The sequence below is a fragment of the Microbacterium sp. CFBP 8801 genome, assembly GCF_014839455.1.
Classification (GTDB): Bacteria; Actinomycetota; Actinomycetes; order Actinomycetales; family Microbacteriaceae; genus Microbacterium.
The window spans coordinates 55588-110445 of the sequence record NZ_JACYNU010000005.1 but is presented as its reverse complement, the minus strand read 5'-3'; the positions used below and the strand labels follow the sequence as shown (position 1 = coordinate 110445).

Annotated in this window: 58 protein-coding genes and 1 pseudogene (2 of these 59 cut by a window edge); 23 read left to right on the top strand and 36 right to left on the bottom strand. The window is 71.0% G+C overall.

The window, feature by feature from the left end; translation table 11 throughout:
- Positions 1-661, top strand: partial view of a GTP-binding protein gene (locus tag IFR11_RS08075; protein WP_191915798.1) — the 3' portion only. Its footprint begins 335 nt before the window's first position; 661 of the gene's 996 nt are visible here — the last part of the coding sequence; its start codon lies off the left edge, out of view; it ends in the stop codon at positions 659-661.
- Between the two features lie 54 nt (positions 662-715).
- Positions 716-922, top strand: coding sequence for a hypothetical protein (locus IFR11_RS08070; protein WP_191915899.1), 207 nt, complete (start codon positions 716-718; stop codon positions 920-922).
- Between the two features lie 113 nt (positions 923-1035).
- Here the strand turns inward: IFR11_RS08070 and IFR11_RS08065 are convergent, their stop codons facing one another.
- The 4 genes from IFR11_RS08065 to IFR11_RS08050 all read right to left on the bottom strand — a co-directional run bounded on the left by IFR11_RS08065 (position 1036) and on the right by IFR11_RS08050 (position 5202).
- Positions 1036-2121 carry an ABC transporter permease gene (locus tag IFR11_RS08065; RefSeq protein ID WP_191915797.1) on the bottom strand — a complete coding sequence of 362 codons (1086 nt, stop codon included), beginning with the start codon at positions 2119-2121 and terminating at the stop codon, positions 1036-1038.
- On the bottom strand, positions 2118-3143 hold the full coding sequence (locus tag IFR11_RS08060; protein ID WP_191915796.1) for an ABC transporter ATP-binding protein: 1026 nt from the start codon (positions 3141-3143) through the stop codon (positions 2118-2120). The genes IFR11_RS08065 and IFR11_RS08060 overlap by 4 nt, the downstream gene beginning before the upstream one ends.
- A gap of 61 nt (positions 3144-3204) precedes the next feature.
- Entirely contained in the window at positions 3205-4134 is a 930-nt protein-coding gene (locus IFR11_RS08055) for an NAD(P)/FAD-dependent oxidoreductase (protein ID WP_191915795.1), read from the bottom strand.
- An 87-nt stretch (positions 4135-4221) separates the two neighbouring features.
- Positions 4222-5202: a glycerophosphodiester phosphodiesterase family protein gene (locus IFR11_RS08050; protein WP_191915794.1), complete on the bottom strand. Its 981-nt coding sequence runs from the start codon at positions 5200-5202 to the stop codon at positions 4222-4224.
- 142 nt (positions 5203-5344) lie between these two features.
- Between IFR11_RS08050 and IFR11_RS08045 the strand changes: the two genes are divergently transcribed.
- Together IFR11_RS08045 and ligD are read left to right on the top strand one after the other, a co-directional pair.
- Positions 5345-6214, top strand: a complete 870-nt coding sequence (locus IFR11_RS08045; protein WP_191915793.1) for a Bax inhibitor-1/YccA family membrane protein — start codon at positions 5345-5347, stop codon at positions 6212-6214.
- A gap of 190 nt (positions 6215-6404) precedes the next feature.
- A complete protein-coding gene (gene ligD / locus IFR11_RS08040; protein ID WP_191915792.1) occupies positions 6405-7634 on the top strand; it encodes a non-homologous end-joining DNA ligase in 1230 nt (409 codons plus the stop codon).
- Here ligD and IFR11_RS08035 read toward each other — a convergent pair.
- A complete protein-coding gene (locus IFR11_RS08035) occupies positions 7601-8158 on the bottom strand; it encodes a TetR/AcrR family transcriptional regulator (RefSeq protein WP_191915791.1) in 558 nt (185 codons plus the stop codon). The genes ligD and IFR11_RS08035 overlap by 34 nt on opposite strands.
- A gap of 68 nt (positions 8159-8226) precedes the next feature.
- Here IFR11_RS08035 and IFR11_RS08030 point away from each other — a divergent pair, with 68 nt between their 5' ends.
- Positions 8227-8940, top strand: a complete 714-nt coding sequence (locus tag IFR11_RS08030; protein WP_191915790.1) for an MBL fold metallo-hydrolase — start codon at positions 8227-8229, stop codon at positions 8938-8940.
- Positions 8941-9043: 103 nt separating this feature from the next.
- Here IFR11_RS08030 and IFR11_RS08025 read toward each other — a convergent pair whose 3' ends face one another.
- The 7 genes from IFR11_RS08025 to guaB all read right to left on the bottom strand — a co-directional run bounded on the left by IFR11_RS08025 (position 9044) and on the right by guaB (position 16861).
- Positions 9044-10411 carry a glycosyltransferase gene (locus IFR11_RS08025; protein ID WP_191915789.1) on the bottom strand — a complete coding sequence of 456 codons (1368 nt, stop codon included), beginning with the start codon at positions 10409-10411 and terminating at the stop codon, positions 9044-9046.
- A 70-nt stretch (positions 10412-10481) separates the two neighbouring features.
- Positions 10482-12062 (bottom strand): glutamine-hydrolyzing GMP synthase, encoded by a 1581-nt coding sequence (gene guaA, locus IFR11_RS08020; protein ID WP_191915788.1) that lies wholly within the window; start codon positions 12060-12062, stop codon positions 10482-10484.
- Positions 12059-12580: a DUF3817 domain-containing protein gene (locus IFR11_RS08015; protein WP_055834000.1), complete on the bottom strand. Its 522-nt coding sequence runs from the start codon at positions 12578-12580 to the stop codon at positions 12059-12061. The genes guaA and IFR11_RS08015 overlap by 4 nt, the downstream gene beginning before the upstream one ends.
- A 10-nt stretch (positions 12581-12590) precedes the next feature.
- Complete coding sequence (locus IFR11_RS08010; protein ID WP_342030267.1) at positions 12591-13460, bottom strand: SURF1 family protein; 870 nt, start codon at positions 13458-13460, stop codon at positions 12591-12593.
- A 12-nt stretch (positions 13461-13472) separates the two neighbouring features.
- Positions 13473-14588, bottom strand: a complete 1116-nt coding sequence (locus IFR11_RS08005; RefSeq protein ID WP_055833994.1) for a GuaB3 family IMP dehydrogenase-related protein — start codon at positions 14586-14588, stop codon at positions 13473-13475.
- Between the two features lie 15 nt (positions 14589-14603).
- On the bottom strand, positions 14604-15284 hold the full coding sequence (locus tag IFR11_RS08000) for a TMEM175 family protein (protein ID WP_070409867.1): 681 nt from the start codon (positions 15282-15284) through the stop codon (positions 14604-14606).
- A gap of 74 nt (positions 15285-15358) precedes the next feature.
- Entirely contained in the window at positions 15359-16861 is a 1503-nt protein-coding gene (guaB, locus tag IFR11_RS07995) for an IMP dehydrogenase (protein ID WP_055833991.1), read from the bottom strand.
- Between the two features lie 300 nt (positions 16862-17161).
- Between guaB and IFR11_RS07990 the strand changes: the two genes are divergently transcribed.
- From IFR11_RS07990 to IFR11_RS07970, 5 genes are all read left to right on the top strand, one after another.
- Positions 17162-18460 carry a branched-chain amino acid ABC transporter permease gene (locus IFR11_RS07990; protein ID WP_191915787.1) on the top strand — a complete coding sequence of 433 codons (1299 nt, stop codon included), beginning with the start codon at positions 17162-17164 and terminating at the stop codon, positions 18458-18460.
- An 11-nt stretch (positions 18461-18471) separates the two neighbouring features.
- Positions 18472-19452, top strand: a complete 981-nt coding sequence (locus tag IFR11_RS07985) for a branched-chain amino acid ABC transporter permease (protein ID WP_055833985.1) — start codon at positions 18472-18474, stop codon at positions 19450-19452.
- Complete coding sequence (locus IFR11_RS07980) at positions 19445-20377, top strand: ABC transporter ATP-binding protein (protein WP_055833982.1); 933 nt, start codon at positions 19445-19447, stop codon at positions 20375-20377. Before IFR11_RS07985 ends, IFR11_RS07980 begins: the two co-directional genes overlap by 8 nt.
- A complete protein-coding gene (locus IFR11_RS07975) occupies positions 20377-21159 on the top strand; it encodes an ABC transporter ATP-binding protein (protein ID WP_055833979.1) in 783 nt (260 codons plus the stop codon). Before IFR11_RS07980 ends, IFR11_RS07975 begins: the two co-directional genes overlap by 1 nt.
- Positions 21160-21263: 104 nt before the next feature.
- Positions 21264-22001 carry a hypothetical protein gene (locus IFR11_RS07970; protein WP_191915786.1) on the top strand — a complete coding sequence of 246 codons (738 nt, stop codon included), beginning with the start codon at positions 21264-21266 and terminating at the stop codon, positions 21999-22001.
- Positions 22002-22168: 167 nt separating this feature from the next.
- Here IFR11_RS07970 and IFR11_RS07965 read toward each other — a convergent pair whose 3' ends face one another.
- The 3 genes from IFR11_RS07965 to groES all read right to left on the bottom strand — a co-directional run bounded on the left by IFR11_RS07965 (position 22169) and on the right by groES (position 25034).
- Entirely contained in the window at positions 22169-23452 is a 1284-nt protein-coding gene (locus IFR11_RS07965) for an ABC transporter substrate-binding protein (RefSeq protein ID WP_055936183.1), read from the bottom strand.
- Positions 23453-23657: 205 nt separating this feature from the next.
- The gene (gene rarD, locus IFR11_RS07960) at positions 23658-24599 is read right to left on the bottom strand and encodes an EamA family transporter RarD (protein ID WP_191915785.1); all 942 of its coding nucleotides are present in this window, start codon (positions 24597-24599) and stop codon (positions 23658-23660) included.
- Positions 24600-24737: 138 nt separating this feature from the next.
- Positions 24738-25034 carry a co-chaperone GroES gene (groES, locus tag IFR11_RS07955; protein ID WP_039394204.1) on the bottom strand — a complete coding sequence of 99 codons (297 nt, stop codon included), beginning with the start codon at positions 25032-25034 and terminating at the stop codon, positions 24738-24740.
- 129 nt (positions 25035-25163) lie between these two features.
- Between groES and IFR11_RS07950 the strand changes: the two genes are divergently transcribed.
- The gene (locus IFR11_RS07950; RefSeq protein WP_191915784.1) at positions 25164-26351 is read left to right on the top strand and encodes a THUMP-like domain-containing protein; all 1188 of its coding nucleotides are present in this window, start codon (positions 25164-25166) and stop codon (positions 26349-26351) included.
- 9 nt (positions 26352-26360) lie between these two features.
- On the opposite strand, the gene IFR11_RS07945 is transcribed toward IFR11_RS07950, so the two are convergent.
- Genes IFR11_RS07945 through tsaB form a run of 4 tightly spaced genes read right to left on the bottom strand, consistent with a single transcriptional unit; the run spans position 26361 to position 29129 of the window.
- Positions 26361-26807, bottom strand: a complete 447-nt coding sequence (locus IFR11_RS07945) for a hypothetical protein (protein ID WP_191915783.1) — start codon at positions 26805-26807, stop codon at positions 26361-26363.
- Positions 26804-27904, bottom strand: coding sequence for a tRNA (adenosine(37)-N6)-threonylcarbamoyltransferase complex transferase subunit TsaD (gene tsaD, locus IFR11_RS07940; protein ID WP_191915782.1), 1101 nt, complete (start codon positions 27902-27904; stop codon positions 26804-26806). The genes IFR11_RS07945 and tsaD overlap by 4 nt, the downstream gene beginning before the upstream one ends.
- The gene (gene rimI / locus IFR11_RS07935; protein ID WP_191915781.1) at positions 27904-28497 is read right to left on the bottom strand and encodes a ribosomal protein S18-alanine N-acetyltransferase; all 594 of its coding nucleotides are present in this window, start codon (positions 28495-28497) and stop codon (positions 27904-27906) included. The genes tsaD and rimI overlap by 1 nt, the downstream gene beginning before the upstream one ends.
- Complete coding sequence (gene tsaB / locus IFR11_RS07930; RefSeq protein ID WP_191915780.1) at positions 28497-29129, bottom strand: tRNA (adenosine(37)-N6)-threonylcarbamoyltransferase complex dimerization subunit type 1 TsaB; 633 nt, start codon at positions 29127-29129, stop codon at positions 28497-28499. Before tsaB ends, rimI begins: the two co-directional genes overlap by 1 nt.
- Positions 29130-29194: 65 nt before the next feature.
- Between tsaB and IFR11_RS07925 the strand changes: the two genes are divergently transcribed.
- Positions 29195-30115 carry an alpha/beta fold hydrolase gene (locus tag IFR11_RS07925; RefSeq protein WP_191915779.1) on the top strand — a complete coding sequence of 307 codons (921 nt, stop codon included), beginning with the start codon at positions 29195-29197 and terminating at the stop codon, positions 30113-30115.
- A gap of 36 nt (positions 30116-30151) precedes the next feature.
- Here IFR11_RS07925 and IFR11_RS07920 read toward each other — a convergent pair whose 3' ends face one another.
- The 10 genes and pseudogenes from IFR11_RS07920 to coaA form a co-directional block, all read right to left on the bottom strand.
- A complete protein-coding gene (locus IFR11_RS07920; RefSeq protein ID WP_342030266.1) occupies positions 30152-31072 on the bottom strand; it encodes a sensor histidine kinase in 921 nt (306 codons plus the stop codon).
- The gene (locus tag IFR11_RS07915; protein ID WP_055833950.1) at positions 31069-31788 is read right to left on the bottom strand and encodes a response regulator transcription factor; all 720 of its coding nucleotides are present in this window, start codon (positions 31786-31788) and stop codon (positions 31069-31071) included. Before IFR11_RS07915 ends, IFR11_RS07920 begins: the two co-directional genes overlap by 4 nt.
- Positions 31785-32063: a DUF4190 domain-containing protein gene (locus IFR11_RS07910; RefSeq protein ID WP_191915778.1), complete on the bottom strand. Its 279-nt coding sequence runs from the start codon at positions 32061-32063 to the stop codon at positions 31785-31787. Before IFR11_RS07910 ends, IFR11_RS07915 begins: the two co-directional genes overlap by 4 nt.
- Positions 32060-32581: a DUF3060 domain-containing protein gene (locus IFR11_RS07905; protein WP_191915777.1), complete on the bottom strand. Its 522-nt coding sequence runs from the start codon at positions 32579-32581 to the stop codon at positions 32060-32062. The genes IFR11_RS07910 and IFR11_RS07905 overlap by 4 nt, the downstream gene beginning before the upstream one ends.
- 2 nt (positions 32582-32583) lie before the next feature.
- On the bottom strand, positions 32584-32922 hold the full coding sequence (locus IFR11_RS16325; RefSeq protein WP_342030272.1) for an OmpA family protein: 339 nt from the start codon (positions 32920-32922) through the stop codon (positions 32584-32586).
- A gap of 944 nt (positions 32923-33866) precedes the next feature.
- Positions 33867-34370 (bottom strand): tRNA (adenosine(37)-N6)-threonylcarbamoyltransferase complex ATPase subunit type 1 TsaE, encoded by a 504-nt coding sequence (tsaE, locus tag IFR11_RS07895; RefSeq protein ID WP_055833937.1) that lies wholly within the window; start codon positions 34368-34370, stop codon positions 33867-33869.
- Positions 34367-35488, bottom strand: a complete 1122-nt coding sequence (gene alr / locus IFR11_RS07890; RefSeq protein ID WP_055833933.1) for an alanine racemase — start codon at positions 35486-35488, stop codon at positions 34367-34369. The genes tsaE and alr overlap by 4 nt, the downstream gene beginning before the upstream one ends.
- Before the next feature lie 128 nt (positions 35489-35616).
- A pseudogene (locus IFR11_RS07885) lies at positions 35617-35964 on the bottom strand (holo-ACP synthase); the annotation flags it as partial.
- A 239-nt stretch (positions 35965-36203) separates the two neighbouring features.
- Positions 36204-38054: a glutamine--fructose-6-phosphate transaminase (isomerizing) gene (gene glmS, locus IFR11_RS07880; protein WP_055833929.1), complete on the bottom strand. Its 1851-nt coding sequence runs from the start codon at positions 38052-38054 to the stop codon at positions 36204-36206.
- Positions 38055-38122: 68 nt separating this feature from the next.
- The gene (coaA, locus tag IFR11_RS07875) at positions 38123-39076 is read right to left on the bottom strand and encodes a type I pantothenate kinase (protein ID WP_055833914.1); all 954 of its coding nucleotides are present in this window, start codon (positions 39074-39076) and stop codon (positions 38123-38125) included.
- A gap of 74 nt (positions 39077-39150) precedes the next feature.
- On the opposite strand from coaA, the gene IFR11_RS07870 reads away from it, so the two are divergent.
- A complete protein-coding gene (locus tag IFR11_RS07870; RefSeq protein WP_055833911.1) occupies positions 39151-40080 on the top strand; it encodes a Ppx/GppA phosphatase family protein in 930 nt (309 codons plus the stop codon).
- A gap of 63 nt (positions 40081-40143) precedes the next feature.
- Here IFR11_RS07870 and glmM read toward each other — a convergent pair whose 3' ends face one another.
- From glmM to IFR11_RS07845, 5 genes are all read right to left on the bottom strand, one after another.
- Positions 40144-41499, bottom strand: coding sequence for a phosphoglucosamine mutase (gene glmM / locus IFR11_RS07865; RefSeq protein WP_191915774.1), 1356 nt, complete (start codon positions 41497-41499; stop codon positions 40144-40146).
- Between the two features lie 14 nt (positions 41500-41513).
- A complete protein-coding gene (gene rpsI, locus IFR11_RS07860) occupies positions 41514-41984 on the bottom strand; it encodes a 30S ribosomal protein S9 (RefSeq protein ID WP_055833907.1) in 471 nt (156 codons plus the stop codon).
- 24 nt (positions 41985-42008) lie between these two features.
- Positions 42009-42455 (bottom strand): 50S ribosomal protein L13, encoded by a 447-nt coding sequence (rplM, locus tag IFR11_RS07855; RefSeq protein WP_055833904.1) that lies wholly within the window; start codon positions 42453-42455, stop codon positions 42009-42011.
- Positions 42456-42642: 187 nt separating this feature from the next.
- On the bottom strand, positions 42643-43401 hold the full coding sequence (locus IFR11_RS07850) for a CPBP family glutamic-type intramembrane protease (protein ID WP_191915773.1): 759 nt from the start codon (positions 43399-43401) through the stop codon (positions 42643-42645).
- 190 nt (positions 43402-43591) lie between these two features.
- Complete coding sequence (locus IFR11_RS07845; protein WP_055835851.1) at positions 43592-44428, bottom strand: alpha/beta fold hydrolase; 837 nt, start codon at positions 44426-44428, stop codon at positions 43592-43594.
- Between the two features lie 140 nt (positions 44429-44568).
- Between IFR11_RS07845 and IFR11_RS07840 the strand changes: the two genes are divergently transcribed.
- The 6 genes from IFR11_RS07840 to IFR11_RS07815 all read left to right on the top strand — a co-directional run bounded on the left by IFR11_RS07840 (position 44569) and on the right by IFR11_RS07815 (position 49498).
- Positions 44569-45069 carry a PepSY domain-containing protein gene (locus tag IFR11_RS07840; RefSeq protein WP_191915772.1) on the top strand — a complete coding sequence of 167 codons (501 nt, stop codon included), beginning with the start codon at positions 44569-44571 and terminating at the stop codon, positions 45067-45069.
- 163 nt (positions 45070-45232) lie between these two features.
- Positions 45233-46537, top strand: coding sequence for a hemolysin family protein (locus IFR11_RS07835; protein WP_191915771.1), 1305 nt, complete (start codon positions 45233-45235; stop codon positions 46535-46537).
- Between the two features lie 100 nt (positions 46538-46637).
- Positions 46638-47117 (top strand): MarR family winged helix-turn-helix transcriptional regulator, encoded by a 480-nt coding sequence (locus tag IFR11_RS07830; protein ID WP_055833893.1) that lies wholly within the window; start codon positions 46638-46640, stop codon positions 47115-47117.
- Positions 47118-47164: 47 nt separating this feature from the next.
- A complete protein-coding gene (locus IFR11_RS07825; RefSeq protein WP_055833891.1) occupies positions 47165-47584 on the top strand; it encodes an organic hydroperoxide resistance protein in 420 nt (139 codons plus the stop codon).
- A gap of 139 nt (positions 47585-47723) precedes the next feature.
- Positions 47724-48371 carry a response regulator gene (locus tag IFR11_RS07820; RefSeq protein WP_070408534.1) on the top strand — a complete coding sequence of 216 codons (648 nt, stop codon included), beginning with the start codon at positions 47724-47726 and terminating at the stop codon, positions 48369-48371.
- On the top strand, positions 48368-49498 hold the full coding sequence (locus IFR11_RS07815) for a sensor histidine kinase (protein WP_191915770.1): 1131 nt from the start codon (positions 48368-48370) through the stop codon (positions 49496-49498). The genes IFR11_RS07820 and IFR11_RS07815 overlap by 4 nt, the downstream gene beginning before the upstream one ends.
- Positions 49499-49505: 7 nt before the next feature.
- Here IFR11_RS07815 and IFR11_RS07810 read toward each other — a convergent pair whose 3' ends face one another.
- Positions 49506-50591, bottom strand: coding sequence for a PIG-L family deacetylase (locus tag IFR11_RS07810; protein ID WP_191915769.1), 1086 nt, complete (start codon positions 50589-50591; stop codon positions 49506-49508).
- A gap of 238 nt (positions 50592-50829) precedes the next feature.
- On the opposite strand from IFR11_RS07810, the gene IFR11_RS07805 reads away from it, so the two are divergent.
- From IFR11_RS07805 to IFR11_RS07795, 3 genes are all read left to right on the top strand, one after another.
- Positions 50830-51111, top strand: coding sequence for a hypothetical protein (locus IFR11_RS07805; protein WP_191915768.1), 282 nt, complete (start codon positions 50830-50832; stop codon positions 51109-51111).
- An 80-nt stretch (positions 51112-51191) separates the two neighbouring features.
- The gene (locus tag IFR11_RS07800) at positions 51192-51716 is read left to right on the top strand and encodes a YbhB/YbcL family Raf kinase inhibitor-like protein (protein ID WP_191915767.1); all 525 of its coding nucleotides are present in this window, start codon (positions 51192-51194) and stop codon (positions 51714-51716) included.
- A 53-nt stretch (positions 51717-51769) separates the two neighbouring features.
- Positions 51770-51988, top strand: a complete 219-nt coding sequence (locus IFR11_RS07795) for a three-helix bundle dimerization domain-containing protein (RefSeq protein ID WP_055833876.1) — start codon at positions 51770-51772, stop codon at positions 51986-51988.
- 10 nt (positions 51989-51998) lie between these two features.
- Here IFR11_RS07795 and IFR11_RS07790 read toward each other — a convergent pair whose 3' ends face one another.
- Complete coding sequence (locus IFR11_RS07790) at positions 51999-53087, bottom strand: PIG-L family deacetylase (protein WP_191915766.1); 1089 nt, start codon at positions 53085-53087, stop codon at positions 51999-52001.
- Positions 53088-53348: 261 nt separating this feature from the next.
- Between IFR11_RS07790 and IFR11_RS07785 the strand changes: the two genes are divergently transcribed.
- Positions 53349-54858, top strand: partial view of a sugar transferase gene (locus IFR11_RS07785; RefSeq protein WP_441005396.1) — the 5' portion only. 29 nt of this gene lie beyond the right edge of the window; the window shows 1510 of its 1539 coding nt (coding positions 1-1510); its start codon is at positions 53349-53351; its stop codon lies off the right edge, out of view.

Sequence of the window (54858 nt, the reverse complement as noted above, 5' to 3'; positions counted from 1 at the left end):
CGGTGCACGCGCGCGGCAGGCGGCCTTGGCCCTGGAGCTGGCGACACGCATCGTCTGGATCAACTGGGAGCAGGTGCCCACTGCGGCCCTCTCCGTGCAGATGGCCCTCGCTTCGCACCTGAATCCCACCGCCGTGGTGCGCCTGTCGCGCGATCCGCTCAGCGACCTGCACTCGGAAGCTCCCCGCGACGGCGAGATCCTCGAGCGAGCGGGCTGGGTACACGCCCTCAACGCCGAGCACGACCCCTACATGCGCGACAACCGCGTCATGACGGTGCGCTACGAGCAGCTGCGGCCGTTCCATCCGGCCCGCCTGTCGGCCGCGCTCGACCGGCTCGACGACGGCGCCGCCGGACGCCTCGTGCGCTCCGCCGGATTCTGTCGCCTGGCCTCACGCCCCGGCATCCTGGCGCGGTGGGAGCACGTCGGCTCGGCGATGTGGCTCGAACCGATCGGTGCCGACGACGGCCTCATGGGCATGGGTCAAGAGATCGCCTTCACCGGCCTCGACCTCTCGGCGCCGAAGCTCGCGCACGTGCTAGACCGGGCCGCTCTCACCGACGACGAGCTCGCCAGCGGCCCCGCGGCCTGGGCGCTGTTCGACGACCCGCTGCCGGCTTGGCCCGCGGTGGAGTCGTCGATCCCCGATGCCACCGACTGACGACGACCTGTCAAGCCGGTTCACCGGCACGGCGGCGTGGGGCAACGTGGCGGCATGAGCACTCCTGAGATCCCCTCCCGCCACTCCGACGATGCCCACGCCGACTCCGCCGCCCCCACCGACGCCGTGACCGACGAGGTGCGCGAAGACGCCGCCGAGTCCGAGGAACACGTCGAACTCGACAACCAGACGGGCGACGCGCTCGACGGCGACGCCCCGGCGGACGACCCCGGGTTCCCTGCCGCCGAGGGTCACGCCTGAACTAGCGGTGATCGGAGCGCCCGGCGCGCATCTGCCCGGGCGCTCCTCCTGCACCGACCGGTGACGCGAGTCCCGTCGACGGCAGCGGCTTCGGAGCGGGTTCCGCTCGGCCGCTACGCGATCCGCGTCCCCGGCGGCAGGCGCTTCGCGGGCGTGCGCGTGCGGGAGATTCCCCACCACAGCAGTCCACCGGCGACCACCGCCTGCAGCAGCAGCCCCACGAACCAGCTCGGCGCGGTGCCGGCGAGCTGCTCCTCGGTGGTCGGGTAGTCGTATGCGCTGCCCGCGGGGTCGGCGCAGGCGTCCCAGCGCGGCGCCGGGTCGGGCTCGATCTGCGCGAGGCGCACACCCGAAGCGATCTGCGAGAACAGGTCGGACGGGTAGCCGTCGCGATACGTCGGCGGCGTGGCATCCGCGAGGATCACGAAGGGATTGGCCGCGAGCAGCCACCATACGCGGTCGAAGCGCGGGGTCTCGCCGTACGACCTCGACTCGACGCACTCGAGCTCGTCGTAGGTGGGGCACCCCGCCCCGGGGCTCGGCGCGCCCGGGTCGCAGCCGGCGGGCACCGCGTTCCAGTCGACGTCGCGACTCACCGTCACCTGCGGAGTACGCAGCGCGGCGCCGCCCAATCCGAAGGCGAGCAGCGTGCCGATGGTGAGCGCGGCGACCACCAGGTACGTGCTGGCCACCGAGAAGATGGGCCGCGCGACCACCGCGCTGAAACCCACCCCGATCGCCGCGACGATGCCCACCTCGAGGATCAGGATGCCGAGCGAGCTCACGATCACGCCCGGATTCAGCGCCCCGGCGAACGTCGACACGATGAGGAAGGGCACGGCCACGACGAGGAAGGCGAGACCGGAGATCCACGCGGCCAGGAACTTGCCGATCACGATCTCGGTCGTCGTGGCGAGCGTCACCTGCACGGGAGCAAGTGTCGCGCCGTCGCGGTCGCCGTTGACCGCGCTGCCGCTGAGCGTGGGCGACACCAACAGCACGAGCAGGAGCACGAGCATGATGACGAGCGAGAAGAACCACTCGTTGCCGCCGCTCCAGAGCGAGAACGCGGCGAGCGAGAGCACCATGACACCGAGCAGGATCGCGGCGAAGATCCCGAGCAGCACGTACCAGCCCACCGAGCGGACGCGCTGACGCAGCTCGATCCCGATGATCGTGCGCAGGCGGTGCGGATTCATGCGCGGCTCCCCTCGTCGTCGCGGTCATCGGGCTCGGCGGGCGCCGTCGGCCCCGGTGCGGCGGCACCCGGCGGGGATGGAGGCGGCGCCGACTCGGACCGCAGGTCGAGGAAGGCGTGCTCGAGATCACCCACGGCGGGAGCGAACTCCACCACCGGCAGGCCCGCGCCGACGAGGGCGCGCAGCCCGGCGACGGCACCCGCGTCGTCGCTGAACGGCACGAGGGCATCGCGCCGGTCGAGACCGATCTCGCCGCCGGAGCGGCCGAGGGCCGCCGCGATATCTCCGCGCGCCGCCTCGACCGACCTCGAGGAATCGGTCGCCAGTCGCACGCGCCACACCCGCACGCGCGTCGCCGCCGCCGCGATGCGGTCGCCCGCGACGGTGCGTCCGTCGACCAGGAACACGGCGTCGTCGACGACCTCTTCGAGCTCGGACAGCACGTGACTCGACATCAGGATCGTGCGTCCCTCGGCGGCCAGGCGTCGCAACAGCACGCGCAGCGCGATGCGCGCCTGCGGATCGAGGCCCGAGGCCGGCTCGTCGAGCAACAGCACGCGCGGGTCGTGCACGAGCGCGCGGGCCAGAGCGAGACGCTGCTTCTGTCCACGCGACAAGACGCGGGCAGGTGCCGCGGCGAGCGCGGTCAGGTCGACGAGCTCGAGAAGTTCGTCGGCGCGGGAACGCGCGGCGTCACGCGACAGGTCGTAGAGCTGCGCGGACGCCACCAGCACCTCTCGCGCCGTCAAGCTCGGCCACGCGCCCAGGGAGTCCGGCATCCATCCGAGCACGCGTCGCACACCCGCCGGGTCGGCGACCGGGTCGATGCCGCCGATGCGCAGCTCACCGTCGTCGGGCCGCAGCAGAGACGCCAGCATGAGCATGAGCGTGGTCTTGCCCGAACCGTTCGGCCCGACCAATCCCGTGACGCGGCCCGGGGCGGCGGTGAACGTCACCTGCCGCACGGCCTGCACCGAACCGAACGACCGTCTCACTCCCGCGACTTCGATACCGGCTTCCATGGCCCCCACCCTAGAGGGAGGCTCCGACGTGGCCCGTCTCGCGGATCGCGGATGCGAGGGCTCAGGATGCCGCCAGCGCCCGGCCGAGAGCGTCGCCCGACGACCACGCGGTGCGTACCGCCGCACTCTCTCCCCATGCATCACCGCAGGCCGAGAGCCCGGGCGAGCGGAAGAACGGCTCCCCGGTCGCCTCGACGGGTCGGGCGAAGGTCCAGCGGTGGGCGCGCGCGGCGACAGGGTCGGCGTCGATCCGCAGAAGTCGGCGGGTCGCCGCGACGACGGACGCGATCGCCGCGTCGGGGTCGTCGAGGTGCCGTCGGGCGCGGTCGGCGGTGGTGTGCACCACGAGCACGGGAGCACCGTCGCCACGACGGTCGCCGTCGTCGGCGAGGAACGACACGTCGGCGTCGCCGTCGGCGAAGGCACCGTGCAGGTCGGCATCCCACTGCCTGTCGTCCCACCGGAGCACCGCGGCGATGACCGGCTCCCAGTCCTGAGCGCCACCCGGAGCCTCGCCCGTCAACCGCGCAGCCTGAGGGGCGGGCATCGCGAGCACCACCTCGCCTGCATCGCGACCGTCGACGCGAAAGGGCTCGACGCGCTCGACGGCGTGCTCCGACACCACGTCGAGCCCCTCGGCCAGGTCGAGCGTCAGCGAACGCGAGCCCAGCGGAGCCGCCCATCTCATCGGACCGGGCTTGGGCGTCTGCCCGCCGTCGGCGTCGATGACGGAGAAGGTGTCGGTCCAGGGACGGGCGAGTCCCCGTTCCTCCCAGTCGGCGACGAGATGACCGAAGCGCTCCGCCTCGCCCACGACGAAGTACGACGCGCCGAGGTCGACCGCGCGCCCGTCGATCGTGCGGCTCGCCAGGCGCCCACCCACGCGGCGCCCCCGATCGAGCACGCGCACCGACCTCCCGGCATCCTGCACCGCTCGCGCGCACGCGAGCCCGGAGATCCCGCCGCCGACGACCGTCACATCCACTGTCATGCGGTCATCCTCCCGCGTGATGCGAGGTGGAGGGGCGGGGTTGCGCGGCCTCCGATCCACCGCGCCCCGCAGATCGACTCGACGCGCTCAGCTCCGGAAGAACTCGACCCCCAGGTCGGGATTATCCACGAACACCCCGTCGAGCCCCGCGTCGCGCAGCACCGACCATTCCGCGCGGTGATCCCCGAACGCCGCAGCGCCGCCGGGCCGCCGATACGCGCGCAGCAGGAACATATTCTCGGGACGGCATGTCCAGGTGAAGACGCGCAGACCGCGTTCCTGCGCCTCGGCCACGAGCGGAGCCGGGCCGCGCGCACGGCCCCAGCGGTCGGGGGCGAGGATGAGGCGCTTGTCGGGGCTGATGCCGTCGACCTCGGCGGCGAGCCCGTCGAGCCCCCGGGGGGTCAGCATGGCGGCGTACCCCGCGGCGTCAGTGCCGTCGCGTTCCCGCAGGTCCCACGGGGCGCCGTCGGCCTCGATCAGCTGCACCAGCGGAACGCGGATGCCGAGGTCGCGCAGCCGCGTGAGCACCAGGGGTTCGAACGACTCGATGACGAGGGAGTCGACGGCATCCGCGCACCCGGCCGTGCGCAGCTCGTCGCGTACGAGCTCGGCCATGTCGAAGCCGAGGCGGGCGAACGCGGCCGCGTGCTTGATCTCGAGCACCACCCCGACTCCCCCCTCGCGGGCGAGGTCGAGCACGTCGCGCAGGCGCAGCACGGGCTCGGTGTCGTCGTGGGCGGCGCTGGCGGGACGGATCGCGGGGATGCGCTCCCGGCACCGGAGGGTCTGCAGCTCCGCCCAGGTGAAGTCCTCGGTGAACCACCCCTCGAGCCGCTCGCCGTCGATCGTCTTCGACGTGCGCCGGTCGGCGAACTCGCGACGCGTCGCGACATCGGTCGTGGCGCTGATCTCGTTCTCGTGACGCACGACCAGCACACCGTCTTTCGAGGGGACGACGTCGGGCTCGACGGCATCCACTCCCGCGGCGATCGCTCGCGCGTACGAGCTGCGGGAGTGCTCGGGGAGGTACCCGGGGGCACCGCGGTGGCCGATGACGAGGGGCATTCCGTCACGCTAACGACGCCGGGTGAACAACGGGTCCGCTCAAAGCAGAATCCCAGTCAGCACAAGGAATCCCGCGGCCCCCTCGGCTAGTGTTGTCTGACAGCACGGTGCTGTGATCACCATCTTTGGAGTGTGAGTTCCCGTGGCCCTCAACAACCCGGCATTCAGCAACCCGGCGTTCCAGGACCCTCGAGCCGGTGGCGCCCAGACGCGCTACAGCCCGCCCCCGGCCGTCGATCCCGCCGCAGACGCGTCGATCGAAGGGGCGTACGCAGCCCCCGCGGCGAGTGCAGCCCAGACCGGTCGCATGACCGTCGAAGACACCGTCTTCAAGACCCTGGCCCTCTTCGGCATCCTCGTCGTCACCGCCGTCGTCGGCTGGATCTGGACGATGAGCGGCGTCAGCGTCGCCAACCCCAACCCGAGCGTTGCTCCGATGATCATCGGAGGCCTGGGCGGCTTCGTGCTCGCCATGGTCGCGATCTTCAAGAAGAAGCCGTCGGTCCCCGTGTTCATCGCCTACGCGGCGTTCGAGGGTCTGTTCATCGGCGGAATCTCGGCGTTCTTCGAGTTTATGCTGCCCGGCATCGTCGTGCAGGCGACCCTCGCGACCCTCTCGGTCGTCGGTGTGACCCTCGCCCTCTTCGCCAGCGGCAAGATCCGCGCCTCGAAGCGTGCCACCAAGATCTTCATGATCGCGATGGTCGGCTACCTCGTCTTCAGCCTGCTGAACGTCGGCCTCATGCTCTTCGGCGTGCTGCCCGAGGGAATGGCGTTCGGCCTGCGCAGCGCCACCATCGCCGGCATCCCGATCGGTCTGATCCTCGGTGTGCTCGTGGTCATCATGGCCGCGTACTCGCTGGTGCTCGACTTCGACCAGATCCAGCGCGGCGTCCGCAACGGCGCCCCGCGCGTCTACGCGTGGGTCGGCGCCTTCGGCATCATGGTCACCGTCGTGTGGCTGTACGTCGAGATCCTGCGCATGATCGCGATCATCCGCGGCAACAACTGACGCACCGATTCACGCGAAGGGCCGTCCCGTTCGGGGCGGCCCTTCGTCGTCCCCGCCTTTCCTTCCCGTTGAGTGTCCAGGACACGCCGCGAGACCAGGTCGATGTACGGCGTGTTCTGGACACTCAACGCCGGGGCGGAGCGCCCGCAAGGGGTGCCGCGGCTGAGCGTCCCGACGCTAGCGTCGCGTCATGAGCCCCGCGAAGACGCCCGCCGAGATCCTCGACATCGACGGACACGAGGTGCGCGTCACCAGTCCCGATCGCGTCGTGTTCGCCGAGCCCGGCATCACCAAGCTCGACCTCGTGCGGTACTACCTCGCCGTCGCCGAGGGGGCGCTCCGGGGCGCCGGTGGGCGGCCGATGGTGCTGAAGCGCTTCTCGAAAGGCCTCGACCAGGAGCCGTTCTTCCAGAAACGCGTGCCCGAGAACCACCCCGCCTTCATCGACACCGCGACCCTGCGCTACGCCTCGGGCACGTCAGCGGAAGAGACGGTGATCCGGGATGCCGCGGGGCTGGCGTGGGTCGTCAACCTCGGCTGCCTCGACCTCAACCCGCATCCCGTGCGAGCCGAAGACCTCGATCATCCCGACGAGCTGCGCGTGGACCTCGACCCAATGCCGGGGGTCGACTGGTCGCAGATCGTCGACGTGGCCTTCATCGCCCGCGACGTCCTGCAAGACCACGGCCTCGTCGGCTGGCCCAAGACCTCGGGGTCGCGCGGGCTGCACATCCTCGTGCGCCTCCGCCCCGAGTGGAACTTCGCCGACGTGCGTCTCGCGGCCGAGACCCTGGCCCGCGAGGTCGAGAATCGCGCGCCCGGGCTCGCCACCGCCCGCTGGTGGAAGGAGGAGCGGGGCGAGAGCGTCTTCGTGGACTTCAACCAGAACGCCAAGGACCGCACGGTCGCGTCGGCCTACTCCGTGCGCGCCCTCCCCGACGCGCGCGTCTCGACACCGCTGACCTGGGACGAGGTGCGAAGCCGCCGCCCCGACGAGTTCACCGTGCTCACCGTGCCCGAGCGCTTCGCGACCCTCGGAGACCCGCACGCCGGGATCGACGACGCGGCGGGGTCTCTCGACGCGCTCCTCGCCCTCGCGAAAGAGCTCGGTCCGGCCGAGAAGCCCCCGCGTGGCGGCGACGGTTCGGGCCGGCGAGCGTCGATCATGCCGCTCATCGAGGTCGCGCGCACCAAGACCAAGCCCGAGGCGCTGGAGGCACTCGAGACGTGGAAGCAGCGGCATCCCGACGCCACCTCCGCCCTGCACCCGGCCGACGTGCTCGTCGACGGCATGCGCGGCTCGAGCTCGCTCTGGTACCGCGTGCGGGTGAACCTGCAGCACGTTCCGGATGCCGAGCGCCCGGCGCAGGAAGGCCTGATCGCCGACTACGACCCCTGGGCCGGCCGATCCCCGTCGTGAGCGTTCGAGAGCGAGGCGACGAGGTGGGCGCGACCGTAGTCGTACGTCTGATCGAGGTCGCCGCCGAGCCGGAAGGCCCCGCCGAGCTCCATGGTCACGAAGCCCGTGGCCCAGGCCGTCAGCAGTCGCGCGGCGTCGAGCGCGTGCTTCTCGCCCACCGCCGACGTGGTCGCCCGCAGCACCGGCGCGCTCGTGGCCGCGAGGCGATCGGCATCCACCACCGTCGTGAACAGCAGACGGAACGCCTCGGGACGATCGTGGCCGAAGCGACGGAACGCGATCAGCAGGGCGTCGAGATCGTCGGATGCCGCCGTCAGCCGAGCGGTGAGCTCGTCGGCGGCCCGTTCCCCGACGCGCGCGAGCAGAGTCTCGCGGTCGCGCACCCTCTTGTAGAGCGAGGGCGCCTTCACCCCCACCGCCTGCGCGACGGCCTGCATCGTGACGGCACTCGGTCCGCCCTCGTCGAGCAGTCGCGCTGCCGCATCGATGATCTCATCGAGGCTCGTTCTCTCCGGAGTCGGCATGATTCCTCCCATGGCTACGGATATAAGCTATCATGGCTAACGTTCGTAGCCATCCAGGAAGGCCCCTCATGAGACTCGCCCCGTCGCTCCACCGCATCGGCAACGACATCGTCGCCTCGTACCTCATCGTCACCCCCGAGGGCATCACCCTCGTCGACGCCGGACTCCCCGGCATGCACGCCGACCTGCTTCGAGAACTGGATGCCATCGGCCGTACCCCCGGCGACATCCGCGGCGTCGTGCTCACCCACGGCGACAGCGACCACGTCGGCTTCGCCGAGCGCCTGCGCCGCGAGCACGGCGTTCCCGTCTACGTGCACTCCGCCGACGCCGACCGCGCCCGCGGGGGCTCGAAGCCGAAGGCGGCCATGGGCCCGATGCGCCTCGGCCCGCTGCTCAGCTTCGCCGCCTACGGGATCCGCAAGGGCGTGCGCCCCCAGTGGCTGACCGAGGTGAACGAGGTCTCCGACGGCGACGTGCTCGAGCTCCCGGGCAGCCCCCGCGTGGTCGGCATGCCCGGGCACTCCCCGGGCAGCATCGCCGTGCACTCCCCCGCCGTGCGCGCGGTGTTCGTCGGCGACGCGCTCACCACGCGCCACGTGCTCACCGGCCGCATGGGCGCCGCCCCCGCACCGTTCACCGACGACCCCGCCGAGGCGATGGCCTCGCTCGACCGCATCTCCGGACTGGATGCCGAGTGGGTCCTGCCCGGGCACGGTCCCGCCTTCCACGGCTCACCGGCCGCCGCCGCCGACGCCGTGAGGGCTGCCGCGCGCGGCTGAGCGGGGCTCGCGGGGGTCGCGCGCGACGGTGGGTCCGCCGCCGGGGCTGAGGGGTCCGAGCGAGGGACGCCGCCCCCGCCGCAGCGCCCCGCCCCCGCCGGGCTCAGCGCCGCCGGTCGCGCGACAGCGCCTCGGCGCACGCTGCGGCCAGCGTCTGCATCGCCCGCGCGGGACTCAGCGTCGTCGCCGCATCGAGGGCCTCGGTCGAGAGGCGTTCGCGCAGCGCGGCATCCGTCAGCACGCGCCGCAGTGCGTCGACGAGCGCATCTTCGTCGCCGTCGGGCACCAGGATGCCGCCTCCCCCGGCCAGCATGTCGCGCGGGCCGTAGCGGATGTCGTAGGCGACCACCGGGGTGCCGTGCGCGAGGGCCTCGGCCAGCGCCAGCCCTTGGCCCTCGAAGGCCGAGGTCGTGAGGTACACCGCGGCCCGATCGAGCACCGCGCCGGGATCGGTGGTGAGTCCGGGGAGCGTCACAACCTGGTCGAGGCCGAGTTCGACGACGAGGGCTTCGAGGTCGGCGCGCTGCGCCCCTTCTCCCCACAGTTCCAGACGCGCCCCGGGCACCTCGGCCGAGACGCGCGCGAAGGCACGGATGGCGTGCCCGAGCCGCTTACCGGGCGCGAGCCGACCGAGCACGACCACCCGGCCCGCGTCGCGATCGGCCGAGGGGACGCTGACCTCAGGACCCATCACGGCGTGCGGGGCGACGAGGTCGTGGGACAACGGGCCGAAGCGGTCGCGCACGTCGCACCGCTGGTAGTCCGTCGGCCAGAGCACCGCGTCGAAGCGCGGGGCGACGCGGAACCATCGCGTCCACAGCGCGTTGAGGTCGGAGTCATCCCGGTACGGCGGTTCGAGATGGATGGTGTGCACGGTGTGCACGATCCGCGCGCGGTCGTCGCCCCAGCCCACGATGAGCTCGCCGAGCTGACGCGACTCGCAGATGACGACGATGGGGCGGTCGTTCTCGGCGCGCAGGCCCGACGCGAGCGAGGTCAGCCACGCGCGGTACAGGGCGCCGAATCCGTCGATGACCCCGACGGGCTCGCCCGCGGCATCCCGGATCACGATGGGTGCGGTGGTGAGGTGCCAATCGGGGTCGGCGACCTGGGGCAGCTCGATGGCTCCCCCGGCGACGCTCCGGTACTCGAACCCCGGGTCGGCCCCACCTTCGCGTGCCGCCTGCCGCACCCACGCGGCCGCTCCTCCGTCGGGTGCCACGGCCTCGTCGAAGAGGTTCCGGAACATGCCCGATGCCGCCGCCACCCCGCGCTCGACGAAGGTCGCCCGATGCGCCGCGTGCGCGTCGGCCGTGCCGGGGTCGACCGTCAGCAGCAGCGGAGCTGCTCCCGCCTCGGCCATCTGCCCGGCGCGCGCGAGAGTGGAGATCGTGTACCCCCCGTCGAGATCGGGGATGAGCCGACTCGACAGGATGAGGTACCACGCGTCGGGGAAGTCGCCGAGAGTCACGCCCCCATCCTCTCCCACGCGCCGCCGATTCACCGGCCGGCACCGCTGCGCGTCAGGAGTCAGACGAAGCTCACTCCCACTCGATCGTCCCCGGCGGCTTCGACGTCACGTCGAGCACGACACGGTTGACGTCGCGCACCTCGTTGGTGATGCGGTTGCTGATCTTCGACAGCACGTCGTACGGCAGCCGCGTCCAGTCGGCGGTCATGGCGTCTTCGCTCGAGACGGGCCGCAGCACGATCGGGTGACCGTAGGTGCGGCCGTCGCCCTGCACGCCGACCGAGCGCACGTCGGCGAGGAGCACGACGGGGCACTGCCAGATCTCGTCGTCGAGACCGGCCTTGGTCAGCTCGGCGCGGGCGATGGCGTCGGCCGCACGCAGGATCTCGAGACGGTCAGCGGTGACCTCGCCCACGATGCGGATGCCAAGACCGGGCCCCGGAAAGGGCTGACGGCCGACGATGGCCTCGGGAAGCCCGAGCTCCCGGCCGATCGCGCGCACCTCGTCTTTGAACAGGGTGCGCAGCGGCTCGACGAGCTCGAACTGCAGGTCTTCGGGAAGACCGCCGACGTTGTGGTGGCTCTTGATGTTGGCCGTGCCCGCACCGCCGCCCGACTCCACGACGTCGGGGTAGAGCGTTCCCTGCACGAGGAAGCGCACCTGCTCCCCCTCGGCCGCGGCTTCGGCGACGAGGTCGGCCTGCACCTTCTCGAACGCGCGGATGAACTCGCGGCCGATGATCTTGCGCTTCTGCTCGGGGTCGCTGACACCGGCGAGGGCGTCGAGGAACGTCTCGCGCGCGTCGACGGTGATGAGGCGGACGCCGGTCGAGGCGACGTAGTCGTTCTCGACCTGCTCGCGCTCACCCTGGCGGAGGAGTCCGTGGTCGACGAACACGGCGATGAGCTGGTCGCCGACGGCCTCGTGCACGAGGGCGGTCGAGACGGCCGAGTCGACGCCGCCGGACAGGGCCGAGATGACGCGGCCGGTGCCGACCTGCTGGCGGATGCGCTCCACCTGCTCGGCGATGACGTTGCCGCTGTTCCAGTCCGCGGGGAGTCCCGCGGCCTTGAGCAGGAAGTTCTCGATCACGCGCTGTCCGTGGTCGGAGTGCTTGACCTCGGGGTGCCACTGCACGCCGTACATGCGACGGGCGTCGTTCGAGAAGGCGGCGACGGGGGTGTGCGCGGTGCGGGCGAGCACCTCGAAGCCCTCGGGTGCGCGCGAGACCTGGTCGCCGTGGCTCATCCAGACGTTCTGCTCGGCGGGCTGCCCCTCGAGCAGCGTGCCCTCGGTCACGACGGTGGCGTCGGTCGCGCCGTACTCGCGGAGCCCGGTGTTGGCGACCTCGCCGCCGAGGGCTTTCGCCATGACCTGGAAGCCGTAGCAGATACCCAGCGTCGGCACGTCGAGGTCAAAGACGTCCTCGTCGAGGCGGGGGGCGCCTTCTTCGTACACCGACGACGGGCCACCCGACAGGATGATGCCGACGGGATTCTTCGCGGCGATGTCGGCGGCGGTCGCGGTGTGCGGCACGATCTCGCTGTACACGCCCGCTTCGCGGACGCGACGGGCGATGAGCTGCGCGTACTGGGCGCCGAAGTCGACGACGAGGACGGGGCGCTGGGACGTTTCGGTCTGTTCGGTCACCGCTGGCCTTCCGGGGCAGAGACGGGAGCGGATGCCAGGGCGGCCTCGCGCTCGGCGAGATAGGCGCGCACGCCGTGGGCGGTGCGCACCTCGAGGATGAAGGAGAGGAACGGCACCACGCCACCGAGGGCGAGGAACACGAACCGACGGAACGGCCAGCGCATGAGGCTCCACACGCGGAAGCACGAGATCAGGTACACGACGTAGAACCAGCCGTGCGCGACGAGGATCGCGAGAGAGACGTTGACGCCGTCACCCGTGGAGAGGATGCTGCACTCGTTGGTCCAGGGCACGAACAGCGAGAACCACTGGCAATCGGGGCCGGGGATGGCATCCGCGAACCACAGGAAGCCACCCGATCCGCCGAGGAACAGCTCCATGTGCAGGGGCGTGTACTTCAGGATCATCTCGGCGACCAGCAGCAGCAGGCCGATACCGGTGATGACCGAGCAGATCTGGTAGAACTTCAGGGCTCCGCGAATCGCCGGGAACGAGGCGAGCTTCGGGGCACGGGGCATGGATGCCAGTCTAGTCGCGGGTTGCCGAGGCCCCCGCCGCGAGCGCGTCGGCGTGCTCGTCTTCGAGGTCTTCGACCTCTTTCTCCCACGCGTCACGTGCGAGGCGGTACCAGAGGTACAGCGCGAAGCCGGCGAAGATCGCCCACTCCGCCGCGTAGAAGATGTTCAGCCAGTTCACGCGCGAACCCTCGTCGGGCGCCGGCGACGAGATCGGCTCGAGGGGCCCGATGACGCTCTGCGAGGCGATGTACTGGCGGTACACCCGCAGGTCGTCGACGTCGTGCCACCGGCCGAGGAGCATCGCCGGGGACATGCGGGTGAGGGTCTGGGTGTCGGCCCCGCGGGGCGGGACGGACGGGCCTTCGTCGGAGATGAGACGACCCGTGACCTCGACGGTCGCGGTGGGGTCGGCGTCGACGGCGGCCTGGAGCTCGTCGACAGCAGCGTCGGCCTGCTCGCGCGAGGCGGTCCAGCCCGTGGCGACGGCGACCGACGTGGGCTCAGCGGTACCCGTGATGCGCAGCTGGCCCGTGACCCAGTACCCCTCGACGTCGTCGTTGAAACGAGACGACACGACGATGAAATCGGATGCCACCCACTGGCCGCTCACCTCGACCCGCTGTCCGACCTGCGGCTCGGGCAGGTACGCGCCGGGCTGCACGACGTCGGCGAGCGGCTGGACGTTCTCGGTCAGGCCGGGCTCGGGCGGCGAGGTGTCGATCGCGCGGCCCAACTGCCACTGCCCCAGCCACGCGAGGGCACCGGCGACGACGAGCGAGAACGCCAGCAACGCGATCCACCGGGGTCGCAGCATGACTTCCCGCAGGGTGGGCGGGAAGATTCGCGGCGGCTCCGGTCGGGTCGCGGGGGTGACGGTCACTCGGTCTCCGTATCAGTGCCCGTAGGGGGCGACGACGACCTCGACCCGCTGGAACTCCTTGAGGTCGGAGTACCCGGTGGTCGCCATCGACTTCTTCAGGGCTCCGATGAGGTTCGCGGTGCCGTCGGCGACGGGCGCCGGCCCGAAGAGCACCTGCTCGAGCGGCCCGACGCGGTCGACCGCGACGCGGTGGCCGCGCGGCAGCTTGGGGTGGTGCGCTTCGGGACCCCAGTGGAATCCGCGGCCCGGGGCGTCGGTGGCGCGGGCGAGCGCCACGCCGAGCATGACCGCATCGGCCCCCATGGCGAGGGCCTTCACGATGTCGCCCGAGGTGCCCACGCCTCCGTCGGCGATGACGTGCACGTAACGTCCGCCCGACTCGTCGAGGTAGTCGCGACGGGCGCCGGCGACGTCGGCGACGGCGGTGGCCATCGGCGCGTGCAGGCCGAGCGTGGCGCGGGTGGTCGAGGCGGCACCGCCGCCGAAGCCGACGAGGACGCCCGCGGCGCCCGTGCGCATGAGGTGCAGCGCCGCCGTGTAGGTGGCCGCTCCGCCCACGATGACGGGGACGTCGAGGTCGTAGATGAACTTCTTGAGGTTCAGCGGCTCGACGCCGCTCGAGACGTGCTCGGCCGAGACCGTGGTGCCGCGGATGACGAACAGGTCGACGCCCGCGGCGACGACGGTCTCGTACAGGTCGTGCGTGCGCTGCGGGGTGAGGGCGCCGGCGACGGTGACCCCCGCGGCGCGCACCTCGGCGAGGCGATCGCGCACGAGCTCGGGCTTGATGGGCTCGGCGTACAGCTGCTGCATACGCCGCGTGGCGTCGGCGTCGGCCAGCGTCGCGATCTCGGCCAGCAGGGGCTCGGGGTCGTCGTAGCGCGTCCAGAGGCCTTCGAGGTCGAGCACGCCGAGGCCGCCGAGACGACCGAGCTCGATGGCGGTGCGCGGGCTCACCACGGAGTCCATCGGCGCACCGAGCACGGGGATCTCGAACGGGAACGCGTCGATGGTCCACGCCGTCGAGACGTCTTCGGGGTTGCGCGTGCGCCGCGACGGCACGACGGCGATGTCGTCGAAGGTGTAGGCGCGGCGGGCGCGCTTGGCGCGGCCGAGGTCGATCTCCATGGTCACCCCTCCAGCCTACCCGCGCCCTTCGACATCGCCGCCGGGGTCGGGAGCGCGGGCGGCATCGACGGGCGCGGCGAGGTCGTTGCCGCCGCGGAGGATTCGCGTGAGGAGTCCGTCGAAGAGGAACACCAGGAACGCCATCGACCCGATCACCGGGCTCAGCGCCATCGCGACGAGACCCAGCACCACGGCGCTGAATCCCGCACGCCCCATGCGACGGGCGTCGTCGCGCGAGAGGTCGGGGATCGCACCGGACCGCGCCGCCCACACCCACTGGATCCAGCCGAGCAGGATCGCGAGGAAGAAGTTGACGGGCAGCAGCACGCGCCCCAGGAGCAGATCGTCGTAGGTGGTGTTGAGCGACGAGGTGAAAGGCACCAGGACCACGAGCAGCAGGCGGAAGCTGTTGATCCACATGCCGAGCGCGTCGATCCGCGCGATGTACTCGAACTGCCGCACGTGCGTCATCCACATGAGGCACAGGAGCAGAAAACTGATGACGAACGAGAAGACGGGGTGCGCGAGACCCACGAGACCGGCCGCGAGGTCGTCGTTCGTACGGATCGTCCCCAGCGACTGATCGGTGAGGCCCAGCACGAGCAGGGTCGCGGCGATCGCGAACACGCCATCGGTGAACGCCTCGGTCCGCCGCGCCGAGAGCGACGCCTCGGGGTGGCTCCTGCGTCGGATCATGCGCACAGCGTAGTCGCGGGAGCGGAACGACGAGGGGCCGGGCAGTCGCCTGCCCGGCCCCTCGTCGAACCTCGTTACTTCTTGTAGTTCGGCGCCTCGACGACGATCTGCACGTCGTGCGGGTGCGATTCCTTCAGACCCGCCGACGTGATGCGCACGAAGCGACCCTTGCTCTTGAGCTCCTCGACGGTGCGGGCGCCGACGTAGAACATCGACTGACGCAGGCCGCCGATGAGCTGGTACGCCACCGCGGCGACGGGGCCGCGGTAGGGGACCTGGCCCTCGATGCCCTCGGGGATGAGCTTGTCGTCGCTGGGCACGTCGGCCTGGAAGTAGCGGTCCTTCGAGTACGACGTCTTCTTGCCGCGGGTCTGCAGCGCACCGAGCGAGCCCATGCCGCGGTACTGCTTGAACTGCTTGCCGCCCTGGAAGACGATCTCGCCCGGCGACTCGTCGGTGCCGGCGAGGAGCGAACCGAGCATGACGGTGTCGGCGCCGGCGACGAGCGCCTTGGCGATGTCGCCCGAGTACTGCAGACCACCGTCGGCGATGACCGGCACGCCCGCGGGGATCGCGGCCTGTGCGGCCTCGTAGATCGCGGTGACCTGCGGCACGCCCACGCCGGCCACGACGCGGGTGGTGCAGATCGACCCCGGTCCGACGCCGACCTTCACGGCATCCACTCCCGCGTCGATGAGCGCCTGAGCGCCCTCGCGCGTCGCGACGTTTCCGCCGATGACGTCGATGTGCGCGAACGACGCGTCGGCCTTGAGGCGGGTGACGATGTCGATGACGCCGGCCGACTGCCCGTTGGCGGTGTCGACGACGAGGACGTCGACACCGGCGTCGCGCAGCGCCTCGGCGCGCTGCCAGGCGTCGCCGAAGAAACCGATGGCGGCGCCGACGCGCAGCCGACCCTGGTCGTCCTTGGTGGCGAGGGGGTACTTCTCGCTCTTGTCGAAGTCCTTGATGGTGATGAGGCCGGCGAGCTTTCCGTCTTCGTCGACGAGGGGGAGCTTCTCGACCCGGTGCTTCGCGAAAGTCGCGATGACGTCGTTGGCGTGGATGCCGACGTGGCCCGTGATGAGCCCGTCCTTGGTCATCACGTCCTTCACCAGCGTCGTCTGACGCTCGAAGCCCGAGACGAAACGCATGTCGCGGTTGGTGATGATGCCCACGAGCACGCCGTCGGGGTCGACCACGGGCAGACCCGAGATGCGGTACTGGGCGCACATCGCGTCGACCTCGGCCACCGTGGCATCCGGGGTCGTGGTGATGGGGTTCGAGACCATGCCCGACTCGCTGCGCTTGACCTGGTCGACGATCGACGACTGGTCCTCGATCGAGAGGTTGCGGTGCACGATGCCGATGCCGCCCTGCCGGGCGATCGCGATGGCCATGCGGGCCTCGGTGACGGTGTCCATCGCACTGGAGAGCAGAGGCGTCGCCACGGTGATGCGACGGGTGAGACGCGACGACGTATCGGCCTCGCTCGGGATGACGTCGGTGTGCCCGGGAAGGAGCAACACGTCGTCATAGGTCAGTCCGATGAAACCGAAGGGGTCGTGCTGCTCCATGGATCCTCCTGCGCGCGCGGCGCCTGTTCGAAAAAAGGACGACGTCGGCCGGGGCGCGCGAGGCGCTCCGCCCGTAATTCTAAGCGTCGGGACCCTGGGAATTGTTCCCGTGCAGGTGGCCGCGACGCGCAATCCTCATGACACGGTTCGCTAACGACGCGGTCGGCGAAACACCCTCGACACATTACGCTCGTAGCGTCGACCGTCGAAGCTGACGGACGACTTCGTCAGCGCTGCCGAACTGGAGACTCCGTGGGTCATTCCTCCCCCACCGCGACACGATCGCGATCCCTATCCCGCATGGCTGCCGTCGTCTCGCTCCTCGCGAGTGCGATAGCCGTCCTGAGCCTGCTCTTCGCGTCACCTGCGAGCGCAGCCGTCACCACCGCACCAACACCCGCCGCCACGACCGGACCGGGCGACGTCTCATCGCAGTACACGATCGGCGGCATCATCCGCGCCGAGGATGAACCGCTCGAGGGCGTCGAGATCTCGGTCGAGGGCTCCGGCTTCTCGGAGGTCGGTACGACCGGTGCCGACGGTCGTTGGTCGGTCGCGGTTCCCGGGCCCGGCAGCTACACCGCCGAGCTCCAGGTCGACACGCTGCCCGACGGTGTCGCACCCCGCGACCCCGACAACGTCACGCGTGACGTCACGGTGGGAACGACGAACACGGTCAACGTGCTCTTCCCCACCGGTGAGGGAACGGCGGCGAGCGGCTCGATCTGGGACACGTTGTTCTCGCGCTTCTTCTACGGCCTCAACTTCGGCCTGCTGCTCGCCCTGGCCGCCATCGGCATCTCGCTGATCTTCGGCACGACGGGCGTCAACAACTTCGCGCACGGCGAGATGCTCACCTTCGGCGCGATCATCTTCTACATGTTCACGGCCATGGGCTGGAACATCATCCTGGCGGTGCTGCTCACCGTGGCGCTCTCGGTCGCGCTGGGCTGGACACAGGATGCCGTCCTGTTCAAACCTCTGCGCAAACGCGGGGTGGGGCTGGTCCAAGTGCTGATCGTCACGATCGGTCTGTCGATCGTGCTGCGCTACCTGTACCTCTACTTCTTCGACGGCGGCACGCGCAACATCGACACCGGCATCACCGACAACGTCACGATCGGCCCGGTGACGGTCACGCTCACCTCGATCATCAGCATGGGCGTCAGCGTCGTCATGCTCGGCGCGGTGGCCTACTTCCTGACCCGCACCCGCATCGGCAAGGCCACCCGCGCCGTCAGCGACAACGCGTCGCTCGCCGCGGCGTCCGGCATCAACGTCGACCGCGTCATCCGCATCGTCTGGATGCTGGCCGGTGGCCTGACGGGCCTCTCGGGCGTCCTCTACGGCCTGTACCGCGGCGTCACCTGGGACATGGGCTTCGCGATCCTGCTGCTGCTGTTCGCCGCCGTCACCCTCGGCGGCCTGGGCAGTGCCTTCGGCGCCCTGGTCGGTTCGCTGATCATCGGCATCATCACGGAACTGTCCACCATCGTCATCCCACCCGACCTCCGGTACGCGGTGGCCCTGATCGTGCTCATCGGCGTGCTGCTCTTCCGGCCGCAAGGTGTGCTCGGTCGTAAAGAGCGGATCGGTTGAGGAACGACGACATGGACTGGCTTTCAATCTTCAACAACGCCGCGGGCGAGCTCATCAGCCCGACCACCGCGGCCTACGCCCTCGCCGCGATCGGCCTGAGCGTCCACTTCGGCTACGCGGGTCTGCTCAACTTCGGTCAGGCGGGCTTCATGGCCGTCGGCGCGTACGCCTTCGCGATCGCGACGCTGTCGTTCTCGGCCCCCGTGTGGCTCGCGATCCTGGTCGCGATCGTCGCCTCGGTGCTCTTCGCGTTCCTTCTCGGCATCCCGACCCTGCGACTGCGCGCCGACTATCTCGCGATCGTCACCATCGCGGCCGCCGAAATCGTGCGCTACGTCGTCTCGACCGTCGGCCTGACCAACGTCACGGGCGGCTCGCAGGGCCTCAACGGGTACAACCGCGAGTTCCAGGCGATGAACCCGCTGCCGGCCGGTACCTACGGCATCGGCCCGTGGACCTACTCGGCGAACGACTGGTGGGTCCGCATCTTCGGCTGGGGACTCGTCATCATCGCGACCCTGCTCGTCTACGTGCTCATGCGCAGCCCCTGGGGCCGCGTGGTCAAGGGCATCCGTGAAGACGAAGACGCGGTGCGCAGCCTCGGCAAGAACGTCTACTCGTACAAGATGCAGGCGCTGGTGCTCGGCGGTGTCATGGGCGGCCTCGCGGGAGTGATCTTCATCCTCCCCCGCGCCGTGCAGCCCGGAAACTACGGCACCGCGCTCACCTTCTTCGTCTGGACCGCACTACTGCTCGGTGGCGCCGCCACCCTGCTCGGACCGATCGTGGGAGCAGCCCTGTTCTGGGTGCTGCTGTCGCTGTCGAACGGCATCATCGTGGGGCTCCGCGATGTCGGCATCCTGGGCTTCATGTCCACCACCCAGGCGGGCCAGGTGCGCTTCATCCTCGTCGGCATCGGACTGATGCTCCTCGTGATCTTCCGACCACAGGGCATCTTCGGCAACAAGAAGGAGCTGTCGTTCAATGTCTGACACCACCGTCACCCATCCGCTCGTCAAGGGCGAGGTCGGACCCGGCTGCGCCAAGGTCGACCCGATCGTCGTCGCCGACGGCGTCACCCGCCAGTTCGGCGGCCTGAAAGCCGTCGACGTCGAGCACCTCGAGATCCCCCGCGGGCAGATCACCGCGCTGATCGGCCCCAACGGTGCCGGTAAGACCACTCTGTTCAACCTGCTGACGGGCTTCGACAAGCCCAACACCGGCCGGTGGAGCTTCGAGGGGTCGAACCTGGCCGGCGTGCCCGCGTTCAAGGTCTCGCGGCAGGGCATGGTGCGCACGTTCCAGCTCACCAAGTCGCTCGGGCGCCTCTCGGTGCTGCAGAACATGCTGCTGGGCGCCCGTGGGCAGAAGGGCGAGAACATCTTCCGCGCCCTGATCCCCTCGATCTGGCGCTCGCAAGAGAAGGCCAACACCGAACGGGCCGACGACCTGCTGCGCCGCTTCAAGCTCGACGCCAAGCGCGAGGACTTCGCCGCGTCGCTCTCGGGCGGCCAGCGCAAGCTCCTCGAGATGGCCCGCGCGCTCATGAGCGACCCCAAGCTCGTCATGCTCGACGAGCCCATGGCGGGCGTCAACCCGGCGCTCACGCAGAGCCTGCTGGGTCACATCCTCAACCTCAAGAGCGAGGGGATGAGCGTGCTGTTCGTCGAGCACGACATGCACATGGTGCGTCACATCTCGGACTGGGTCATCGTCATGGCGGAGGGTCGCGTGGTGGCCGAGGGGCCGCCGGAGACCGTCATGACCGACCAGGCCGTCATCGACGCCTACCTGGGCGCGCACCACGACACCGATCTCGGCGACATGACCACGTCGCAGCTCGAGACCATCCAAGCCGAAGCCGCCGCCGAGGCGGAGGCGGAGCTCATCGCCGACGAGAAGGACGGGAAGCTCTGATGTCCGACACCGCAACCGCCACGCGCACCGCGGTGCTGCGCACCGACGACCTGGTCGCCGGGTACCTGCCCGGGGTCAACATCCTCAACGGCTGCACGGTCGACGCCTACCAGGGCGACCTGATCGGCATCATCGGCCCGAACGGCGCCGGCAAGTCGACGCTGCTGAAGGCCATCTTCGGCCAGGTGAAGATCCGTGGCGGCTCCGTGCTGCTCAACGGTGAGGACATCACCACGCTGAAGGCCGACAAGCTCGTGGGCAAGGGCGTCGGGATGGTGCCGCAGAACAACAACGTGTTCCCGAGCCTGTCGATCGAAGAGAACCTGCAGATGGGTCTCTTCCAACGTCCCAAGGCCTTCGCGGAGCGCTTCGAATTCGTCACGGGGCTCTTCCCCGAACTCGGCAAGCGTCGCCGCCAGCGGGCGGGGTCGCTGTCGGGCGGTGAGCGGCAGATGGTCGCCATGGGCCGCGCGCTCATGATGGACCCGTCGGTGCTGCTGCTCGACGAGCCCTCGGCAGGCCTGTCGCCCGTGCGTCAGGACGAGACGTTCCTGCGCGTCGCCGAGATCAACCGCGCCGGCGTGACCATCATCATGGTCGAGCAGAACGCCCGCCGCTGCCTGCAGATCTGCCACCGGGCCTACGTGCTCGACCAGGGCAAGGACGCGTACACCGGCACCGGCCGCGAGCTGCTCACCGATCCCCGCGTCATCGAGTTGTACCTCGGAACGCTGGCCGCCGACGAGGACGCCAAGCGCGACCACCAGGAGCCCCCGGCCTGATCCCACGTCGATACACCGCGAGCGCGGCGCTCACCCTGGTGGGCGTCGCGCTCGCGGCATGCGCGGGCGCACCTCCCGCGCCTCCCCCGCTGTCTGTCACGCTCGTGCAGCAGCGGGGCGACATCGTCTCGGGGCGCGTGCAGCTCCGCGTCACGAACACCTCGGATGCCGCGGTCACCGTGACCTCGGCGGTGCTGCGCTCGCCCCTGCTCGCCGCGACGGGCGGCGGAGACACGAAACGCCCCGAGACGCTGCAGCCGGGGCGCACGATCGATCTTCCCGTCGCACTCCCCGATTCGCGCTGCGATCCGGAGGCCGCCGACGCCGGCCCGCGAGCCGTGCTCGGCGTGAGCGACGACCGGGGAACGCTCGAGCAGACCGTGGCGGTCGACGACGCCCTCGGGGTGCTCCCCCGCCTGAGCGCGACGCAATGCGACCGCGAGGCCTTGGCATCCGTCGCCCGCGTCTCGGCCACCGCGGTGTCGGTGTCCGGCGACGGGACCGCCGCTCTGCTGCTGTCGATCGAGCCGACCCCGGATGCCACGGCGGGCAGCGTCGAGCTCGTCTCCCTGCGCGGGACCCCGCTGCTGCGCTTCCCGCAGGGCACGGAGGCGCCTCTCGGCCTCACCGTCGCCGCCGGCGACGCCCCCACGACCACCACGGTGCCGGTCACGCCGATCCGCTGCGACGCCCACGCCATCGCCGAAGACAAGGTGGGCACCCTGTTCGACCTCGTCGCGCGGGTCGACGGCCGGGACGTCGTCGTTCCGCTCGACCGGCCGCAGGCGGTCGCCGATGCCCTGCTCGCCTTCACCGCCTCCGTCTGCGGCCTGACCCCCTGACGCCGGGTCCGAGGCCGCGAGGGCTGCCGCCGGCCGCGCCGAGCCCTCCGAGGCCCCGAGAGCCTGTGGCACGCCGGGACGCGGATGCCGGCACGGCACCGATCCGGCCCGCACGAACGCCGAAGGGCCCGGATCCTGGCGGATCCGGGCCCTCGTGCGGTGTCAGGTCACTCGTTGAGCGAGCCGAACTCCGTGTTCAGCAGGGTGTACTTGTTGTCGGCACCGTACTGGTAGATGCCGATGTACGCCTCGGTCGGGTCACCGTTCTCGTCGAAGGTGATCGGGCCGGAGACGCCGTCGTAGTCGACGTCCGTGCCCTCGTTGATGAGCGCGAGGCAGTCGGCGAACGTCGTGCACTTCTCGCCCCCCTCGGAGACGGACTGCATGTTGTCGCGGATGGCCGTACCCGAGTCGTCCTTCGCCTGCGCCGCAGCGAGGGCGGCGACGATGACGGCGTCGTAGGACTCCGGCGCGTAGCTGAAGTCGGTGAGGGCGGGGTCGACCTCTTTCAGACGCGACTGGAACGACGTGTCGGCCGGGTTTCCGGGAAGCGTTCCCTTGGCACCCTGCAGCGTGCCGGCGGCGAACTCATACGAGTTCGACAGGTTGCCGTCGACGAAGTAGACCTTCGACGCCGGGAAGCCCTGCGTGCTGACGAGCTGCGGGATGATCGACGACGTCTCTTCGAACGCGATGATCGCGACGGCGTCGGGCTGCGACGCGAGCACCTGGTCGACCTGCGACGTGAAGACCGTGTCACCCGGGTTGTAGGGAACTGCGACCGAGACCTCGCCACCGGCGGCCTCGATGGCCTTGGTCGCGTTGTCCTTGAGGCCGATGCCGTAGGGGTCGTTGATGTAGATGACGCCGACGTTGGCCGCGCCGTCACCGACCATCAGGTTGCCGAGCACGCGGCCCTGCAGCACGTCGGACGGGGCGGTACGCCAGTAGTACCCGTCGTCGGCGTAGGTGGTGAAGTCCGGCGAGGTGTTCGCCGGCGAGATCTGCACGACGCCCGCGTCGACCAGCTGGTCGACGAAGGTGAAGGACACGCCCGACGAAGCCGCACCGATGACGACATCGGCGCCGGCGTCGACGAGCTCGGTGGCCGACTGGGTCGCGATGTCGGTCGTGGTGTCACCCGAGTCGCGCTCGGTCAGTTCGGTCGTGAACGGGAACGCGTCGCCGGTGGCTTCGATGTCCTGGATCGCGAGCTTGACACCCGCGACCTCGGGCGGGCCGAGGAAGGCGAGGTTACCCGTGGCCGGGAGGATGGTGCCGACGTGGAAAGTCCCGTCTTTGGTGGACACGGCGCCGCCGCCGGATGATGCACTGGGGGCAGCGGCGTCGTTGCCGCCACCGGCGCAACCGGCGAGGACGAGCGCGCTGGCACCGATCAGGGCGATGCCGCCGATGACCTTGCCAGTGCGCGTACGTGTGATGACGCTCATAGTGCTCCTTGCTGTGAATGAACGTTGGGCAGCCCACGAGGACCGCCTGGTGTCCTAAACCTAAGCCGCCGCGCGTTTTCTGCGTGTTGCCGTTCGTTAACGATGTGAGTCGTCGCGATCACGGCCGCATAACGGTTTCACACGGCGTCGTCACGGTGCACTAGGAGATATGTCGGCAGGGACGACAAACGCATGATCTGGCCGGTCAGACGGGCTCCGCCACGTCGACGACGACGCGGCGCTGTCGGCGCGACGCGACGACCGAATCGACGCTCAGCATGATCAACGCCACCCAGACCAGGGCGAAACCGATCCACCGCTCGAGGGTCATGGCCTCGCCGAGCACCCACACCCCGATCGCGAACTGGATGATCGGCGCCACGAACTGCAGCAACCCGATGACCGTGAGGGGCACGCGACGGGCGCCCGAGGCGAACAGCAGCAGCGGCACGGCCGTGACCACCCCCGCAGCCAACAGCAGCACCGTGTGCAGCGTGCCCGCCGTGCCGAGGGTGAGACCGCCGAACGCCGCGACGACGGCCAGCTGCACACCGGCGACGGGCAGCAGCCACATCGACTCCAGCGTCAGGCCGCTCACCGCATCGACCGAGGGCCCGATCTGCTTCTTGACCAGACCGTAGAAGCCGAACGAGAAGGCCAGCGTCAGCGCGATCCACGGGAAGGTGCCGTAGCCCACCACGATGACGACGACCGCGGCGACGGCGATGCCGATCGCGATCCACGGCAGCACCCGCAGTCGCTCGCGCAGCACCAGCACCCCCAGCAACACCGTCACGATCGGGTTGATGAAGTAGCCGAGGCTCGTCTCGATGACGTGGTTCGTGAGGGCACCGTAGAGGTACGTCTGCCAGTTGACGTAGATGAGCACGCCGGCCACGGCGGTGAGCGCCATGAGCCGCGGTTGCCGCACGATCGCCAGGAACGGGCGCCAGGCGCGCAGCACGGTGAGCAGCACCAGGCAGAACACGAAGGCGAGAAGGATCCGCCACGCCACGACCTCGAACGGGCCGGTGGGCTTGAGCTGCAGGAAGTAGAGCGGCAGGACGCCCCACAACAGGTAGGCACCGAGGGCGTAGAGGGCACCGCGGGTACTGCCGCCGGAGACAGGAGGGGCGGCGGGGGTCACCGATTCAGCCTACGCGCGGGGCGACGCCGCGAGCCGCCGTTCCCCACCGCTTTCCTGCCACCTCGCGACGCGGGGCTGACGGAACGACGAAGGCCCCGCATGCCGGAGCATGCGGGGCCTTCGTGCAGGACTGCGCGATCAGCGGACGACGACCGCCAGCACGTCGCGAGCCGAGAGCACCAGGTACTCGTCGGCGCCGAACTTGACCTCGGTGCCGCCGTACTTGCTGTAGAGCACGCGGTCGCCGACGGCGACGTCGAGGGGGACGCGGTTGCCGTTGTCGTCGATACGGCCGGGTCCGACGGCGACGACCTCGCCCTCCTGCGGCTTCTCTTTGGCGGTGTCAGGGATGACGAGACCACTCGCGGTGGTCTGCTCAGCCTCGACCTGCTTGATGACGATGCGGTCCTCGAGCGGCTTGATGGAAACCGACACGGTCTACCTCTTTCTCGTTACAGAAGACTTGTCAGCACTCACACGGGGAGAGTGCTAATTCGAGTCTAGGGAAGCACTGGCACTCACGCAACGCGAGTGCCAACACAATCGCCCGCATAGGCTGAATCGGTGGATACCCGCGAGCTCACCGCCCTGCTGACGCCCGACGGCCTCCGCCTGCTCGACGAGGTGGGCGGCATCGAGTCCACCGACGACGCGGCCCGAGCCGTCTCTCGACTCCGCGCGGCCGGGCACTCCCCCGATCTCGTGTCGGCCGTCGTCGGTCAGGCACGTCTGCGGGTGCGCGGAGCGGCCAAGTTCGGCCCGTTCGCCGAGCGCATGCTCTTCACCCGCGCCGGCCTCGAGCAGGCGACGCGCCTGTCGATCGCCGCCCGCCACGCCGGACGCTTCCGCGCCGCCGGTCTCGACCGCGTCGCCGACCTCGGCTGCGGCATCGGCGGCGACGCCCTCGGACTGGCGGGGCTCGGCATCCGGGTGCACGCCGTCGACGCCGACGAGGTGACGGCCGCGATCGCCGCGTACAACCTCGCCCCCTTCGGTGAGACCGTGACCGTCGCGCACGGCCGCGCCGAAGACACCGACCTCGATCAGACGGATGCCGTCTGGCTCGACCCGGCGCGCCGCACGGCCGGGCACTCCGAAACGCGGCAGGTGTCGTCGAGCGAATGGTCGCCCTCGCTCGAGTGGGTCTTCGCTCTGCTCGAGAGCACGCCCGGGGGTGTGAAGCTCGGCCCGGGCTTCGATCGCGGGCGGATTCCCGACGACGTCGAAGCGCAGTGGATCAGCGCCGACGGGTCGACCATCGAACTGGTGCTGTGGTCGGGAGTGCTGGCCCGCGAGAACGTGCGTCGTGCGGCCCTCGTCGTGCGCGGCACCGACGCCTGGGAGCTCACCGCCCCCGCCGACTCCCCCGACGTCGAGCAGCGCGAGCTGGGTGCCTTCGTGCACGAACCCGACGGGGCGATCATCCGCGCCCGGCTGATCGGCGAGGTCGCCCGCGCGCTGCAGGCGGGCATGCTCGCGCCCGGCATCGCCTACCTCACGTCGGACGCCGCCCTCACGAGTCCGTTCGTATCGTCGTTCCGCGTGCGGGAGGAACTCCCGGCCGACCCGAAGAAGCTCGCCCAGGCCCTGCGTGCGCGCGGCATCGGCACCCTGGAGATCAAGAAGCGCGGCGTCGACGTCGACCCCGCCGTGCTGCGCAAGAAGCTGTCGCTGCGCGGCGACGCGTCGGCGACCCTGCTGCTCACCCGCATCGGCTCGAAGCGCCTCGCGCTGCTGGCCGATCGGGTGTGAGCCCGGTCGTCACACGACGGCGAGCTGCGAGAACCCCCAGATCAACCACCCGGCGCTGAACGCCACCGACGTCAGCGCCAGCGCGAGGGCCCACACCGCGACGCGACGGCTGTCGTGCTCGCGGCGCAGCGACACGATGGCGATGATCGCCGCGAGCGCTCCGAGCGGGAGGAACCAGCCGGTGAACAGGGCCGCCCCGAGGGCGAGGATCGAGACGCCGAGGGACCACGGCGCCAGGGACCGCGGGGTGGGCGGCGCCGGCGGGACGTAGGGGATGACGTGATCGCCGAAGGCGGCCATCTCGAGCTGCGCCGTGGGCAGGCGCTCCGGGTCGCCCTCGTCGTCGCGCCGAGCGGACGCCGCCGCCTGGGTGATGGCGGCGCGCAGGTCGTCGGCGGGCTCGACGCTCTCGGCGACCTTGCGCGCGCGCCGCGTCGGCGGGGCCGCCTCGCTCATGCGACGCGTCCGGAGCCCGGCCCGGGGGCCTCGGCATCGGGATCCTCGGCGACCTGGATCTCGGTCACCGGCAGCGTGGAGTCGGCGCCGAACGCCAGGGTCGAGGGCCGGCGCCCCGACGAGATGAGCTCCGCGGCGAGGGCGGCGATCATCGCGCCGTTGTCGGTGCACAGGCTCAACGGCGGGATGCGCACGGCCACGCCCGCCGCCGCCGCGCGCTCGAGGGCGACGTCGCGCAGGCGCTTGTTGGCGATGACCCCGCCGCCCAGCAGCAGGCGCGGGACGTCGTGGCGCGCACACGCGTCGAGGGCCTTGGTCACGAGCACGTCGACGACGGCTTCGCGGAACGACGCCGCGACGTCGGCGACGGGCACCGGCTGCCCCGCGGCCTCGTGCTGTTCGACCCAGCGGGCGACGGCGGTCTTGAGGCCCGAGAACGAGAAGTCGTAGCGGTGGGATGCCATGTCGGAGGCGCGCGACATTCCCCGGGGGAACCGGATCGCGGTGGGATCGCCCGAGGCTGCCGCCCTGTCGATCTCGGGGCCGCCGGGGTAGGGCAGCTTCAGCAGTCGGGCGACCTTGTCGAACGCCTCGCCCGCGGCGTCGTCCATGGTCTCGCCGAGCAGTTCGACGTCGCTGGTGAGGTCGCGCACGAGCAGCAACGAGGTGTGCCCCCCGCTGACGAGCAGGGCGACGGTGGGGTATTCGAGTTCGGCGGCGTCGGCGTCGAGGATGTCGGCGGCGATGTGACCGACCAGGTGGTTCACGGCGTAGAGCGGCTTGTCGAGGGCGACGGCGAGGCCCTTCGCGGCCCCCACCCCGACCATCAACGCACCGGCGAGGCCGGGACCGCTCGTGACGGCGACGGCGTCGAGGTCGGCGAGCGTCACGCCCGCCTCGGCGAGCGCGGCGTCGATCGAGGGCTGCAGCGCCTCGAGGTGCGCGCGGGCGGCGACCTCGGGGACGACGCCGCCGTAGCGGGCGTGCTCGTCCATGCTCGAGGCGATGGTGTTGCTCAGCAGCGTGCGACCGCGGACGATGCCGATGCCGGTCTCGTCGCAGCTGGTCTCGATGCCGAGTACGAGGGGCGCGTCCATCAGCACCAGCCCTTTCCGGTGGCGGGGGGAGCGGGGGTGCCGGCTCCGTCGACGGGCTCGGGTGTCGGGGCGGCCGAGAGGGCGGCGGATCGACCGGACCCTCCGTCGGGCTCACCGCCGCGGGTCTCGGCGCGGCGGTGAGCCCACCCGCGCAGGTCGAGCTGCATCACGAGGGCGTCGACGTCGTCGGGCTGGTAGTAGCGCGGACGCCGGCCGACCTCGGCGAAACCCTCCGAGGCGTACAGGGTCTGGGCGACGGGGTTGTCGGCGCGCACCTCGAGGAACACCTCGTGCACGTCCCGCCGCACGGCCTCGTCGAGCAGCGCCGCCAACAGGGCCCGGCCGCGACCTCGGCCCCGCGCCGTCTCGGCGATCGCGATGGTCTGGATATCGGCATCCCGCGCGCCCCGCGCGGCGCGCAGACCGGCGTAGCCGACGAGCCGGCCGGCCTCTTCGACGACGACGTACCACCCGTGCGGCGAGACGAGCTCCTCGCGCATCATGGCGGGACTCCAGGCGTCGGTGGGGAACGACGCGTGCTCCAGCGCCATGATCGCGTCGAGGTCGGCCGAGGTGGCAGCGCGGGTGGGCATCAGCTCACCCGCTTGGGCGCGTGGGCGGCGACGACGTCGGGGCTGCGCAGGTACAGCGGCTCGCCGTCGGCGAGGGTGCGGCCGGCATCGAGCGCCCGCGCGGCGGCGAGCGCGATCATGGCGGCCGACACGGCGGTGGCGTCGTAACGGCGCGCCCCGGCGGCGGCGAGGCGTTCGTCGAGCTCGTCGCGCGGGCTGAGAGCGGCATCCGTGACGCGCACCGGCAGCCCGTCGTCGTCGAGGCCGTCATAGATGCTGAAGGCGAACTCCTTGCGGCGCGCGTCGGTCACCACGGCGAAGCGGCCGGTGTCGGTGCCCGTGAGGGCGTCGGCGAGCAGAACGCCCAGCGCGACGCCGTCGTGGCTGGGGACGGGGACGGCGGGGATGCCGCGCCCCAACGCATACACCCGCGCGGTCGCGATGCCCACGCGCAAGCCCGTGAAGGGGCCGGGACCCATGCCGATGGCGACGTGCGTCGGCGCGGGGGCGACCGCACTGGCCCGCCGTAAGAGGTCGCCGATGACCTCGGCGTGTCCGAGCGGATTGCTGCTCTGCTCGTCGACGAGCACCTCGCCGTCGCGCGAGATCGCGGCCACGGCGGTGCCGAGCGAGGTGTCGATGCCGAGAATCACCGTTCCAGCGTATCCGGCACCTCCCCTGTGCCATCCGACTTCGTGGTCTGCTCCGAAGAGAGGGCATGGATGCCATCGGCCTCGGCCTGCGCCGCGTCGTCGTCCCCACGTCGGTGGGGCCGATCGTGGCGCACGCCGGGCGTGGTTCGGGCAGCCCGGTCGCGACCGTGCTGCTGCACGGTGCCGCCGGATCGTGGCGCACCTGGGAACCGATGGTCGCGGCATCCGACGCTCTCGGACTCCCGCTGTCGGACATCGTCGCGCTCGACCTGCCCGGCTGGGGCGAGTCACCGGGGCCCGTCCCCGACCCGGCCGAGTTGGCGGTCGCCATCGCGGCGGTGGCCCGCGCGCTGGGGTATCCCCGTTGGCGGGTGGTCGGGCACTCGCTCGGCGGGGTGATCGCCCTCGACATCGCCGCACGCTTCCCGCGCGAGACGGTGGCCGTCGGTGTCGTGTCGCCCAGCGGGGCGGGCGCACGCGCGGTGACGCGGCGCCCCGTCTCCGGCGCCGTCCGGCTCCCCTGGCTGGCCGGCATGGTGGTCGCGATGCGGGTGCTGCGAGGTCTCGGGCCGCTCGCTGGGCCCCTGCTGCGCCTGCTCCGCCGCACGGGGGCGCTGCGAACGCTGTCGCGGCCGCTGTTCCGGCATCCGGAGCACGTCGACCGCGAAGTCACCGATGCCCTGGCGACCGAGATCCGCCCCGCGGCCTTCCTCGCCGCCGCGCGCCTGTCGCGCACCCACGACGACGGGGTGTGGCGCCGCATCGCGTGCCCCGTGAGGTCGGTGCGCGGATCGCACGACGTCTTCGTCGCCGCGCGCGATGCGCGCACCTGGGGGCGACTGATGCGCGACTACGACGACCGTGTGCTCGACGACAGCGGGCACTTCGCCCACGTCGAGCAGCCTGTCCTCACCCTGCGCGCCCTGCGCGAGGTGTGGGCCGCCGACCGCGCTCCGGCGCGACGCCGCTCCGACGCGCGCGCCTGAGCCTGGTCGGCGGATGGGCGAGGGGTCGCACCGCCGCTATCGCGCGATCGGCAATCGCAGCGTGACGACGGTTCCGGCTCCCTCTCGCGAGCGCAGGTCGACATCGCCCCCGTGACGGCGCAGGATCGTGCGCACCAGCGACAGGCCGATCCCCGATCCGGCGACGTCGCGGGCGTTGGCCGCCCGGGCGAGGTCGTCGAAGACGTGCTCCTGCGCGTCGGCCGGGATTCCGCGACCCGTGTCGGCCACCTCGACCACCACCGCGCCGGCGTCTTCGCGCAGGCGGACCTCGATCGGTCCGTCGGTCGAGAACTTCACGGCATTGGCGAGCACGTTGTCGACCGCGAGGGCGAGAAGGTCGGGATCGGCCGGCAGGGGCGGCACGGCCCACGGCACCCGCTCGGCGACGATGCGGATGCGCCCCCGCGTCTCGGGACGCTGGTCGTGCACGGCGTCGACGGCATCGCGCACGAGCATCTCGAGGTCGACCGGCTCGGTCTCGAGCGGGCGGGTCTCGATCTCGGCCAGTTTGCGCAGATCGCCGACGAGGGCCGCGAGTCGCCGCGCCTGCCCGTCGATCACGGCCACGTGAGCGGGCGCGGTGGCGGGATCGACGCCGGCGAGGGTGGCGCGGATCGCCGTGATGGGGTTCTTCAGCTCGTGGTCGAGGCGGGCGAGGAACCGGCGGTGCTCCTCACGCTCGGTGGCCCGGCCCGCCGCCCACGCCTCGGCGCTCTGACGCGCGCGCGACGCGGCGACGCGCCGACGCCGAGCGCCGATCAGCAGCACGACACCGATCACGGCCGAGACCACGACACCGAGCAGCAGGACCACCGCCGGAAGGGCGGTCGCCACCGTCACGACCCGGCGCTCGCCCGCCCAGGCCATCACTCCCGCGGTGAGGGCAGCGAGGAGCACGGGGGCGCAGACGGCACCGATCCGCACCGCGCGCCTCACGGGGTCACCACCGCGTGCACGAAGCGGTACCCCGCGTTCTGCACCGTCTCGATGAAGCGCGGCGCGCCGGGGTCGTCGTCGAGCACGCGGCGCAGCTCGGCGACCCGGTGGTCGACGGCGCGCGTGCTCGTGGCGACCTCGAACCCCCACAACGCCGAGAGCAGCCGGTCGCGCGTGTGCACCTCGCCGGGATGGGTCATGAGATAGTCCAGCAGCATCACGGCCTTGGGGGTGAGGGAGAGCTCCGCCCCGCCCAACCACACCCGCCGAGCGGACCGGTCGAGTTCGAGCGCACCCGCGCGCACCCGCGACGACGCGCTCAGGGGACGCTCGCCGGGAACCGTGCGCCGCAGCACGGCGCGCACGCGCGAGAGCAGCTCCTGGGGATCGAAGGGCTTGTTGAGGTAGTCATCGGCCCCCTCGTCGAGGGCGGCGCTGCGCTCGTACGACTCCCCCACCTGCGTCAGCAGGATGATCGGCAGCCAGCGCCCCTCGGCACGAACGCGTCGCACGAACGCGCGTCCGTCGACCCGCGGCATGATGACATCGCACACCGCGAGCGAGACATCGGCATCCGCCAGCAGGTCCAGCGCCTCCTGCCCGTCGGCGGCAACGATCACCCGGTACCCGCTGCGTTCGAGGAACGCGCCCAGGCCCGCGCGGATGGTCTCGTCATCGTCGACGAGCAGGATGCCGGGACGCTCGTCGCCCGTCATGAGGTACGCGTCGCCAGCAGAGGGATGCCGACCGACACGGCGACGACGAGGACGACGCCGATCACCGCGGCGGCGATTACCAGGTACCCCAGCACGAGTCCCGCGATCGCGAGCGCACCGCCGCCGTCGCCGGTGCGGCGGATCTGCGACAGCGCGATGTGGCCGAAGATCACCGGCAGCAGACCGAAGCCGCAGAGGCCCAGCACGAGGGCGGCGATCGCCAGGCCGTTCGTGCGACGCGCGGGCGGCGCCCATGCGGCCTGCGGGGCGCTCATCGCTCGTCCCGCAGCACGGTCGTCGCGACGCCGGTGTCGTCGACCCGCGGCGCGCTGCCGCGCCAGACGACCGTGTTCACGTCTCCGCTGACGGAGAGGTCGGTCAGGGCCTTCGCGTACACGACCAACCCGTCACCCGTGACGGTGAGCGTCGACACGTCGTCGAGGATCACGACCGCCGCGAAGCCCGACACGGTGACGTCGTCGCAGGCCCCCTCGACCCGCACGACCCTGCCGTCGTCGGGGATGACGAGACCGGGAGTGCACGCGATGGTCGAGTCGGCCAGGGCGATCGCTTCGTCGCGGGTGCGCAGGTTCGAGGTGGTGTCGACGCCGGCGCTCGGGGCCGTCGACGTCGGGGCGACGGGCTGTGCCGTGGGCGCGGGCGCGGCGGTGGTCGCCGCCGGCACGGGCGTCGAGATCACGGCATCCTGGCCCTCGTCGACGCGGATAGAGCAGCCGGCGAGCATCCCGGCGACGAGCCCCGCGGCGAGCAGGGAGAGGGCGGTTCTGCGCATGTTCAGCCTCCGAATGAGGGGACGAGGATCTCGACCCGGCGATTGAGTTGCCGACCCGCGGGGTTGTCGACCCCGTCGAGCTCGTTGGCGGCGACCGGACGCGACTCACCGTAGCCCTCGGCCGTCCAGGCCACGGGCGTGGCGCGTTCGGTCAGAGCGGCGACGACGGCTCGCGCGCGCCGCTCCGACAGGTCCTGGTTCTCGGCGTCGGTGCCGATCGCATCCGTGTGCCCCGAGACGGTCGCCGCCGGCACCCGGCCGTCGATCAGCACGGCCGCGAGCGCGTCGAGCACGGCGGCGGCATCGGCGCGCAGCTCGGCCGAGTCGAAGTCGAACAGCACGGCGTCCGAGAGCGTCAGGGTCGTGCCGCAGCTCGCGACCGGGGCGAGGGCCGACAGAGGCGGGAACACACCCAACCGCGGCACCGGGGGCAGCGGGTCGACGGTCACGGGCTCGCCGTCGACGCGGCCGGTGCCGTCGCCGAAGTTCTGCACCGTGAGGGTGCCGTCGGTGTAGGTCCCCGACCCGTCGCCGAAGTTCTGGATCGCGACCTCGCCCGACCGGTACGTCCCCGACCCGTCGCCGAAGTTCTGGATGCTCTCGTCGCCGTGCGTGGACGTTCCCGACCCGTCGCCGAAGATCTGCACCTGGCGCGACGCGTCGACGTACGTGCCCGAACCGTCGCCGAAGTTCTGGATCGCGACCTCGCCCGACCGGTACGTCCCCGACCCGTCACCGAAGTTCTGGATCTCGACACCGTCGATCGTCGTGGTCCCCGAGCCGTCGCCGAAGTTCTGGACGGTTCCGTCGGCGCCGGTGTACGAGCCGGAACCGTCGCCGTAGAGCACGGCCGTGCCGGCCGACGTGGACACCTGGCCGGGGGTCCCGCACGCCGCGGAGGCCACCGTCACCCCCGGCGCACTCGACAGCGTCGACGCCGCCGAGATCGTGAACGCCGACGCCGAGCCGCTCAGCAGCGACAGGTCGGGCAGCACGAACAGGGGCACGGGCGGGATCTCGCCGACGTCGTAGCCGGGCACGCGAGCGGCTGAGGCCGCGGCCNCCGCCGACGACCTCGCGGTCGACGGCACCGGCTCCGAGACGCAGCCGGCCAGGCTCATCACGACGACGGAGGCCGAGACGGCCGCGGCCAGGCGAACCGCCGTGGGGCGGAGCGCGGCGGGGCGGCGAGGGGATCGACTCATGGCATCCACCGTATTGAAGCGCCGCGCCGCCGTGGTCGCGGGGGTGTCGCAACCGTGTCGCGATTCCGCGACACGTCCCGTCAGGGTCGGCGCGAGATGGTCACCGTGCGCGGGGCGTCGGCGTCGAGCTCGACGGTGTGCACCGCGATCTCCCCGCAGGCGTTGTCGACGCCGCGGCCGCCGGTCTGACGGTCGATCTCGATCTCCCACCACGTGTCGGCGAGGTACTCGGCCACCCCGCTCCCCCACTCGACGACGACGGCGGAACCCGCCACGTCGATGTCGAGGTCGTCGAGCTCGACCGCGGCTCCCAAGCGATAGGCGTCCACGTGCACGAGCGGCGTGCCGCCCCCGAGCGAGGGATGCGTGCGCGCGATCACGAACGTCGGGCTCTGCACCGGACCCCGGATGCCGAGTCCCTCACCGATCCCGCGGGTGAGGGTCGTCTTGCCGGCGCCGAGCGGGCCGGTCAGCACCACGACGTCGCCGGGAGCGAGCGCGCGCCCGACGGCGCGGCCCAGGTCCTCCATGTCGGCCGGCCCCGCGACCTCGCGCACGCCCAGCAGCTCGTGGGGAACGCTCACGCGCCCACCTCCCGCCGGGGGACCCGGACCCCCACGCGCGTGACGATCTCGTAGTCGATGGTGTCGGCGGCATCCGCCCAGTCCCGCGCCGACGGCACGCCCAGCGTCGGGTCGCCGAACAGCACGACCTCGTCGCCCACCGTGACCGGGTGATCGCCGACGTCGACGACGAACTGGTCCATCGCGATGCGGCCGGCCACCGTGAAGCGGCGCCCGTTGATCGACACCGATCCCCGACCCGACGCCTGGCGGGGCACGCCGTCGGCGTAGCCGAGCGGAACGAGCGCCAGCGTCGTGTCGCTCTCGGTGCGGTAGTCATAGCCGTACGACACCCCGGTGCCCGCGGGCACGCGCCGCACCGCCGCGACGGCGCCGCGCAGTGTCATCGCCGGGCGCAGCCCCAGGTCGGCGGGCGTCCGGTCGTCGAACGGCGAGACCCCGTAGAGACCGATGCCGATGCGCACGCATCCGAGTCGCGCCTCGGGCAGGGCGATGGCGGCATTCGTCGCCGCGATGTGGCGAAGCGGAGGGTGAAGACCGGCGGATGCCGCCAGGATGACGCCCTCCTCGAACCGGGCGAGCGCGGCACGGTCGTCGGCCTCGCTCGTGTTGGACAGGTGCGAGAACAACCCCACGACGCGCAGCCGCCCGATGCGCTCCAGACGGGCGGCCTCGGAGAACACCACGCGCCAGTCGGCCGGCGCGATGCCGTTGCGCGACAGGCCCGTCTCGATCTTGAGGTGCACCGCCGCCGGGCGATCGCCCTGCGCCGCCTCGCCCGCGCGCAGAAGCTGATCGATGTCGGAGATGCCGAGCTCGATGTCGTTTCGCACGGCCTCGCCGAACGCCGCGCCGGGCGCGTGGAGCCACGCGAACAGCGGAGCGCGGATGCCCGCTCGCCGCAGCGCCAGCGCCTCGTCGATGTCGGAGACGCCGATGCGGGCCGCTCCCCCGCGGAGCGCCGCGACCGCGGCACGGTAGGCGCCGTGGCCGTACCCCTCGGCCTTGACGACCGCGATGATCTCGGAGTCGGTGAGCTTTCGCAGGTGACGCACGTTCTCGGTGATCGCGTCGACATCGATGAGCGCTTCGCGCAGCACGCCGGGTGCCATTCTCATGCGGTGTCCTCTCGGGTGGTCTCGGGGGCGGATGCCGGGGGCCCGTAGATCGCGACAGGCTCGACGCCCGCGCTCGTCGGCGCGGGCTGCCGGGCCGCGATCGCACCGGGCGCCGGAGCGACCTCGCTCGCTTCGGCGATGACGTACGCCGTCGCGAGGCCCGCATCGTGCGACATCGACAGGTGCAGCGCGGTGATCCCCCGCTCGGCAACGGTCGCGGCGGTCTCACCGCGGAGCGCGAACACGGGCCGGCCCGAGGGCTCGGACGCCACCTCGATGTCGGTCCAGTGCACACCGTCCGACCCGCCGAGCGCCTTGATCAGGGCCTCCTTCGCGGCGTACCGGGCGGCGAGCGAGCGCGGCTTCAGCACGCGCTCGGCCGGGGCGAACAGGCGGGGAAGAAGGCGCGGGGTGCGCGCGAGCGTTGCGGCGAACCGCGGAACGTCGACCACGTCGACGCCGATTCCGACGATCATGCGCCCTCCCCTCGTGGCATCCTCTCCATTCTGCCGGTGCCGGCCGACATCGGCCGCGGCGGGCCGATCCGACGCGGGCCGAACTCCGGAGAAAAGGCATCCAGGGCCGCTCCCGAGGTCGCTTCACCCTCAATCGAGCGAGAACCCAGGAGTTCGGCCCGGCTCGATCGGCGCTCCGCGATGCGAGGAACGACGAAGGGGCCGGATGCCACGGCATCCGGCCCCTTCGCACGAGACGACTACTCGACCGTCACCGACTTCGCCAGGTTGCGCGGCTGGTCGACGTCGAGACCCTTGGCCTCGGCCAGGCTCATCGCGAAGATGTGCAGCGGCACGACCGCCAGCAGCGGCTCGAAGAGCGGGGCCGCCAGCGGAATGCGCAGCACCTCGTCGGCCGCGGGCAGCACGGCGACGTCGCCCTCTTCGGCGATCGCGATGACGCGGGCGCCGCGGGCGCGGATCTCCTGGATGTTCGAGACGACCTTCTTGTGCATCTCGCCCGAGCCGCGCGGCGAGGGCACGACGACGAAGACGGGCTGGCCGGGCTCGATCAGCGCGATGGGGCCGTGCTTGAGCTCACCGGCAGCGAAGCCCTCGGCGTGGATGTACGCCAGCTCTTTGAGCTTGAGAGCACCCTCGAGCGCGATGGGGTACCCCACATTGCGACCGAGGAACAGCACCGAGCGGGTGTCGGCCATCCAGTGCGCCAGCTGCTCGATGCGCGCCTGCTCGGTCTCGAGCACGCGGGCGATCTTGCCCGGAACGGCCTCGAGCTCGGTGACGGCCTCGACGGCGACGACCGGGTCGATGGCTCCGCGGACACGACCGACGTGCAGGGCGAGAAGATACAGCGCGGTGATCTGTGCGACGAAGGCCTTCGTCGAGGCCACGGCCACCTCGGGTCCCGCGTGCGTGTAGACGATGGCATCCGATTCGCGCGGGATGGTGGCGCCCTGCGTGTTGCAGATCGACAGCGTCTTGGCCCCGCGCGAGCGGGCGTACTTCACGGCCATGAGCGTGTCCATCGTCTCGCCCGACTGGCTGATCGAGACGACCAGCGTGCGCGCGGACAGCACCGGGTCGCGGTAGCGGAACTCGTGGGCGAGCTCGACGTCGACGGGAACGCGGGTCCACGTCTCGAGCGCGTACTTGCCGACCATGCCGGCGTAGGCGGCCGTTCCGCACGCGATCACGAGGATGCGGTCGATGTCGGCGAGGAAGTCGTCGAGCCCCTCGAGCTCGGGGATCTCGACGCGGCCCTCGTGGATGCGACCGCGGATGGTGTTCGCGACGGCCTCGGGCTCCTCCGAGACCTCCTTGGCCATGAACGACGACCAGCCGCCCTTCTCGGCGGCCGACGCGTCCCACGTGACCTCGAAGGCCTCGACCTCGACGGGCGCGCCCGAGAAGTCGGTGACCTCGACGCCGTCGGGCGTGATCGCGACGATCTCGTCCTGACCGATGGCGAGCGCGTTGCGGGTGTGCTCGACGAAGGCGGCGACGTCGGAGCCGAGGAAGTTCTCTCCCTCACCGAGCCCGATGACCAGGGGCGAGTTGCGGCGCGCGCCGACGACCAGGCCCGGGTGATCCTCGTGCATGGCGAGCAGCGTGTACGCGCCCTCGAGACGCGAGACGACGGCGCGGAACGCCTGCACCAGGTCTTTGGTACGGGCGTACTCGCGGCCGATCATGACCGCGGCGACCTCGGTGTCGGTCTCGCTGCGGAAGGCGAAGCCCTCGCCGACGAGCTCGCTCTTCAGCTCGGCGAAGTTCTCGATGATGCCGTTGTGGATGACGGCGAGCTTGTCGTCGTCGGCCAGATGGGGGTGGGCGTTGGCGTCGGTCGGACCGCCGTGCGTCGCCCATCGCGTGTGGCCGATCCCGGTGGTGCCGTTGGGCATGGGCGAGGACTCGAGGTCGTCGCGCAGCACCGCGAGCTTGCCCGCTCGCTTGCGCATGCCGAGCCCGCCCTCACCGTCGATGACGGCGATTCCAGCGGAGTCGTAACCCCGGTATTCCAGCCGCGACAGACCCGCCAGAAGAATGTCCTGGCTCTGCCGGGGACCCACGTAACCGATGATTCCGCACATGGGTCCGAGTCTACGTGGCGGGACTGAGCGAACCCCGTCGAAGCCCTCGCGCGCGCGCGGCGAGCCGCTCAGAGCTTGCGCAGCAGCACCGACTCGACGGTGTGGTCGGCGCCCTTCTGCAGCACGAGCTTCGCGCGGTGGCGCGTGGGGAGCACGTTCTCTTCGAGGTTCGGCAGGTTGATCTCGCGCCAGTACCCCAGGGCCCGCTCGACGGCCTCGTCGTCGCTGATGTCGGCGAAGACCCGGAAGAACGACGTGGGGTTGGTGAACGCGTTGTCGCGCAACGCCAGAAAGCGGTCGACGTACCAGCGCTCGATGTGTGCCGCGTCGGCATCCACGTAGATCGAGAAGTCGAACAGGTCGCTGACGGCGACCTCGTTGGGCGACGGCGGCGGTTGCAGGACGTTGAGCCCCTCGACGATGACGACGTCGGGGCGGTGCACGCTCACGTGGGCGTCGGGCATGATGTCGTACCGCACGTGCGAGTAGAACGGTGCCCGGGCCTCGCCGGCGCCCGACTTCACCTCGCTGAGGAACTCCACCAGCGCCCGCCGGTCGTACGACTCGGGAAAGCCCTTGCGGTCCATCAACCCGCGTCGCTCGAGCTCGGCGTTGGGATAGAGGAAGCCGTCGGTCGTCACGAGCTCCACGCGGGGAGTGTCGGGCCAGCGGCTCATGAGTTCGCGCAGCAGGCGCGCGATGGTCGATTTGCCCACCGCCACCGACCCCGCCACACCGATGACGAAGGGGGTCGTGGCATCGGGCTCGCCCAGGAACTCGCTCGTGTCGGCGCCGAGTCGGCGGGTCGCCCGCGCGTACAGGCTCAGCAGACGACTGAGCGGCAGGTACACCTCGGCCACCTCGCGCGGATCGAGGCGGTCGCCGATGCCCCGCAGCTGCACGATCTCGTTGTCGGTGAGCGGCTGCGCGATCCCCCCGGCCATGCGGGCCCAGTCGTCGCGGTCGATCTGGCGGTAGGGGCTCAGCGACGGCGCGGGAGCGGCGGTCTCGGCGGCGGACACCCGCCCATGCTACCGGCGTCGTCGTCCCTCCCCCGCGGATCACCCCGTCACCGCGTGCCCACTACGCTCGGACCGTGCGCCTGGGAGTCCTCGACATCGGTTCGAACACCGTCCATCTGCTCGTCGCGAACGCCCGGGCCGGAGGTCGTCCCACCGCGACGACCTCGCACCGCTCGGTCCTGCGCCTCATGCGGTATCTGCAGCCCGACGGGTCCATCTCGCCCGAGGGCGTGAAGGGCCTCGTGGATGCCGTGACCGCGGCCTGCGCGACGGCCAAGGCCGAGGGCGTCGACGAGTTGCTCGCGACCGCGACGTCGGCCGTGCGCGACGCGACCAACGGCGAGGCCGTCATCGCGCTGATCGAGGAGGCCCTGGGCCAGCCCCTGCAGGTGCTCGGGGGCGAGACCGAGGCGCGCTTCACCTACCTCGCGGTGCGGCGGTGGTTCGGCTGGTCGGCCGGGCAGATCCTGTTGTTCGACATCGGCGGCGGGTCGCTCGAGATCGCCGGCGGTGCCGACGAGCTGCCCGATCTCGCCGAGTCGGTGCCCCTGGGCGCGGGCCGTTCGACCGTGCAGTTCCTCCCGCACGATCCGCCGAGCGCCGACGAGATCGACGCGCTGCGCCAGCACGCCATGACGGTGCTCGCGCCGGTGGCCGAGCGCTTCGCCGCGCTCCCCCGTCCCGACCACGTCGTGGGCTCGTCGAAGGCGATCCGCTCGCTCGCGAAGCTCGCGGGCTACCCGGTGCCGGGGTGGTCGGGCATCGATCGCATGGTCCTGCCCCGCCGGGAGCTGAAGGACTGGATCCCGCGCCTCGCGCGCATCCCCGCCGACGCCCGCGAGGCCCTTCCCGGCATCACCGCCGATCGCACGTTCCAGATCGTCGCCGCCGCGATCGTGGTGGAGCGGGCGATGAAGGCCCTCGACGTCGAGGAGCTCGAGGTCTCCCCCTGGGCACTCCGCGAGGGCGTCCTGCTGCGCTACATCGAGTCGCTCGAGTACTGACGCCGCGGCGTCGGCGTGCTCCGCCCCTCGTGTGAAGGAGCGTGAGCCCGCCGACGGGCCGGATTACAGCGCCAAGCGCTCCTGCACGACCTCGGCGAGACGGTCCGCGTGCGCGCGGGCGTCTTCTTCGGACGCGGCTTCGACCATGACGCGCACGAGCTGCTCGGTGCCCGAGGCGCGCAGCAGCACGCGGCCCGAGTCGCCCAGTTCGGCGGTCGCCGCGGCGACGGCCTCCTGCACCGCGTGGTCGTGCACGCCGTCGCGGTCGACGCCGCGCACGTTCACGAGCACCTGCGGGTACACCGTCATGATCGAGGCGAGCTCACCGAGCGTCTTGCCCTGTCGCGCCATCTCGGCGACGAGGTGCAGCCCGGTGAGCAGGCCATCACCCGTCGTCGCGAAGCGGCTCATGATGACGTGGCCCGACTGCTCGCCACCGAGGGAGTAGCCGCCCTCGTTCATGGCCTCGAGCACGTAACGGTCGCCGACGCCGGTCTGCAGGACCCGGATGCCATGGGCCTCCATCGCGCGGTGCAGGCCGAGGTTGCTCATGACCGTCGCAACGAGCGTGTCGTCGACGAGCGCACCACGCTGCTTCATCGCCACCGCGAGGATGGCCATGATCTGGTCACCGTCGACGATGTTGCCCTGCGCGTCGACGGCCAGGCAGCGGTCCGCGTCGCCGTCGTGGGCGATGCCGACGTCGGCGCCGAGGCGCACGACGGCTTCAGCGAGCACGTCGAGGTGCGTCGAGCCCACGCCGTCGTTGATGTTCAGACCATCGGGTTCGGCGCCGATGACGGTGACCGTCGCGCCGGCGTCCTTGAACGTCTCGGGCGACACGCCGGCCGCGGCGCCGTGAGCGCAGTCGAGCACGACGTGGATGCCGTCGAGGCGGTGCGGCAGCGAGCCCAGCAGGTGCAGGACGTAGCGGTCCTCCGCGTCGGCGAACCGACGGATGCGACCGACGCCGGCCCCGGTGGGCTGCAGTCGTTCGCCCTCGAGCGCCTGCTCGATGCGCTGCTCGACCTCGTCGGGGAGCTTGGTGCCCCCGCGGGCGAAGATCTTGATCCCGTTGTCGGGAGCGGGGTTGTGCGACGCCGAGACCATCACACCGAAGTCGGCGTCATGGTCGGCGATGAGGAACGCGGTGGCGGGGGTGGGGATGACCCCGGCGTCGAGCACGTCGACGCCCGACGAGGCGAGCCCCGCAGCGACCGCGGCCGCGAGGAACTCCCCCGAGACGCGCGGGTCGCGCGCGACGACGGCGGTGAGGCGGCGGCCTTCGGCCTTCCGCGCCTCCGCCGAACGGCCCTGGCCCAGGACGACAGCAGTCGCCTGGGCCAGGTGCAGCGCGAGTTCGGCGGTGAGGAGGCCGTTGGCCAGCCCCCGCACCCCGTCCGTGCCGAAAAGAGGCATCCGGAGTTTCGAACTCAGCGCTTGGAGTACTGAGGCGCCTTGCGGGCCTTCTTGAGTCCGGCCTTCTTGCGCTCCTTGACGCGAGCGTCGCGCGAGAGGAAGCCGGCCTTCTTCAGGGTGGGGCGGTTGTTCTCTTCGTCGATGCCGTTCAGCGAACGGGCGATGCCGAGACGCAGCGCGCCGGCCTGACCCGAGGGGCCGCCACCGGAGATGCGCGCGATCACGTCGTACGAGCCCGCGAGCTCGAGCACCGTGAACGGGTCGTTGATCAGCTGCTGGTGCAGCTTGTTCGGGAAGTAGTCCTCGATCGTGCGGCCGTTGACCGTGATCGTGCCCGAGCCGGGAACCAGACGCACGCGGGCGATGGCCTGCTTGCGACGGCCGACGGCTGCGCCGGGAACCGAGAGAACGGGGCGCTCGGCCGCGACGACGGACTGCTCGGCCGGCGTCTCGGTGCTGTAGTTGCTGGGGTCGATGTTCGACACTGTTTCGTCCTTATCCGGCGGCGCTTACTGGGCGACCTGGTCGAAGGTGTAGGCCGTGGGCAGCTGAGCACCGTGGGGGTGCTCAGCGCCGCGGTACACCTTGAGCTTCTTGAGCTGCGCCGCGCCGAGGCTGTTCTTGGGCAGCATGCCGCGGATGGCCTTCTCGACCGCGCGGACGGGGTTCTTGTCGAGGAGTTCCTCGTACGTGACCGACTTGAGGCCGCCCGGGTAGCCCGAGTGGCGGTAGGCCTTCTTCTTCTGGAGCTTCTGACCCGTGAGCGCCACCTTTTCGGCGTTGATCACGATGACGAAGTCGCCCGAGTCGATGTGGTTGGCGAAGGTGGCCTTGTGCTTGCCGCGGAGGAGGACCGCCGCGTGCGAGGCCAGACGGCCGAGGACGACGTCGGTGGCGTCGATAACGACCCACTCGCGCGTGACCTCAGCGGCCTTGGGGGTGAAAGTGCGCGTCACAGTAGTGCTGCTTTCTTGTTCGAACGGAGGAGTTCGTGAATCCCGCTCCGGTGGTCCGTTCCCCGCCGATGACGGGGGAACAGGGCCGGTGGAGGGCTCACGTTCGGGCAACCCGCTCGCAGAGAGGCGGGCACCAAAGAGCAAGACTACGGCATCCGGATGCCAGCACCAAACGTCGCCGGCCCGCTCAGGCCGACAGGGTCCCCACCGCGATCAGGGCGTACCCCGTCGCGTTGAAGACGATATGCGTGAAAAGCGCGCCGCCCAGACGTCCCGAGCCGAGGACGAGGGCGCTGGCGACCAGTCCCAGGATGCCGAGGGTCGGCGCATCCACCGAGCCGGGCGCCGCGACCAGCAGGTGCGCGCCGACGAACGAGCCGGTCGACAGGGCCGCCGCGGCCACGCCGGCCGCAACCGGGCCGCTGAATCGTCGCAGCACCGTATAGACGCACACGAGCACGACGCCGCGGAAGAAGAACTCCTCCGCCGCGGACGACACGATCGTGCCGGCGACGGCGTCGAAGACGAAAGACGTGGGCAGCGCGCCGTCGGCCGAGAACGTCGTCGGCCAGGGGGCCGGCTCTCCCCCGGCTCCGGCGATCGCCCCCTGGGCCAGGCGCACGAGGACGCCGAACACGACCCCGTAGAGCAGGTCCACCGTTCGGAACACGAGCAGACCGCGAGGACGGGAACGACCGAGAGCGAACACGACGGGCACCGCGAAGGCGAGCCAGATCACCGCCTGCGCCGACGCCGCGCGGGTCTCGACGGGCAGCATCTCCGACGCGGCGCGCGACGCGAGCGCCCCCGCGCCTAGCGCGAGCACGGCCCAGCCGAGCATCTCGACGCCCCAGCGCGCGGTCGTGGAGCCGCCCTCGCGCCACCGGCGTGGCCGACGACGCCGGGCACGCCGGGCGGGGCTCGGGACGGCGGATTCGTCGCTCATGCGCGTCAGGCTAGGGCTGCAGGTCGCCGTCGACCCGGTCACCCCGCGCCTCCCCCGCGTCGACTCACCCGTTGGATTGCGCGTTCTCACCCGCACGCACGAACGCCCCGCCACCGGTGAGGTGACGGGGCGTCCGTGATGTCGTGTGCGCGTCCTCCGCGGATGCGGGCGAGAGAGGGACGCGGACCGATCAGCGCTGCAGGAAGTCGATCAGCACGCGGTTGAACTCGTCGGCGTGGCTGACGTTCACACCGTGCGGAGCCCCCGCGACCACGTGCAGCTCGCTGCCCGCGATGGCCTCGTGCGTGCGCTTGCCCGATCCCTCGAAAGGCACCGTGGCGTCGCTGTCCCCGTGAATGACGAGGGTCGGAACGGTCACGTTCGGCAGATCCTCGCGGAAGTCGGTCGTGGCGAACGCCTCCATCGACTTCAGTGCCGCGTGGTGGTCGGCCTGGTTCGCGAGGCGTTCGGCTTCGACCTGCTCGGCTGCGGGCACGGCGAGCGCGCCGTCGACCGAGAAGAAGTCCGTCGTGAACTGGTGGTAGAACGCCTTCTCGTCGCCCTTCAGGCCCTGCTTCATGCCGTCGGCGGTCTCGTCGTCGAGGGGGCCCTCGGGGTTGTCCTCGGTCTTCGCCAGGTACGGGGGCACGGCTGCCGCGAAGACGACGCTGTGCACACGACCCGATCCGTGACGCGTCAGGTAGCGGGCGACCTCGCCGCCGCCCATCGAGAAGCCGACGAGCGTGACGTCGCGCAGGTCGAGGGCGGTGAGGACGGCCTCGAGGTCGTCGGCGAACGTGTCGTAGTCGTACCCGGTACGGGGCTTGTCGCTCCGGCCGAAGCCGCGACGGTCGTACGTCACCACGCGGTGGCCGGCCGCCTCGAGGGCGGGCACCTGATGGGCCCAGGATTCGCCCGAGAGGGGCCATCCGTGGATCAGCACGACGGGGCGACCCGTGCCGCCCGTGTCGTCGACGTGCAGGTCGATGTCGGTCAGAAGTCCATGGTGTGCGGTGATCTCGCTCATGACCGCCATGGTTCGACTCCCACCTGTACGCGGGCCTGCCGTTGACGTTCCATCCGCGGCTTGCTAGGGCGCCACTCGCACAGCGGTCGCCCGGATGCAACGACCGCCGCGCGCGCGAGCGGGCTGGCTAACCTGCCGCTATGGATTCGACCCGCATCCCCGGCATCACCCTGCTCGCCGTCGTCAGCGCTCTCGCCCTCAGCTCCTGCACCCCGGCACCCGGAGGCGCGAACACCTCCGCCACCGACGAGACCGCGATCAGGGCGGCGAACACCGCCGAGGCCGATGCCGGCGGACGCGCGTTCGCCCTCGACCGCGGCGACGACGACTCCTGGGAGGTCCACGTCGCCGTCGGCGACCGCGAGGTCGAGGTGCACCTCGCGTCCGACGGGGCGACCGTGCAGTCCCGGAGCGACGACGACGGGATCGACGCCGACGAGCGCGCCGCCCTCGATGCGGCGGTGACGACGTTGGCCGACGCCGTCCGCATCGCCGCCGCCCAGAACCCGGGCGGCGACCGCATCGACGAGGTGGAGCTCGACGACGACGGAGGGGACTGGTCGTGGACGGTCGAGATGCAGAGCGGTGCCGTGGTGCGCATCTCCGCCGGCGACGGCGCGGTCGTCAGCACCGGCCGCTGAAGCAGAACGGGCGTGACCACGCAAGCCCGGACGGGAAGCTGCCCGCCCCGGGCCCGCCTGAATACGATTCCGTCATGAGCCACGCTGCCGACTCCGACGGTCACAGTCCGAGCGCCCGGGTGACCCCGGGTGCCGTCCTTCGCGGATCGGAGGAGGGAAGGCGATGAACGATCTCGTCCTCAACATCGTTCTCGTCGTCGTGTTCGTCCTCGTCGGCGGAGTCTTCGCCGCGACCGAGATGGCGCTCGTCACGCTGCGCGACAGTCAGGTGAACGCCCTGGCCGCCCGAGGCAAGCGCGGACAGAAGGTCGCCGAGCTCGCCCGGAACCCGAACACCTTCCTGTCGGCGGTGCAGATCGGCGTGACCGTGGCGGGCTTCGCGTCGGCCGCCTACGGCGCCTCCTCCATCGCCCCCTCGGTCACCCCGCTGTTCGAGGGTCTCGGTCTCGAGCCGGGCCTCGCGGCCACGGTCTCGACCATCGCGCTCACCCTGGTGATCGCCTACCTCTCGCTCGTTCTGGGCGAGCTCGTGCCCAAGCGCCTCGCCATCCAGCGCAACGCCGCGTTCGCGTACGCGGCGGCACCGGTGCTGAACGGGTTCGCGAAGCTGATGCGACCGGTCATCTGGCTGCTGTCGCTGTCGACGAACCTGCTGGTGCGCCTGCTGGGCGGCGACCCCAACAAGACCGGTGAGGAGCTCACCGAAGAAGAACTTCGCGACATCGTGTCGAGCCACGAGGGGCTTCCGGCTGACGAACGGCGCATCCTCGACGACGTCCTGTCCCTCCGCGACCGCCACGTGAGCGAGGTCATGCGCCCGCGACCGGAGGTCGTGACCCTGGATGCCGGCGGCACCATCGCCGAAGCCATGGATCAGGTGCGCGACCTCCCGTTCTCGCGGTACCCGGTGGCCGAGCAGACCATCGACGACGTCGTGGGCTTCGTCCACGTGCGCGACCTCTACGAAGACCCGGAGCGGCCCCTGGCCGCCGTGATGCGCGCGATCAGGTACTTCCCGTCGACGGCTCGGGTGCTGCCCACGCTCACCGCGATGCGCGCCGAGGGCAGCCACATCGCCGTCGTCGTCGACGAGTACGGCGGAACCGACGGCATCGTGACGCTCGAAGACCTGGTCGAAGAGGTCGTCGGCGAGATCTTCGACGAGTACGACACCGACGCCGAGCAACCCCTCGCCGAGGGTGAGCACGGCACCGTCGAGGGTCGGCTGAACCTGCAGGACTTCGAGGAGGCGACGGGGGTCAGCCTCCCCCGCGGCGCCTCCGACACGGTCGCCGGTTTCGTGGTCGAACACCTGGGCCGGCTGGCCCGTGTCGGCGACACGGTCGAGGTCGACGGCGCCACGCTCCAGGTCAAGGCCGTGGATCGACGACGCGTGGCGGAACTGCTGGTGACGCGGCATCCCCTCGACGATGAGACTCCCGACACCGAGGCGTCCAGCTCGGTGTGACCCCGGTGCGCGGGGTCCGGTCCGGACCCCGCGCACCGGCTGTCGATGAGGCGCATCCAACAAAGTTGTGCACAACCGAGTTGTGTGCAATGCTTCTGTCATGCCCGCCGTCGACGACCTCGTCTGCTTCGCGCTCTACGCCGCGAACCGCACGACCACCCAGGCCTATCGGGTGCTGCTCGAGCCGTGGAACCTCACGTATCCGCAGTACATCGCCCTGGTGACGCTGTGGGTCGACGGGGACCAGACCGTGAGCAGCCTGGGCGACGCCCTCCAGCTCGACTCCGGAACTCTGTCGCCGATGCTCGCGCGCATGGAGACCGCCGGCTACCTCACCCGATCGCGCCGATCCGACGACGAGCGCGTCGTCACCGTGGCGCTGACCGATCGCGGGCACGAGATGCGACAGGAACTCGCGCACGTCCCCCGATGCATCGCCGCAGGCTCCGGCTTGACCGACGAAGACAGCGCGCGTGAGCTGATCGACGCCCTGCACCAGCTCACCGACGCGATGCGCGACCTGCGCGACCGCCCCGACACCGTGCTCGCCGCCGCCGGAGTGCCGCGGCCGCCCGCGTGAGCCCCACTCGACTCCTCCTCCCCACCCGCCCCTCGAAAGGAACACCCATGGACGTTCTCTACACCGCCGAAGCCGTCTCCACCGGTCAGGGCCGCACCGGCCACGTCACCGCCGGCCCCTACATCGACCTCGAGGTCGCCCCTCCCACCGAGCTGGGCGGCTCGGGCAAGGGCACCAACCCCGAGCAGCTCTTTGCCGCCGGGTACGCCGCGTGCTTCCACAGCGCACTGCACGCCGTCGCCCGCGCGCACAAGGTGAAGATCGACGACTCCTCGGTCGGCGGCCGCGTCCACCTCGGCCCGAACGGCCAGGGCGGCTACCAGCTCGCCGTCCTGCTCGAGGTGGTCCTGCCCGGTATCGAGCACGACCTCGCCCAGCAGCTCGCCGACGACGCCCACCAGGTGTGCCCGTACTCCAACGCCACCCGCGGCAACATCGAGGTCACCGTCACCGTCTCCGAGGACTGACCTCTCCCCGACCCCGGGGCGGGGTGCTGAGCCCCACGTATCGCACCCCGTTCCGGACTTCGCCCCGCGAAGAACCCCGACGCCCGCCTGCACCCGGGCGGAGCCCCGCGCGTGGAGCCCCGCGCGTACAGTGACTGTCGTGATCCGCGTGGTTGTCGTCGACGATGAGGCGCTCGTGCGCTCCGGCTTCGAGATGATCCTCGGCGCCTCCCCCGACATCGACGTGGTCGCGGCGGTCGACGGCGACGTCGCCGTCGAGGTCATCCGCCGCGAGAAGCCCGACGTGGCGCTGCTCGACATCCGCATGCCCGGCCGCAGTGGGCTCGAGATCCTGACGGAACTCGCCACCGACGCGGATCGCCCCGTCATCGGCATCCTCACGACGTTCGACACCGACGAGTACATCGCGCGCGCCCTGCACGAGGGCGCCGCGGGGTTCCTCGTCAAAGACACGGCTCCCGAGCACCTGGCCGCGATGGTGCGCACGCTCGCGGCCGGCGGGGTCGTGCTCTCGCCCCAGGTCTCGCGCACCCTCGTCGAGGGGTACGCGGGGGCGACCGACCGCGAGGCGTCTCGACGGGTCGCACTGCTGACCGATCGAGAACGCGACGTACTGGCCTGCCTGCCGACGGGCGAGTCGAACGCCGAGATCGGCAAGCGGCTGCACCTCAGCGGGGCCACCGTGAAAGACCACGTGAGCGCGATCCTCGGCAAGATGTCGGTCTCGTCGCGGTTGGAGGCGGCGCTCATCGCCGAACGCGCGGGGCGTCGCGGCGGGCGCGGATGATCTCGGCGGTCCGGGCGCGATGGGCGGCGTTCGCCGGGAGCCGGGTCTTCGACGCGACGATCGATGTCGCCCTGGCCGCCGCGGCCCTGCTCGACGTGGCCGTGTCACTGCCGGGGTGGTCGCCGATCGAGTCGGCGTGGGCGCTGCTCGCCGTGGCGGGGCTCCTGGTGCGCCGGCGCCTGCCCTGGGTGGCTTTCGCCCTCGTCCTCCCGGGGCTGGTGGTGGATGCCATGACCGTCGCCGCTCCCATCGCCCTGTACTCCGTGGCGGTGCGCGTGCGGCGGATCCCGCTGCTGGTGGGCGCGGGCGCAGTCACGTTCGCCTGCTTCCTCCTCCCCGACTGGCAGCTGCCGCCGCTCGACTATCTGGCGCCCTCGCTCCTGTACGCCCTCATGTACGCCGCGACCCCGATCGCACTCGGCGCCCTCGTGCGCACGCGCCTCGAGCTGTCCGCCCGGGTCGCCGAGCTGTCGGCCGCGCGTGAGAGCGAGCGCCGCCGCGATGAGCAGGACGTCCTGCGGCGGGAACGGGCCCGCATCTCGCGCGAGATGCACGATGTCGTGTCGCACCAGGTGAGCCTCACGGCCGTGCAGGCCGGTGCGCTCCAGGTCGCCTCGCCCGATCCCGAAGCGCGGCGCGTGGCCGGCATCATCCGCACCCTCTCGGTGCGCACCCTCGACGAGCTGCGGCAGATGGTGAGCGTGCTGCGCGCCGACGGAGCGACCACCGACTCCCCCGCCCCGCAGCCGACCCTCGCCGACCTCCCCCAGTTGGTCGCCGACAGCGGACTCGATGCCCGACTCGAGGCCGACCTCCCCTCCGACCTCACCCCCGCGGTGCAGCGCGCGGTGTACCGCACGGTGCAGGAGGGGCTGACCAATGCGCGCAAGCATGCACCGGGAGCCCTCGTTCGCGTGACCGCGACGGCCTCCACCTCGAGCATCGACGTGGTCGTGCAGAACGACGCCGCCCGGGCGGCCCGCCTGCGCCTCCCCTCCAGCGGCACGGGGCTGCGGGGGCTGCGTGAACGGGCCGAACTCCTCGGCGGCCGCCTGCATGCGGCCGAGGGTGTCGACGGCGGCTTCCGCCTGGCCGTGTCGGTGCCGCGGCGCGAGACCGAGAGCTGAGCGGGCGTCAGGCGAGCCGGAGCCCGTCGTCGCTCTTGGCGTACGACCGCCGCAGCCATTGCCCGAAGCCCGGTTGGGCGAGGCAGGCCGAGGCGTTCTCGCACGTGACCACCGGGTCGTGAGCGGCGTAGGTCTCGTAGATGTCGACCTTGTCGTCGAGGAGCGCCCCCGTGACGTTCGCCGGCTCGCGCTTCGAGGGGTACCCGACGAAGTACGACACCGCTGCGGCCGGAATGCCGACGGTCGGCACGATCGCGCGCATCAGCGACCCCACGGCGGAGTGGTCGGGGTGGTCGCCGCGCGCGAAGGCGCTGCCGTGCGGCACGTTCGTCGACACGCGCTGGGGCCGGGCCGCGTCGGCGAGTTCGGCGAGGGTCGCCGTCAGCATGTCGAGTGTGTAGGCGGGTGCGCCGTCGATCGGATGCAGAGTCGGCGTCGTCCCGTTGATGAGCTGGGTCAGGCCGGCACTCCCCGTCGAGGCGAACCCGGTGGCATCCAGGTTTCCATCGGCCAGACGCAGCACGGTGATCGAGAGCCGAGGATCGTCCGAAGGGACGAAGCGGGTCACCCGCGCACCGCTGTGCAGCTCGATCTGCGTGGTCGCCCAGGGCGCGGTGCTTCCGCGCATGCAGTCGTACGCGGCGCGGATGCCGGCCTCGCGCTTCTCGGCGTAGACGAGGCCCCGCCCGGCGTCGCCGGCCGTGACGTAGACGGCGCGCACGGTCCCGCCGCTGCGGATGGCCCCGGCGAGCGCGGGGTTGGCGAAGATGATGTCGTCGTCGGCGTGGGCCCACACCGCGAGCGTGGTGTCGAGGCCGGGGGGCTCGGCGGCCGGAGAGATCGGCATCGCAGACGGCAGCGGTCCGGGCACGATGGGAGCCAGCGGCACCCACGCCCCGTCGGGACCGTCCGAGCGTCGCGCCTGACGATAGAGCAGCGCCCCTCCGCCCAGCCCGAGAAGGGTGAGACCCCCCGCGATGGCCACCCGTCGAGTCACCACGACACGGCGCGCCCGGGCAAGCGCCGCGTCAGCGTCGCGCGGGGGCTCGCCGTCCGGGGATTCGTCGGGGGACGGCGGCTGTGCGTCGCTCACGGTGGCTCCGTTCTTCTTCGTGCCGTGCCGCTCTGCACTCGGGTCGTCGCGGCGGCATCACCGTCTCGACGGTATCGCGCACGCCCACCCCTTCGCTGGCTCGACCCGCACACCCCCGCCGCGCGGCGGGGACGGTGTGGCCATCCGGCGGAGATCGCTCTCTCCGGGGCGCGGCGCACGCACCCCACACATCGAAGACACCCAGCCGGCACCTAAGACCACTGGGGACACTCGCCCCATGCAGACGTCTTCGAAGCCGCGGTCATTGTCGCCCGCCGCCCTGCGCGTACGCGCCGTCCTCAACCAGTGGGACCCGATCGGCGTGCATCACATCGGCCACGGCTGGCCCGATGACGAATACGACGACCTGATCCTCCCGATCCTGGCGGCGCTCTCCTCCCGCCCGTCCGTCGAGCAGTTGGCCGACGATCTCAGAACGGTCGTCGAGGTCGATTACGGTCTGCCCGCCCCCGGCGGATGCCGCGAAGCCGCGCGATCGCTGCTCGCGCTGGCGCGGTGAGTTCCCGGCATCCACTACCTCCCCGGTCTTGCCTCGGCAAGCACTCCTGGGTCGGCGGCCGCCGTGTTTAGAGTTCCGTCATGACCGACCTCACCCGTGCGCAGTCGCCCGACCCGTATCCGCTCCTCCCCTCCGTGGCGGCGTTCGACGTGGTCAGCGATGATGTGCGCGAGGGGCAGCCGCTCTCCGACGACCAGGTGGCCGACAAGGGCAACACGTCCCCGCACCTGCGTTGGTCGAACGTCCCCGAGGGGACGAAGTCGTTCACGATCACCTGTTTCGACCCCGATGCCCCGACGCCGAGCGGCTTCTGGCACTGGGTCCTCGTCGATCTCCCCGCCGACCTGACCGAGATCCCGGCCGGATTCGCCGGCGGCGAGCTCCCCGCCGGTTCGTTCCACGTCCGCAACGACGGAGGTCAAGCCGGCTTCCTGGGCGCCGCTCCCCCGAAGGACGATCAGCCCCACCGTTACTTCTTCGTCGTCCACGCGGTGGGCGCCGACTCCCTCGGGGCGGATCCGGATGCCACTCCCGCCGCCGTCTCGTTCGGTCTGGCCTTCTCGACCCTCGGACGCGCGATCGTCCACGGCACCTACCAGCACTGAGGACGACCGATACCAGCACTGAGGACGACCGATACCAGCACTGAGGACGACCGATGACGCAGCGCAGCGAGGGCTTCGACAAGGACGCGACCGTCTCCGGCGTCGAGGAACGTCTCCACGACCGTTTCCCCGAGGCCGAGCCCGACGTGGTCCACCACGAGGCGGTGGTCGCGGTCGAGAAGTTCGCCGACGCACCGGTGAAGGACTTCGTCGACATCATCGCCGAGCGCGAAGCCCGCGCCCGCGTCGAGCAGGAGCTGCAGGCCGACTGAGCCGTCGGGCTCAGCCCATCTGCAGCTCGGCCTCGCTCTTCGGGTACGACCGCTGCAGCCACTCGCCGAAACGCCGGGTGCCGAGGCAGGCCGACCGATCGGCGCAGCGGATGACCTCATCCTGCTGCGTGTAGACGCGGTAGGTCTCGATCTTGGCGTCCAGTTGTTCGCCGTCGAGGTTGCGTGGCAGCTTCTCCGACGGGTACCCCACGAGGTACCGGATGCCGGGTGCCACCGCGGGGAGGGATCCGAGGGCATCGCGCACGAGGGTGCCGGTGACCGAGTGGTCGGGATGGTCCCCGGGGGCGAAGGCACTGCCGCGCGGGATGTGGGTGAGAACGGTGCTCGGCTGCCATGCCTCGGCGAGTTCGACGAGGCTGTCCGACAGCTGCGCGAGCGTCACCGCGGGGCCGCCGTCGATCGGGGCCAGCGTCGGGATCGTCGCGTCGAGGAGCTTGCTGAGAGTGGCGTGGCCGGTGGAGGCGAACCCTCCGTCGGTGATGTTGCCGTCGGGCAGGCGCACGAACACGACCGACAGACGTGGATCGTTCTGCGGGGTGAGCCGGGTCACGTGCAGCCCGGAGTCGAGCACGATCTCTTCGGTGTCCCACAATCCGCTCACGCCGCGCATGGAGTCGTACGCGCGCAGGATGCCGAGCTCCCGCGACGACGTGTACCCCTGCCCCTTGCCCGCGTCGCCGGCGGTGAGGAACACGGTCCGCACGCAGTCGCCGGCCGAGATGGCGTCGGAGATGGCCGGGTTGCCGAAGATGATGTCGTCGTCGGGATGCGCCCACACGCTCATGAGGGTCGGATGACCGTCGCAGGGCTGCGCCGCCGGCGACAGGGGTGCGGGAGTCGAGATCAGGGTGGGGGTCGACGTGGGGATGGGGGTCACCGACGGAGACGGCGCGACGGAGGGAGTCGGCGTCCCCGCGGCCGACGGCGGCGCCGATGCCACGATGTCGGCCGCGCGGCCGAGCGAGAAGGCGACGGCGGCGGCAACTGCGACGAGTACGACGGCGACGAGGGCTGCGACCACCGCGGCGGATCGACGCCGACGGCGGGAACGTCGCGAGGGCGTCGAGACGCGGGACATCTGTGATCCTCCGGGCGGGCGGTGCGACACCCCGCTCGGCGGGTGCGTGTGCAGGTCCGGCGAGAGGGCCGATCCGCTGCCCGAGTGTAGGGGACGCCCGCCGTCGGGCCCAAGATTCACCCCCTGGGTGATGCCGCCCGGGTTTCCGGCATTTGACGACGAGATGACAGGAAGCGCTGGGTGACTTGTCGGGTGATTCTTCCCTGTTATTGTTCACGAGGTGAAACCGACGAGCTCGACCCGGGGGGAGGAGCTACACACGTGACCTTCGACCTCAGGGAAAGCGCGACACCGTCGTTCGACGCGGAGTTGCCCGCGCCCGCTCGTGCTGAGCGGATCTCGCAGCCCGCCTCCAGCCGACACGTTCCGTGGCGCCGTCGCTATCGACGCAATCTCGCCCTCACCGACCTGTTCTCGCTGACGTGGGTCGTGTACGGAACCCAGCTGCTGTGGTTCGGTCTCGGCAACGCTCAGGTGGCGGCGGGGCGCGACTCCCGCATCACCGATCTGTCGTACTGGGTGTTCTCGGCCCTCCTCATCCTCACGTGGATGTGGGCCCTGGCCTTCGTCGACTCCCGCAGCGACCGGGTCATCGGAACCGGCTCGCAGGAGTACGTGCGCATCGCCGACGCCAGCTTCCGACTCTTCGGCACCGTCGCGATCATCGCCTTCCTCACCCAGATCGATGTCGCCCGCGGGTACCTCCTGATCAGCCTCCCCCTCGGCATCCTGGTGCTCATCTTCACCCGCTGGATGTGGCGTCGTTGGCTCATCGTCCAGCGCTCGACCGGCAAGTACTCGGCAAACGTGCTCCTCGTCGGTTCGCTCGCGTCGGTGACGCAGCTCGCTCGCGAATTCGCCCGCACGCCGAGCGCCGGCTACCGCGTGGTCGGCGCCTGCGTGCCGAATGGCAAGATCGCCGACGTCATCCCCGGGACCGACATCCCCGTGATGGGACACGTCGGAGATGTGACGAGCGCCCTCGATGCCACCGGCGCCGACACCGTCGCGATCACGAGCGCCGACGATCTGCCGGCCGACAAGGTCAAGCAGATCTCCTGGAGTCTCGAAGCGGGCAAGCAGCACCTCGTGCTCGCCCCCAGCATCATCGACATCGCCGGTCCCCGTCTGCACACGCGGCCGGTGGCGGGGCTGCCGCTCATCCACGTGGAGACGCCCAAGTTCTCGCGCGGCCAGAGCTTCCTCAAGCGCAGCGTCGACCTCGTGTCCGCCTCCATCGGCGTCGTCCTGCTCAGCCCCCTCCTGCTCTTCCTCATGATCACCGTGCGCCTCACCAGCGACGGGCCCGTCTTCTTCCGGCAGACGCGCGTCGGATTCCGCGGCCGCGAGTTCACGATGATCAAGTTCCGCAGCATGGTCGTCAACGCCGAAGAGCTCCTGCAGGAGCTCGCCGCGCAGCAGCGCGATGCGGGCAACGAGGTGCTGTTCAAGATGAAGAACGATCCGCGCGTGACACGCATCGGCCGCATCATGCGCAAGTTCAGCCTCGACGAGCTCCCCCAGCTGTTCAACGTCATCGGCGGCTCGATGTCGCTCGTCGGCCCGCGTCCGCCTCTGCCGTCCGAGGTCGCGTTGTACGCCGACCACGTGCACCGTCGCTTCCTCGCCAAGCCCGGCATCACGGGTCTCTGGCAGGTCAGCGGCCGCTCGTCACTGTCCTGGGAGGAGTCGGTACGCCTCGACCTCTCCTACGTCGAGAACTGGACCCTTCTCGGCGACTTCGTCATTCTCGGCAGAACCGCCCGCGCCG

What these genes read in the sequence shown, in the direction of transcription:
- IFR11_RS08070 (WP_191915899.1), top strand. Translation starts at nt 716, where the DNA reads ATGAGCACTCCTGAGATCCCCTCCCGCCACTCCGACGATGCCCACGCC.
- IFR11_RS08065 (WP_191915797.1), bottom strand. Translation starts at nt 2,121, where the DNA reads ATGAATCCGCACCGCCTGCGCACGATCATCGGGATCGAGCTGCGTCAG.
- IFR11_RS08060 (WP_191915796.1), bottom strand. Translation starts at nt 3,143, where the DNA reads ATGGAAGCCGGTATCGAAGTCGCGGGAGTGAGACGGTCGTTCGGTTCG.
- IFR11_RS08055 (WP_191915795.1), bottom strand. Translation starts at nt 4,134, where the DNA reads ATGACAGTGGATGTGACGGTCGTCGGCGGCGGGATCTCCGGGCTCGCG.
- IFR11_RS08050 (WP_191915794.1), bottom strand. Translation starts at nt 5,202, where the DNA reads ATGCCCCTCGTCATCGGCCACCGCGGTGCCCCCGGGTACCTCCCCGAG.
- ligD (WP_191915792.1), top strand. Translation starts at nt 6,405, where the DNA reads ATGAGCCCCGCGAAGACGCCCGCCGAGATCCTCGACATCGACGGACAC.
- IFR11_RS08035 (WP_191915791.1), bottom strand. Translation starts at nt 8,158, where the DNA reads ATGCCGACTCCGGAGAGAACGAGCCTCGATGAGATCATCGATGCGGCA.
- IFR11_RS08030 (WP_191915790.1), top strand. Translation starts at nt 8,227, where the DNA reads ATGAGACTCGCCCCGTCGCTCCACCGCATCGGCAACGACATCGTCGCC.
- IFR11_RS08015 (WP_055834000.1), bottom strand. Translation starts at nt 12,580, where the DNA reads ATGCCCCGTGCCCCGAAGCTCGCCTCGTTCCCGGCGATTCGCGGAGCC.
- IFR11_RS08005 (WP_055833994.1), bottom strand. Translation starts at nt 14,588, where the DNA reads ATGGAGATCGACCTCGGCCGCGCCAAGCGCGCCCGCCGCGCCTACACC.
- IFR11_RS08000 (WP_070409867.1), bottom strand. Translation starts at nt 15,284, where the DNA reads ATGATCCGACGCAGGAGCCACCCCGAGGCGTCGCTCTCGGCGCGGCGG.
- guaB (WP_055833991.1), bottom strand. Translation starts at nt 16,861, where the DNA reads ATGGAGCAGCACGACCCCTTCGGTTTCATCGGACTGACCTATGACGAC.
- IFR11_RS07990 (WP_191915787.1), top strand. Translation starts at nt 17,162, where the DNA reads ATGGCTGCCGTCGTCTCGCTCCTCGCGAGTGCGATAGCCGTCCTGAGC.
- IFR11_RS07985 (WP_055833985.1), top strand. Translation starts at nt 18,472, where the DNA reads ATGGACTGGCTTTCAATCTTCAACAACGCCGCGGGCGAGCTCATCAGC.
- IFR11_RS07980 (WP_055833982.1), top strand. Translation starts at nt 19,445, where the DNA reads ATGTCTGACACCACCGTCACCCATCCGCTCGTCAAGGGCGAGGTCGGA.
- IFR11_RS07975 (WP_055833979.1), top strand. Translation starts at nt 20,377, where the DNA reads ATGTCCGACACCGCAACCGCCACGCGCACCGCGGTGCTGCGCACCGAC.
- IFR11_RS07965 (WP_055936183.1), bottom strand. Translation starts at nt 23,452, where the DNA reads ATGAGCGTCATCACACGTACGCGCACTGGCAAGGTCATCGGCGGCATC.
- IFR11_RS07945 (WP_191915783.1), bottom strand. Translation starts at nt 26,807, where the DNA reads ATGAGCGAGGCGGCCCCGCCGACGCGGCGCGCGCGCAAGGTCGCCGAG.
- tsaD (WP_191915782.1), bottom strand. Translation starts at nt 27,904, where the DNA reads ATGGACGCGCCCCTCGTACTCGGCATCGAGACCAGCTGCGACGAGACC.
- rimI (WP_191915781.1), bottom strand. Translation starts at nt 28,497, where the DNA reads ATGCCCACCCGCGCTGCCACCTCGGCCGACCTCGACGCGATCATGGCG.
- IFR11_RS07925 (WP_191915779.1), top strand. Translation starts at nt 29,195, where the DNA reads ATGGATGCCATCGGCCTCGGCCTGCGCCGCGTCGTCGTCCCCACGTCG.
- IFR11_RS07915 (WP_055833950.1), bottom strand. Translation starts at nt 31,788, where the DNA reads ATGACGGGCGACGAGCGTCCCGGCATCCTGCTCGTCGACGATGACGAG.
- IFR11_RS07910 (WP_191915778.1), bottom strand. Translation starts at nt 32,063, where the DNA reads ATGAGCGCCCCGCAGGCCGCATGGGCGCCGCCCGCGCGTCGCACGAAC.
- IFR11_RS07905 (WP_191915777.1), bottom strand. Translation starts at nt 32,581, where the DNA reads ATGCGCAGAACCGCCCTCTCCCTGCTCGCCGCGGGGCTCGTCGCCGGG.
- alr (WP_055833933.1), bottom strand. Translation starts at nt 35,488, where the DNA reads ATGAGAATGGCACCCGGCGTGCTGCGCGAAGCGCTCATCGATGTCGAC.
- glmS (WP_055833929.1), bottom strand. Translation starts at nt 38,054, where the DNA reads ATGTGCGGAATCATCGGTTACGTGGGTCCCCGGCAGAGCCAGGACATT.
- glmM (WP_191915774.1), bottom strand. Translation starts at nt 41,499, where the DNA reads ATGCCTCTTTTCGGCACGGACGGGGTGCGGGGGCTGGCCAACGGCCTC.
- IFR11_RS07850 (WP_191915773.1), bottom strand. Translation starts at nt 43,401, where the DNA reads ATGAGCGACGAATCCGCCGTCCCGAGCCCCGCCCGGCGTGCCCGGCGT.
- IFR11_RS07845 (WP_055835851.1), bottom strand. Translation starts at nt 44,428, where the DNA reads ATGAGCGAGATCACCGCACACCATGGACTTCTGACCGACATCGACCTG.
- IFR11_RS07840 (WP_191915772.1), top strand. Translation starts at nt 44,569, where the DNA reads ATGGATTCGACCCGCATCCCCGGCATCACCCTGCTCGCCGTCGTCAGC.
- IFR11_RS07835 (WP_191915771.1), top strand. Translation starts at nt 45,233, where the DNA reads ATGAACGATCTCGTCCTCAACATCGTTCTCGTCGTCGTGTTCGTCCTC.
- IFR11_RS07830 (WP_055833893.1), top strand. Translation starts at nt 46,638, where the DNA reads ATGCCCGCCGTCGACGACCTCGTCTGCTTCGCGCTCTACGCCGCGAAC.
- IFR11_RS07825 (WP_055833891.1), top strand. Translation starts at nt 47,165, where the DNA reads ATGGACGTTCTCTACACCGCCGAAGCCGTCTCCACCGGTCAGGGCCGC.
- IFR11_RS07815 (WP_191915770.1), top strand. Translation starts at nt 48,368, where the DNA reads ATGATCTCGGCGGTCCGGGCGCGATGGGCGGCGTTCGCCGGGAGCCGG.
- IFR11_RS07805 (WP_191915768.1), top strand. Translation starts at nt 50,830, where the DNA reads ATGCAGACGTCTTCGAAGCCGCGGTCATTGTCGCCCGCCGCCCTGCGC.
- IFR11_RS07800 (WP_191915767.1), top strand. Translation starts at nt 51,192, where the DNA reads ATGACCGACCTCACCCGTGCGCAGTCGCCCGACCCGTATCCGCTCCTC.
- IFR11_RS07795 (WP_055833876.1), top strand. Translation starts at nt 51,770, where the DNA reads ATGACGCAGCGCAGCGAGGGCTTCGACAAGGACGCGACCGTCTCCGGC.
- IFR11_RS07790 (WP_191915766.1), bottom strand. Translation starts at nt 53,087, where the DNA reads ATGTCCCGCGTCTCGACGCCCTCGCGACGTTCCCGCCGTCGGCGTCGA.